Source organism: Solimonas flava DSM 18980 (assembly GCF_000426685.1).
In the GTDB taxonomy this organism is placed as follows: Bacteria; Pseudomonadota; Gammaproteobacteria; order Nevskiales; family Nevskiaceae; genus Solimonas; species Solimonas flava.
Genome location: NZ_AUFV01000001.1, coordinates 1 through 57,671, shown reverse-complemented (window position 1 = coordinate 57,671; position 57,671 = coordinate 1). Strand labels below are relative to the sequence as shown.

Here is a 57,671-nt window from a genome sequence, read left to right as displayed (position 1 = left end):
ATGTGGCGATCGACGGTCGCGTGCCGGGACAGCAGCGGCGTCGCCACTTCCAGCACCTCGCGCGCGGCGAAGAAGGCGCGGATCGCGGCGAGCAGTGCGGCGCGGGCCCGCAGCGACTCGATCGTGGCGCTCGGCTGCCAGTTCATGGCCATGCTCCGTTGACGGGTCTTCCGAAACGGCAAAGGCCGCCTCGCGGCGGCCTTTGCGACAGCGGCAAGCCTCGCGGCTTACTTGCCGACGCGGCTCAGGTATTCGCCGGTGCGGGTGTCGACCTTGATCTTCTCGCCTTCGGTGATGAAGAGCGGAACCTTGACGACCGCGCCGGTCTCGAGCTTGGCCGGCTTGGTGCCGCCGGTCGCGGTGTCGCCGCGCAGGCCCGGATCGGTTTCGACGATCGTCAGCTCGACGGTGTTCGGCGCCGTCACCAGCAGCGGCACGCCGTTCCACAGCGTGATGCGCACGGTTTCCTCGCCCTTGATCCACTGCGCGGCGTCCGCCATCGCGGCCTTGCCGGCCTGGATCTGCTCGAAGCTCGTCGGATCCATGAAGGTCCAGAACTCGCCGTCGTTGTAGAGGTACTGCATCTCGGCATCCTCGACGTCGGCAACTTCCCAGCTGTCGCCCGACTTCAGCGTCTTCTCGAGAACACGGCCGGTCTTCAGGTTGCGGATCTTCAGCGTGTTGGTCGCCTGGCCCTTGCCCGGCTTGCGGTACTCGTTGTCGATGATCGAGTACGGATCGCCGTCGATCAGAACTTTGGTGCCGGCCTTCATTTCGTTGGTGCTGACGGTGGCCATATCGGTCGCTTGCGTGTTTCGTTCGCTTTAGTTTTGAGAGCCGTGCCCAGGGCCGCGGCGGCGCCGTGGACGGCATAAAATGAGCGCGAATGATACCGTCCAACCCCCAAAACAACCAGAGCGCGCCGGGCCGGGCTCCGGTCTGGCAGCACGAGCTGCGGCAGGCATTCACGCGCCCGCACGAGCTGCTGGCATTTCTCGGCCTCGACCCGGCGACGCCGGCGCTGCGCGCCGCATCGCTGCGCGACTTTCCGCTGCGCGTGCCGCGCGGCTTCGCGGCACGCATGCGCAAGGGCGACCCGCGCGACCCGCTGTTCCTGCAGGTCTGGCCGGCGCCGCAGGAAGACGAGACGGCACCGGGCTACGTGATCGACGCGGTCGGCGACCTGCATCGGGTGCGCGGCGCCGGACTGATCCACAAGTACCGCGGCCGCGTGCTGCTGGTGGCGACCGGCGCCTGCGCCGTGCATTGCCGCTACTGTTTCCGGCGCCACTTCCCGTACTCCGAGCAGCTCGCGGCGCGCGAGCGCTGGGCGCCGGCGCTGGCCGAGATCGCTGCCGATCCGGGCATCGAGGAAGTGATCCTCTCCGGCGGCGACCCGCTGTCGCTGTCCGACGACAAGCTCGCCGAACTGGTCGGTGCGCTCGATGCGATCCCGCAGCTCAAGCGCCTGCGCATCCACACGCGCCAGCCGGTCGTGCTGCCCGAGCGCATCGATGAGCGCCTGCTCGCCTGGCTCGACACGACCCGTCTGCAAACCGTCTTCGTGCTGCACGCCAACCACGCTCGCGAACTCGACGCCTCGGTCGCCGAGGCCCTGCAGCCGCTGCGCCGGCGCGGCATCCCGCTGCTCAATCAGGCGGTGCTGCTGCGTGGCGTCAACGACGACGTCGAAAGCCTGGCGACGCTGTCGGAGCGGCTGTTCGAATGCGGGGTTCTGCCCTACTACCTGCACCTGCTCGACCGCGTCCAGGGCGCGGCCCATTTCGATCTGCCCGAGCCCCGCGCGCAGGAGCTGATGCGCATGCTATCGTCGCGGCTGCCGGGCTATCTGGTACCGAAACTGGTACGCGAGATTGCCGGCGAGCCCGCCAAGACCTGGATCAACTGGCAGGACGGGATCTCGCCGCAAGCCGACTAGACCCGGCGCGCACTCGTGGGAGCGAGGCGAAAACGACAAATCGGGTTGGGGGCATCGATGAGGGTACCGAGGTTGCGCGCGCCGCCGTTGCGGCGCGTCCGCTGCTTGTCAAGCTGCCGTTCGCGCGGTGCGGCCCGCCGCTCGTCGCCTGTGCGATGCGCGGGCCTGCGCACCCCGTTACTAAGCCTGTCATCCATGGAAATTCCCCAATGGCCGCCGGTGCCCTAGCCTCTCCCATGCCGATCGATCCCAGAGCCCAGCTCGTCCATGCTGCCGCCGCCGCCAACCAGGCGAGCAGCCACGTCGCGCTGGTCGTCAGCGATTCCGAGAGCATCGCCAAGCGCATCGAGAGCTATCTGCGCAACGCCGGCCACCCGGTGCGCAGCGCCTGGGTCACCGATCTCGAAGACGTCGAGGAAGCGCTGCGCCGCGGCGCGCCGGATCTCGTGCTGTGCGCCGACGCACTGGCCCAGGCCCCGCTGCGCGATGTCGTCGAACTGTGCCGCCGCCTCGCGCCGGACCTGCCGGTGCTGCTGCTGAGCGCACGCGCGACGGCGGATGACACGGTCGCGGCGATGGCGGTCGGCGCGCGCGATCACGTGGCCTATGAAGACCAGCGCGACCTGCGCCATCTGGAACTGGTCGTGCTGCGCGAGATCGCCTCGCACCAGCACCGCCGCGAGCTGCGCGCCACGCAGAAGCGTCTGGCGACGTTCGAGTCGCGTCACGAGGAGCTGATCAGCGGCACCAACGACGCCGTCGCCTACATTCAGGAAGGCATTCTGTCGAACGCCAACCCGGCGTTCGCGCAGCTGCTCGGCCACGCCGACGCCAGCACCCTGGCCGGCGTACCGCTGATGGATCTGGTCGCGCCCGACTTCGTGCCGAAGGTCAAGGAACAGCTCAAGCTGCTGCTGCGCGGCAAGACCGACAACCGCACGCTCGACTGCTGCCTGCTCGACGAGCAGGGCCGCCGCGTCGCGATCAGCGCGCGCCTCACCGTCAGCGAGCAGGACGGCGAGCAGCTGATCGAGATGCTGATCCGCGCCGAGGCGGCGCAGCTCGCACCGGCCGGTGCCGCCGCTGCACCGAGCGGCCGCGTGCAGTTCTTCGAGACGCTGGCGGCGGCGGTCGCCGGCGCCGGCCAGCAGAAGCAGCAACGCGCGGCGCTGCTGTTCACGATCGACGCTTTCGCCGCGCTCGAAGAGCAGCTCGGCCTGCACGACGTCGAACAGGCCGTGCTGCAGCTGCTCGCCTGGATCAAGGAGCGCCTCGGCAACAGCGACCAGGTTTTCCGCTTCTCGACGCACGAACTCGCGGCGCTGACCACGCAGAACGACGCCGCGGCGATCCAGCAGCTCGGCGAGTCGCTGGTCCGCGAAGTCACCCGCCAGATCTTCAACACCTCCGGTCACGAAGCGCAGCTGTCGTTGAGCGTGACCGCCTATCCGTTCAGCGGCAGCGAGCAGGCCAGCGCCGTCGTCGCCGAGCTGGCGCGCCACGCCCGCCAGCTGTCCGCCAAGGGCGGGCGCCAGTTCGCCAACCTCGGTCCGACCGCGCAGAGCTCGCTGCAGGAGCGCGAGCTCGAACGCAAGGCGGCGGTGATCCGCAAGGCGCTCGAAGCCAATCGCCTCAAGCTCGCCTATCAGTCGATCGCCAGCCTCGAAGGCGACACGCGCCAGCACTTCGACGTGCTGATGCGCCTCATCGACGAGGACGGCCGCGAACTGCACGCGTCGGAATTCATCGAGTCCGCCGCGAAATCCGGCCAGATGCGCGCGCTCGACCGCTGGGTCGTGCAGCGCACGCTGAAGATGCAGGCCAAACGCGATGGCGCGCAGGAAGCCTCGAGCCTGTTCGTCAAGCTGTCGGAAGACACGCTCAAGGACAGCGAGGCCTTCGTCGGCTGGCTGCAGGAACAGCTGCGCAGCCGGCCGCTGCGGCCGGGCGAAATGGTGTTCGAACTGCAGGAACTGGTGCTGCAGAACCACATCCGCAAGGCCAAGCTGCTGAGCAAGGCGCTGATCGACCTCGGCGCCCAGTTCGCGATCGAGCACTTCGGCGTCGGCTCGAACTCGGCGCAGATGATCGAGCACATTCCGGTGCAGTTCCTGAAGTTCCACCAGTCGTACGCGAAGAACTTCGGCGACAAGGAAACGCATCGGCGCATGTCGGCGCTGATGGAGCTGGCCAAACAGCGCCAGATCAAGACCATTGTCAGCCACATCGAGGACGCCAACGTCATGGCGCGCCTCTGGCAGATGGGCGTCAACTTCATCCAGGGCTACCACGTGCAGGAGCCCGAAGTGGTGCTGCTGTCCGCCGAGGTGGGCGCGCGCTAACCAGGCCGGAGCCCACGAAAAAGGCGGCCCGCAGGCCGCCTTTTTTCATCTGCCGCGCCGCCCGTCTCAGGCGACCTGCACCTTCTGCAGCGCCTCGATGCGTACTTCGAGTGGCGGGTGCGTCGAGAACAGCTTGGCGAGCTGGCCGCCGCTGATGCCCATCGCCATCATGTTGGCCGGCAAGGTCGACGGCTCGTGCACCGCCTTCAGGCGCTGCAGCGCCGCGATCATCTTGCGCTTGCCGGCGAGGTGCGCACCGCCGGCGTCGGCGCGGAACTCGCGCTGCCGCGAGAACCAGGCGACGATCATGCTGGCGAGGATGCCGAACAGCAGTTCGAGAATCATCACCGTGAACATGTAGCCGATGCCGGGGCCGCTGTTCTCGTCCGAATTGCGCCGGAACAGCGCCTGATCGATGGCGTAGCCGATGACGCGCGCGAGGAACATCACGAAGGTGTTGACCACGCCCTGGATCAGGGTCAGCGTGACCATGTCGCCGTTGGCGACGTGGCTGATCTCATGGCCGAGCACGGCCTCGACCTCGTCCTGGCTCATCGAACGCAGCAGACCGGTCGACACCGCGACCAGCGCATTGTTGCGGCTCATGCCGGTGGCGAATGCGTTGGGCTCCGGCGCATCGTAGACGGCGACTTCCGGCATGCCGATGCCGGCGGCGCGCGCCTGGCGCTCGACCGTCTGCAGCAGCCACATCTCCGACGAATTGCGCGGCTCCTTGAGGATCTGCGCGCCGGTCGACCACTTGGCGACCATCTTCGACATCGCCAGCGAGATGAACGCGCCGCCGAAGCCGAACACGGCGCAGAACACCAGCAGCGCCTGATAGTTGAGCCCGTTCGCCGTCAGCCAGCGATTGACGCCGAGCAGAGAGGTAACGACGCTCAGGACGAGCACCACGGCGAGGTTCGTCGCCAGGAACAGCAACACTCTTTTCATGGACAAGACTGCCTTTCAGTCGAGAAATCGGGATCGGTTGTCAGATGCATTCGCCACGGCGAAGGCATCTGTTAACGGACCCGACCTTGCGTAAATTCGGGCTTTGGACCGGATTTTCAAGTCGAAGGTTTCGCGGACGCTTCCGCCTGCATGCTGTCGACGCGCTGGAAGCCCCGCGGCAGATGATTGCCGCGGCTGGCGCGCGAGCCACTGTAGTGCGCCAGATCGGCCGGTTTCAAGGTCAGCGTACGCTTGCCACAGACCAGCGTCAGGCTGGCGTCAGCCGGCACCACGCAGGAAGCCAGGATGCGATCCTCGCCCTTGAGCGCGATCAGCTTGTTGCCCTTGCCCTTGGCCAGCTCCGGCAGCTCGGCGAGCGGGAAGACCAGCAGGCGGCCCTCGGCGGTCGCCACCGCGTAGCGGTCCTGGCTGGCGTCGCCGACGCGCGCCGGCACCAGCACGCTGGCGGTCGCCGAAAGACTGATCACGGCCTTGCCGGCCTTCAGGCGCGATTCGAGATCGCCGAGCTTGGCGATGAAGCCGTAACCCTCGTCGCTGCCGAGCACGAGCTTCTCGTTCGCGTCGCCCATCAGCAGGGCCGTGATGCGGCCGCCGTCCTGCAGGTCGAGCTTGGTCGTCACCGGCTCGCCCTGCGAACGGGCGCTCGGCAGCTCGCGCGGATTGAGCGTGTAGCTGCGCCCCTTGTGATCGAGCAGCACCAGCAGCTGGTTGGTCCTGCCCTGCACGGCGTAACCGAACTCGTCGCCGGACTTGTAGCTGAGCGCCGTCGGATCGAGCTCGTGGCCCTTGCCGGCGCGAATCCAGCCGGCCTTCGACAGCACCACCGTGACCGGTTCGACCGGCAGGATCTCGGTGGCTTCCAGCGCCGCCGCCGGCGGACGGGCGTTGATCGGACAGCGCCGCTCGTCGCCGTACTTCTTGGCGTCCTCGCGCAATTCGTCGCCGATCAGCTTCTTCATCTTGTCGTCGTCGCCGAGCAGCTCCTCGAGGCGGGCACGCTCGGCGGCCAGCTCCTCCTGCTCGCCGCGGATCTTCATTTCCTCGAGCTTCTGCAGGTGACGCAACTTGAGGTCGAGGATCCACTCGGCCTGCGCGTCGGACAACGCGAAGGTGCTGATCAGCTTGGCCTTCGGATCGTCCTCGAAGCGGATGATGCGGATCACCTCGTCGATGTTGAGGTAGGCGATCAGCAAGCCTTCGAGGATATGCAGGCGATCGTTGAGCTTGGCCAGACGATGGTTGAGGCGCCGGGTCACCGTCGCGAAACGGTAGTCCAGCCACTCCGACAGGATGTCCTTCAGGTTCTTGACGCGCGGCCGGCCGTCCAGGCCGATCATGTTGAGATTGACGCGGTGGCTCTTCTCGAGATCGGTGGTGGCAAACAGATGCGCCATCAGCTGCTCGGCGTCGACGCGGTTGCTGCGCGGCACGATGACCAGACGCGTCGGGTTCTCGTGGTCGGACTCGTCGCGCAGGTCCTCGACCAGCGGCAGTTTCTTGGCGCGCATCTGCTCGGCGATCTGCTCCAGGATCTTGGCCGGCGAGACCTGGTGCCCGAGATGCGTGACGATGATGTTGCCGTCGTCGTCACGCTCCCAACGCGCGCGCGCGCGGATCTGGCCGTAACCGGTCTGGTAGATCTTCAGCAGATCGTGCGGCTCGGAGACGATTTCGCAGCCGGTCGGATAGTCCGGCGCCGGCACGAACTCGCAAAGCTTCTCGATGTGCGCGTTCGGATGCTTGAGCAGGTGCAGGCAGGCGGCGACCAGCTCGCGGATGTTGTGCGGCGGAATGTCGGTCGCCATGCCGACCGCGATGCCGGTGGTGCCGTTGACGAGGATGTTCGGCAGGCGCGCCGGCAGCAGGCGCGGCTCGTCGCGCGAACCGTCGAAAGTCGGCAGCCAGTCGACCGTGCCCTGGTCGGTCTCGGCGAGCAGCGTCTGCGCGTACGGCGTCAGTCGCGACTCGGTGTAGCGATAGGCGGCGAAGGATTTCGGGTCGTCCTGCGAGCCCCAGTTGCCCTGGCCGTCGACCAGCGGATAGCGGTAGGAGAACGGCTGCGCCATCGTCACCATCGCCTCGTAGCAGGCCGAATCGCCGTGCGGATGGTATTTGCCGATGACGTCGCCGACCGTCAGTGCCGACTTGCGCGGCTTGGCGGTGGCGTTGATGCCGAGTTCGGACATCGCGAAAACGATGCGGCGCTGCACCGGCTTGAGACCGTCGGCGACGTGCGGCAGCGCGCGGTCGAGCACGACGTACATCGAATAGTCGAGATAGGCCTTCTCGGCGAAGACGCGCAGCGGCAGGCGCTCGGTGTCGGCGCCGTTGTCGGTGGTGTTCTGGCTCATGGAGTCGGTCGGGATCGGTTCGGGCCGGCGGCCCGGTCTGGAAGCGGAATTCTACGGCCTGTCGACGGCCTCGCGGCGGAACGTGCGGATCGCCTCGACGAAAGCCGCGCCGTACTGCTCGAGCTTGCGGCTGCCGACGCCGGAGATGCCGGCGAAGGCGTCGAGATCCTGCGGCTGCACGTCCGCCATCTCGCGCAGCGAGGCATCGTTGAAGACCACGTACGGCGGCACGTTCTGGGCGTCGGCGAGGCGCTTGCGCAGCGCGCGCAGCTGCTCGAACAACGACTGCCCCTGCGGCGGCAGATCGGCCGCGGCGGACGCGCGCCGTGCCTTGCGCGTCGCCGCCGTCTCGCGCGGCGGCGGCGGCACGACGCGCACGCGGCGCTCGCCCTTGAGTACCTCCCGGCTTTCCGGCGTCAGGCGCAGCACCGGATAACCGTCGGTGGTCTCGCCGAGCAGGCCCTGGTGCAGCAACGCGCGCAGCAAGGTGCGCCACTCGTCGAGCGAGCGTGCTTTGCCGATGCCGTAGGTCGACAGCTGCTGGTGGCCACGGTCGATCAATTTCTGGCTTTCGGAGCCGCGCAGGATGTCGATCACGTGCGCGCCGCCGTAGCGCTCGCCGCGCTGCGCGAGGCGGGCGACGCAGGACAGCAGCTGCTGCGCTTCGAGCGTCCAGTCCTCGGTGACCTTGGCCTCGAGGCAGTTGTCGCAGGCGCCGCAGTTGCCCGCAAACGCTTCGCCGAAGTAGCGCAGCTGGATCGCACGCCGGCATTCGTGCGATTCGGCGTAGTCGAGCACCTGGCGCAGCTGCTGGCGGGCGACCCGCTGCTCCTGCTCGAGCGGCGCACCGGACTCCGGATCGGTCTTCTGCGCGATCAGGAATTCCGCGGTGCGGATGTCGCCGAGGCCGAAGAACAGGATGCAGCGCGAAGGCTCGCCGTCACGGCCGGCGCGCCCCGCCTCCTGGTAGTAGCCCTCCATCGTGCGCGGCAAGTCGTAGTGCGCGACCCAGCGCACGTCGGGCTTGTTGATGCCCATGCCGAACGCGATCGTCGCGACGATCACCTGCGCATCGTCGCGAATGAAGCGTTCCTGATTGGCGCGCCGCGTCTCGGCGTCGAGTCCGGCGTGGTACGGCGCGACGGCGATGCCGTCGGCGCCGAGCCGCGCCGCAAGCTCATCGACGCGCCGCCGCGACAGGCAGTAGACGATGCCAGAGCCGCCGTCGCGCACCAGCGCCAGCAGCTGCGCATAGGTCTGCTGCGTTTTCGGCCGTACCGCGTAATAGAGATTCGGCCGGTTGAAACTGGCGACGTGCACCGCCGGATCGCGCAGCTGCAGCTGCGCGACGATGTCGCCGCGCACGCGCTGCGTCGCCGTTGCCGTGAACGCAAACATCGGCACCGCCGCGAACTGCGCACGCAGGCTGCCGAGCTGGCGGTACTCGGGCCGGAAGTCATGACCCCACTCCGAAACGCAGTGAGCCTCGTCGATGGTGATCGCCGAAATCCCCTGCGCCTGCGCCAGCCGCGCGAGGAAGCCGTCGCGGAATTCCGGCAGCAGCAGGCGCTCCGGCGCCAGGTACAGCAGCCGGTAGTCGCCGCGCAGCAGCCCGGCCATGCGCGACGCCGCCTCGGCGCTGCCCAGCGTCGAGTTCAGGAAGGTGGCGGGCACGCCCATTTCGTCGAGCAGCCGCACCTGATCCTGCATCAGCGCGATCAGCGGCGAGACGACGAGCATGACGCCGGGCTTGAGCAGCGCGGGCAGCTGGAAGCACAGCGACTTGCCACCGCCGGTCGGCATGATCGCGAGCAGGTCGCGGCCGGCCAGTGCGTCGCGGACCACGGCCTCCTGGCCGGGCCGGAAATGGTCGAAGCCGAACCAGCGCTTCAGCGCCCGGTGCAGCGCATCGTCCGCACCGGCGGGCATCGCCATGGCATTCACGGCAGCGAGGCGTCCGGCGGGCGCGATGCCGGCACCACGGCGAGACCGAGCATGGCTTGCGCGATCTCGCGCTCGCCCATGATCGTCATGTTGGCGCCGCACTGCTGCAGATAGCTCACTTCGGCATCGGAATGCGCGCGGGCGACGATCACCAGCTCGGCATTGGCCTTGCGCGCCTGCTTGACGACCTGCCCGGCCTCGAAACTCTGCGGGATCGCCACGAACAGATGGCTGGCGCCGCCGAGGTTGGCGGCCTGCAGCACGCGCGGCTCGGCGGCATTGCCGATCAGCAGCTCGGCACCGTCGACCCGTGCGACCGCGGCCGGCTTCTCGCGATCCTCGATCACCAGATGCGGCGCGCCGGCGTCGCGCAGACCGGCCGCGACCAGACTGCCGACGCGGCCGTAGCCGACCACGATCGCGTGGCCGTGCAGCGTTGTCGTGCGCAGCGGCGCCGGCGCCTCGGCCGCCGGCGCGGCCGCCGCTGCCGTCGCCGCCGGCACCACCAGCGGGTCGGCTTTGCGCAGGCCGCGCTCGGCGATCGCGAAGGCGACCGGGTTGAACAGGATCGACAGGATCGCGCCGGCGAGGATCAGGTCCTGGCCCTGCTGCGGCATCAGGCCAAGCGCCAGCCCGAGGCCGGCGAGGATGAACGAGAACTCGCCGATCTGCGACAGGCTGGCGGCGATCGTCATCGCCGTTGCCCGCGTGTAGCCGAACGCACGCACGATCACGAACGCCGCGATCGACTTGCCGACAATGATGATGGCCAGCGTCGCCAGCAGCTGCAGCGGCGCGCGCAGCACGATGCTGGGGTCGAACAGCATGCCGACCGAGACGAAGAACAGCACGGCGAAGGCGTCGCGCAGCGGCAGCGACTCCTCGGCGGCGCGATGCGACAGCGGCGACTCGGCGAGGATCATGCCGGCGAAGAACGCGCCGAGCGCGAACGACACGTCGAACAGGTACGCGGCGCCGAGCGCGACGCCGAGCGCGACGGCGAGCACCGACAGCGTGAACAGCTCGCGCGAACCGGTCCGTGCGACCCAGTCGAGGATGCGCGGGATCAGGCGGCGGCCGCCGATCAGCATCACGGCGACGAAGGCCATCACCTTGCCGATCGTGATCGCCAGCGTCGCGGCGATCGCACCCGCCCCGACCGAGGCGCCGCCGGCAGCGCCGAAGGCTTCCGCCAGGGCCGGAATCAATACCAGCGCCAGCACCATCGCCAGATCCTCGACGATCAGCCAGCCAACCGCGATGCGGCCACGATCGGTCTCCAGCAGGCGACGGTCCTGCAGCGCGCGCAGCAGCACGACCGTGCTCGCCACCGACAGCGCCAGGCCGAACACGATGCCGCCGCCGAGCGGCCAGCCGAGCAGCAGCGCGAGGCCGACGCCGAGCGCCGTGGCGACCGCGATCTGCACGACCGCACCGGGCACGGCGATCTTGCGCACCGACAGCAGATCCTTGAGCGAGAAATGCAGGCCGACGCCGAACATCAGCAGGATCACGCCGAGTTCGGCCAGCTCGCTGGCCAGGCTCTGGTCGGCGACGAAGCCCGGCGTGTTGGGGCCCATCGCCACGCCGGCGAGCAGATAGCCGACCAGCGGCGGCAGACGCAGGCGCTGCGCGATCGCCCCGAACACGAAGGCAAGCACGAGGCCGCCGACGATGGTCGCGATCAGGGGCGTCGAATGATGCATGCGTCGGGCGCGAGGAAGGGAACCGGGGGACGGTCTCCAAGGATACGCAATACGCCGCCTCCGCGTCTGACCTCCCCGACAGATCGTTCCCGCGCGCTCAGACCTCGGCGCGGTTGCCTTCGCGCTCGAGCCAGTCCTTGCGATCCGAAGCGCGCTTCTTGGCGAGCAGCATGTCCATGACCTTGTCCGCCGACAGGCCCGCGTCGGCGACGCCGTCGTCGAGCGTCAGCTGCACGAGGCGGCGCGTGTCGCGCGCCATCGTCGTCTCGCGCAGCTGCAAGGGGTTCATCTCGCCCAGACCCTTGAAGCGCGTGACCTGCGGCTTGGCGCGGCTGCCCTCGGCGGCGAGGCGGTCGAGCACGCCGTTCTTCTCGGCCTCGTCGAGCGCGTAATAGACCTGCTTGCCGGCGTCGATGCGGAACAGCGGCGGCATCGCGATGAAGATGTTGCCGGCGGCGACCAGCGGACGGAAATGCTTGAGGAACAGCGCGCACAGCAAGGTCGCGATGTGCAGGCCGTCGGAGTCGGCGTCGGCGAGCACGCAGATCTTGCCGTAGCGCAGGCTGGCGATGTCGGCACTGCCCGGATCGACGCCGATCGCCACCGAGATGTCGTGGATCTCCTGGGAGGCGAGCGCCTCGTTGGCATCGACTTCCCAGCTGTTGAGGATCTTGCCGCGCAGCGGCATCACCGCCTGGTACTCGCGGTCGCGCGCCTGCTTGGCGGAGCCGCCGGCCGAGTCGCCTTCAACGAGGAACAGCTCGGTCAGCGCCGGGTCGTTGGACACGCAATCGGCCAGCTTGCCGGGCAGCGCCGGCCCGCTGGTGACCTTCTTGCGGACGACCTGCTTCGACAGCTTCAGGCGCGCATTGGCGTTGGCGATCACCAGCTGCGCGATCTGCTCGCCGGCATCGGTGTGCTGGTTCAGCCAGAGGCTGAACGAATCGTGCACCACGCCCTGCACGAAGGCGGCCGTCTCGCGCGAGCTGAGCCGCTCCTTGGTCTGGCCGGCGAATTGCGGGTCCTGCATCTTGACGCTGAGCACGTAGGCGCAGCCGTTCCAGACGTCTTCCGGCGTCAGCTTCAGGCCGCGCGGCAGCAGGTTGCGGAACTCGCAGAACTCGCGGATCGCCTCGGTCAGGCCGGTGCGCAGGCCGTTGACGTGCGTGCCGCCCTGCGCAGTCGGAATCAGATTGACGTAGCTTTCGGCGACCGGCTCGCCGCGCGCGCCTTCCTGGTTCAGCCACACCAGCGCCCACTCGGCTTCCTCGCGCGCCGCCTTGAACTGGCCGATGAAAGGCTCGCCCGGCAAGGTCTCGGCACCCTGCAGCGCATCCTTCAGGTAGTCCGGCAGGCCGTTCTCGTACTGCCAGCTCAGCTCCTCGCCGTGGATCTTGTCGATCAACGTGACGTGCAGGTTCGGGCACAGCACGGCCTTGGCGCGCAGCACCTGCTTGAGGCGCGGCATCGAGAACTTCGGCGAGTCGAAATACTTCGGATCGGCCCAGAAGCGCACCGTGGTGCCGCGCTTGTTCCTGGCGACCGTGCCGACCGGCTTCAGCTTCTCGGCGACTTCGCCGTCCTTGAACACGATCAGATGCTCGGTGCCGTCGCGGAACACGCGCACTTCGAGACGGTTCGACAGCGCGTTGACGACCGAGACGCCGACGCCATGCAGGCCGCCCGAGAACTGGTACTGCTTGTTCGAGAACTTGGCGCCCGAATGCAGCTTGGTCAGGATCAGCTCGACACCGGTGACCTTGTGCACCGGGTGAATGTCGACCGGCATGCCGCGGCCATCGTCGGCAACTTCGAGCGAGCCGTCGTCGTGGACCGTGACGGTGACGTTCTTGCAGTAGCCGGCGAGCGCCTCGTCGACCGCGTTGTCGATCACTTCCTGGGCGAGATGGTTCGGACGCGTGGTATCCGTATACATGCCCGGGCGCTTGCGCACCGGATCCAAACCCTGAAGGACTTCAATTGCTTCGGCGCTGTACTGATTGTTGCTGGCCATCGGAGGGGGGTCGCGTTGCGGACGCGCGAAGGTAGCCAATGCGTCGCGCCTCGGCAAGATTGCCCTCGCCGCCGTTCTCGGGCACGCAGGCGCGCGCCTGCGCCGCCCGTTCCGATACCCGCGATGCGGGGCACCGGCGTTCTGGATGTGCCGTCCGGCGATTACACTACGGCTCTTTCGTCTCCGGCTCTCGCGAGCCGCGCCTGCCATGCCCGCCAAAAACCCGGTTCCGCCGCCCGCCCCCGCTCCGTCCGCCGACCCGGTCGGCCAGTTCGAGGAGGCGATGAAGGAGCTCGAAAGCATCGTGCAGACGCTCGAGCGCGGCGACCTGCGCCTCGACGAGTCGCTGCGCCTGTTCGAACGCGGCGTGGCGTTGGCCCGACAGTGCCGCGGCTCGCTCGAACACGCCGAACTGAAAGTGCACGATCTGCTCGCCAGCGACCGCGGCGGCGATGACGATGCAGACGAGGACGCAGGCCCGTGAACGCGCCGTTCGCCGCACGCGTGGAGGACTACCGGCAACGCCTGCAGGCCGCCTTCGAGCGCGCGCTGCCGCCGGCCGGCTGCTATCCGGCGCGCCTGCACGAGGCGATGCGCTACGCCGTCGACGGCGGCAAGCGCCTGCGTCCGCTGCTGGTATATGCGGCCGGCGAAGTGCTCGGCCTGCCGCCGCGCGCGCTCGACGCGCCGGCCTGCGCGATCGAGCTGATCCACGTCTACTCGCTGGTCCACGACGACCTGCCGGCGATGGATGACGACGATCTGCGCCGCGGCCGGCCGACGACGCACAAGGCCTACGACGAAGCCACCGCGATCCTGGTCGGCGACGGCCTGCAGGCGCTGGCCTTCCAGGTGCTCGCATCCGACCGCGAGGCCGGGCTGTCCGCCGCGCAGCGCCTGCAGATGGTCGACCTGCTCGCCGAGGCCGCCGGCTCGCGCGGCATGGTCGGCGGCCAGGCTGTCGATCTCGCTTCCGAGGGCAGCCAGCTGACGCTGGCCGAACTCGAAGCCCTGCACGTCCACAAGACCGGCGCGATGATCCGCGCCTGCCTGCGGCTCGCCTGCGCCGCCGCGCCGGCGCTGCGCGCCGAGGCGCGCGACGCGCTCGATCATTACGGCAAGTGCATCGGCCTGGCCTTCCAGATCCAGGACGACGTGCTCGACATCGAGGCCAGCTCGACGGCGCTCGGCAAGACGGCGGGCAAGGACGAGGCCCGCCTCAAGTCGACGTACCCGTCGGTGATGGGCCTGCCGGCCGCCAAGGCCCGCGCCGCCGAACTGTTCGCCTCGGCGCGGGCGGCGCTGGCGCTCTTCAATGACGGCGCGGAGCCGCTGCAGTGGCTGTCCCGCCATATCGAGGGCCGCGACCACTGAGACACAGTGCCGTTCACGCACTGGTTCGGGGCAGCCCCTTGGCCGATAATCCCGTACTGCTTTCAGGACAGGGTGCCCTCGGGCACATAAGAAACTTCATGACCGATATTCCCGGATACGCCCTGCTCGGGCGCATCCAGACGCCGGACGAACTGCGCCAGCTGCCCGCCGACGAACTGCCGGCGCTCGCGGTCGAGATGCGGCGTTACCTGATCGAGACGCTCGGCCGGATCGGCGGCCATTTCGCCGCCAACCTCGGCACCGTCGAGCTCTCGCTCGCCCTGCACTACTGCCTCGACACCCCGCACGACCGCATCGTCTGGGACGTCGGCCACCAGGCCTATCCGCACAAGATGCTGACCGGCCGCCGCGCACGCCTGGAGACGATCCGCCGCCTCGGCGGCCTGGCGCCGTTCTGCCTGCGCGCCGAAAGCGAGTACGACACCTTCGGCGTCGGCCACTCGTCGACTTCGATCTCGGCCGCCGCCGGCATGGCCGCCGCGGCGCGCCTGAAGGAAGAGACGCGCCGCGTGGTCGCGGTGATCGGCGACGGCGGCATGACCGCCGGCATGGCCTTCGAGGCCCTGAACCACGCCGGTCATCTCGGCCTCGACATGCTGGTGATCTACAACGACAACGACATGTCGATCTCCGAGAACGTCGGCGCCCTGCGCGACCACTCGGCGCGCCTGATGCAGAAGCTCGGCATGAAGGCACCGCACGCGGCCCGCGCACCGCGCGCCGCCCACAACGAAGCCCACCTCGACCATCCGGGCGCGATGTTCGAGACCTTCGGCTTCCGCTATTCGGGGCCGGTCGACGGCCATGACCTGCCGGCGCTGATGCAGGCGCTGGACGGCCTGAAGGACGCGCGCGGCCCGCAGCTGCTGCACGTCGTCACCGTCAAGGGCAAGGGCTTCGAGCCGGCCGAGGCCGACCCGATCAAGTATCACGGCATCACCCAGTTCGACCCGGTCACCGGCGCGTTCCCGGCCAAGAAGAGCGAGTCCGCGCCGACTTACACGCAGGTGTTCGGCGACTGGCTGTGCCGCGCCGCCGAGCGCGATCGCCTGGTCGTCGGCATCACGCCGGCGATGCGCGAAGGCTCGGGCCTGGTGCAGTTCGCGCAGCGCTTCCCGGCGCGCTACTTCGACGTCGGCATCGCCGAGCAGCATGCGGTGACGCTCGCCGCCGGCCTCGCCTGCGAGGGCATGAAGCCGGTCTGCGCGATCTACTCGACCTTCCTGCAGCGCGGCTACGACCAGCTGATTCACGACGTCGCGATCCAGAATCTGCCGGTGCTGTTCGCGATCGATCGCGGCGGCCTGGTCGGCGCCGACGGCGCCACGCATCACGGCAGCTTCGATCTGTCCTACCTGCGCTGCATCCCGAATCTGGTGGTGATGGCGCCGTCGGACGAGAACGAGTGCCGGCGCATGCTGTCGACCGGCCTGACGCTGGCGCAGCCCAGCGCCGTGCGCTATCCGCGCGGCAATGGCATCGGTCTGGTCCCCGAGCACGAGGCCCGGCCGCTCGCCGTCGGCAAAGGCCGCATCGTGCGCGAGGCGCACGGCCGCCGCCGTCCGCGCGTCGCGATCCTGGCGTTCGGCGCGATGGTGCAACCGGCACTCGAAGCGGCCGAGATCCTCGACGCCGTGGTCGCCGACATGCGCTTCGTCAAGCCACTCGATGCCGAGCTGATCCTCGAACTCGCCAACGAGAACGACCTGCTGGTGACGATCGAGGACAACGTCCGTCTCGGCGGCGCCGGCTCCGGCGTCAACGAAGTGCTGGTCGCCCAGCATCACACGGTGCCGGTGTTGAACCTCGGCCTGCCGGACCAGTTCGTCGAGCACGGTACGCGCGAAGAGCTGCTGGCGCAGGCCGGCCTCGACACCGCCGGCATCCTGCGCGCGATCCAGAAGCGCCTGCGCTCGCGCGATCTCGACGAAGCCAAGCGCGGCAGCGCCGGCGGCTAGACGCCGGCCCGGGGCAAGGGCGAATCGGTCAGCGGCGCTGGCCGCGGAACCAGTCGAGCTTTTCGCGCAGCTTCACGACTTCGCCGACCATCAACAGCGTCGGCCCGTGCAGCTCGGTGGCGGCGACCGCGTCCGGCAGACTGCCGAGCGAGCCGACGATGACGCGCTGCGCCGGCGAGGTGCCGTCGGACACCACCGCGGCCGGCCAGTCGGACGGCAGGCCGTGCGCGCGCAGCTCGGCGCAGATCTGCGGCAGCGTCTGCAGGCCCATGTAGAACACCACGGTCTGCCCGCGACGGGCGAGCTGGTCCCAGTGCAGATCCAGCCGGCCGTCCTTGCGCGCGTGTCCGGTCACGAATACGCAGGACTGCGCGTAATCGCGATGCGTCAGCGGAATGCCGGCGTAGGCCGCGCAGCCGGCGGCGGCCGTCACGCCGGGCACGACCTGAAAGGCGATCCCTTCGGCCATCAGCGTTTCGATCTCTTCGCCGCCGCGTCCGAAGATGAACGGGTCGCCGCCCTTGAGGCGCAGCACGCGCCGGCCGGCGCGTGCCTGACGGACCAGCTCGGCGTTGATCTCCTCCTGCGGCACGGTATGCCGGTTGCGGGACTTGCCGACGAAGAGGCGCTCGGCATCGCGCCGCACGAGGTCGAGCACGCCGGGCGATACCAGGCGATCGTAGAGCACGATGTCGCACTGCTGCATCAGGCGCAGCGCCCGGAAGGTCAGCAGGTCGGGATCGCCCGGACCGGCGCCGACCAGATAGACCTCGCCGGCCGCCGGCGCGCCATCGATCAGCCGTTCGAGCGCGGCGTCGGCGGCGGATTCGTCGCCGCGCTGCGCGGCCTCGGCGCCGGCGCCGTCCAGGAACTGCTCCCAGATCGCACGTTTCTGCGTGTGTGCCGTGCCGCGCACGCGGGGACGCCGGCTCTGCAGATAGCGGGCGAGCCGGCCGAGGCCGGACGGCAGCAGCGATTCGATGCGCTCGCGCAGGCGCCGCGCCAGCACCGGCGCCGCGCCGCCGCTGGAGATCGCGACCAGCAGCGGCCGGCGATCGACGACGGCCGGCACGATGAAGCGGCTGCGCGCCTCGTCGTCGACGACGTTGACCGGCACATGGGCACGCTCGGCCGCCTCGGCAACGGCGGCGTTGAGCATCGGATCATCGGTTGCGGCAATGACGAGCCGCTGGCGTTCGACCTGATCGGCCTCGAAGCGCGGCGCCAGCCAGCGGGCCCGCCCCGCCTCGACGATCGCGCGCACCTCGGCTTCGAGCTCGGCGGCGACGATTCCGACCTGCGCCTGCGCACGCAGCAAGGCCTGCAGCTTGCGCGCGGCGACCGCGCCGCCGCCGACCAGCAGCACCGGCTCGCCCCGCAGACGGATGAAAACAGGAAAGTATGGCCAGGCATCGGAATCGGCGGACATGCGCGAAGCTTAGCGTGTCGGCGCGTTCAGCCGGCGATCGCCTTGGCTGCCATCGTGCCGCCGATGAAGATCAGAAAGGCGGCGACGAGCCGCTTGAGCAGGCGCGGCGGCAGGCGAAAACCCAGCCGCGTGCCGAGCCAGATGCCGGGCAAGGCCCCCACCAGCAACAGGCCCAGCATGCGGTAGTCCACCGAGCCGATGCCGGCATGCCCCAGGCCGGCGATGCCGGTGATCAGAACCGCATGCGCAAGGTCGGAACCGATCAGCACGATCGGCCGCTCCTTGGGATACAGCAACAGCAGCAGCATCATGCCGATCACCCCGGCGCCGACCGAGGAGATTGTCACCAGCGTACCGATCAGCGCACCGGAGAGCAGCGTCAGCGGTGCCTGCAGACGCTCGAGCATCGCCGCGCTCATGGCCAGACCGCTGCGCTGCATCCAGCGCAACAGCGGCTCCTGCAGCAGGGTGAAAGTCGCGGTCACGATGATCGCCGCCGACAGCACCAGCTTGATCAGATGGTCGAGCCCGGGCCCGGCCGGAACCTGGCGCAGCACCACGAGCGTGACGATCGTCGCCGGCACGCTGCCGGCCGACAGCACTCCGACCAGCCGCCAGTTGACCGTGCCGTTGCGGCGATGCAGGACCACGCCGAATGCCTTGCTGAGACTCGCGTAGAGCAGATCGGTGCCGACGGCGATCGCCGGCTTGATGCCGCAGAACAGGATCAGGATCGGGGTCATCAACGAGCCGCCGCCAACGCCGGTCGCGCCGACCGCCGTGCCCACCACCAGTCCCGCCAATATGAAACCGAGTTCTTGCATTTGATTTTTTGGGTCTAAGGGCGCGCGAGCTATCGAAGATTCTGGAATAGCAGACTATAATTTTATTCAGTTTACGAATATGAGGCCGCCATGAAACTCCGGCAGCTGCATTACATCCACGAAGTCGCCCAGCGCGGCCTCAACGTCACGGCCGCGTCCGAGGCCCTGTTCACGTCGCAACCCGGCGTCAGCAAGCAGATCCGCATGCTCGAGGACGAACTCGGCGTCGACATCTTCGTGCGCAACGGCAAGCATCTGTCCGAGATCACGCCGGCCGGCCAGCGCATCCTCGACTGCACGCAGCGTCTGCTCGCCGAGGTCGAGAACATCAAGCGCGTCGCCGAGGAGTTCCACGATGCCGACCGCGGCGATCTGGCGATCGCCACCACGCACACGCAGGCGCGCTATGCGCTGCCGCGGGTGATCCAGCCGTTCCGGCAGCTCTATCCGCGCGTCAGCCTGCACCTGCACCAGGGCTCGCCGCCGCAGATCGCAAGAATGGCGGCCGAAGGCCAGGCCGATTTCGCGATCGCGACCGAGGCCATGCACCACTTCGAGACGCTGGTGATGCTGCCCTGCTACCACTGGAATCGTTCGGTCCTCGTGCGCCCGGACCACCCGCTCGCCGGCAAATCGCGGCTGACGCTGCAGGACATCGCCGCGCACCCGATCATCACCTACACCTTCGGCTTCACCGGCCGCTCGAAGCTCGACCAGGCCTTCGCGGCGCGCGGCCTGAAGCCGGACGTGGTGCTGACGGCCGTCGACGCCGATGTCATCAAGACCTACGTGCGCCTCGGTCTCGGCGTCGGCATCATCGCCAGCATGGCGTTCGACGAAAAGACCGATCGCGACCTCGTCTGCCTGCCGGCCGATCATTTGTTCGAAGACAGCGTCACGCATATCGGCTTCCGGCGCGGACTGTTCCTGCGCGGATACATGTATGACTTCCTGAAGCTGTTTGCCCCGCATCTGACGCGCGAGGTCGTCGATGAGATCAGCGCGATCGCCGATGCCGAGCAGCGGCAGAAGAGGTCCGAAGAATTGATGAAGTCCCTGCCCGATGCCCAATAACCGTTCGGCATGAGCTTATAACTTCAAGCCCGGAATTCCGCCGAGCCGGATGGGAACCCGGATAATGCGCGTCCCGCGCAGGACACCGCCATGTACCGCTACGACTCCTACGACCAGAAGCTCGTCGACGAACGCGTCGCGCAGTTTCGCGACCAGACCCGCCGCTTTCTGGCTGGACAGATCCCGGATGAAGAATTCCGGGCCCTGCGCCTGCGCAACGGCCTGTACATCCAGCGCTTCGCGCCGATGCTGCGCGTGGCGATCCCGTACGGCCTGCTCGCCAGCCGGCAGCTGCGCATGCTGGCGCACATCGCGCGCGAGTACGACAAGGGTTTTGGCCATTTCACGACGCGCCAGAACATCCAGTACAACTGGCCGCAGCTCGAGCGCGTGCCGGACATCCTCGCCGATCTGGCCAGCGTGCAGATGCACGCGATCCAGACCTCCGGCAACTGCATCCGCAACATCACCTCCGACCATCTCGCCGGTGCCGCCCGCGATGAGCTCGTCGACCCGCGCCCGTACTGCGAGCTGACGCGGCAATGGGCGACGTTCCACCCCGAGTTCAACTGGCTGCCGCGCAAGTTCAAGATCGCCTTCTCGGCGACCACGACCGACCGCGCCGCAACGCAGGTGCACGACATCGGCGTGCACATCGTCCGCAACGCGGCCGGCGAGCTCGGCTACACGATCTACGTCGGCGGCGGCCTCGGCCGCATGCCGATGCTCGGCCATCCGATCCGCGAATTCCTGCCGGAACTCGATCTGCTGTCGTACCTCGAAGCGGTGCTGCGCGTGTACAACCGCCTGGGCCGCCGCGACAATATCCACCGCGCCCGCATCAAGATTCTCGTCAAGGAGATGGGGCCGGCGAAGTTCACCGAACTCGTCGAGGCCGAGTGGACGCAGATCCGCGACAGTGAGCTGCGCCTCGACGCGCAAGACATCGAGAGCATGAAGTCGCACTTCGACGAGCACCCGTACGAGCCGGGCGCTGCGGACGACACGAGTTTCGCCGCGCATCTGCGCCAGGACAGCGCCTTCGCCGCCTTCGCCAAGCGCAACGTCAAAGATCATCGCGTCGACGGCTACAAGATCGTGTTCGTGTCGCTGAAGCCGCGTAACGGCGTGCCCGGCGATGCCTCGGCCGAGCAGCTCGACATCCTCGCCGATCTGGCCGAGCGCTACAGCTTCGGTGAAGCGCGCGCCACGCACGATCAGAACCTCGTGCTCGCCGAAGTCCGCCAGAGCGACGTCTACGCCGTCTGGCAGGCGCTGCGCCAGTACGATCTGGCGACCCCGAATATCGGCCTGCTGACCGATATGATCTGCTGCCCCGGCCTCGACTACTGCTCGCTCGCCAACGCCGGCTCGATCGGCGTCGCACAGGACATCACCGACCGCTTCGAGTCGCTCGATTACCTGTACGACATCGGCGACATCAAGATCAAGATGTCCGGCTGCATGAACGGTTGCGGCCACCACACCGTCGGCCACATCGGCATCCTCGGCGTCGACAAGCATGGCGAGGAGTGGTACCAGGTCACGCTCGGCGGCTCGGCTGAGGATGACGCCAGCCTCGGCGACCGCACCGGTCCGGCGATCAGTCGCGCCGACATCGCCGAAGCGGTCGAGCGCATCATCGCCGTCTACATGCAGCAACGGCACTCGGAAGATGAATCGTTCCTGCAGTGCTATCGCCGCGTCGGCATGGCGCCGTTCAAGGCACGCATCTATGCGGAAGACGGGGTGAGCGCGTGACCATTTTGCTGCTCGACGGCCGCGTGGCCGCGGATGAGTATCTGGAACTTGCTGACGACGCACCGCTGCCGGCGTCGCCGGTCGCAGTCACAGTCTCGTTGCAGCGCTGGCAGCACGAGGCCAACGCGCTCGCAGCCAGCGGATCGAAGGTTGCGGTCCGGCTGGCCAATACGGTCGACATCACGACCTTGCCGGACTCGCTGCTGGCATGCCCGATGATCGAACTGCTGTTCCCCGCGTTCGCCGATGGGCGCGCCTATAGTCAAGCGCGCCTGCTGCGCGAGCGGCTCGGCTATCACGGCCAGATTCGCGCACGCGGTTCGGCTGTGGTCGCCGATCAACTGCAGGGCATGGCGCGCGTCGGCATCGATGCGTTCGTCCTGCGCGAGGATCAGAATCCCGAGACCGCGGCGCGCGCCCTGCATGGCTTCGACCTCGCTTATCAAGGGGCGTGCGATACCCTGCCGAGGGTGCGGCAATTGCGACGCTCCACTTCCGCGACCCGCTGAAGAACGCAAACTGTGCTTCGCAGCACAGTTCGGGGTCCGGCTTTCTTGCAATGCAAGATGAATCCGGTCAGTGCCGCGTAAGCCTCTGCCTTAACGAAGATTTGTGGCTTTACTGCGCTGCGCTCCACCCCCGATTCAGGCCTTGTATTTGGATATCTGAAACACTAGAGTGTTTCGCGGCGGCGCAACAAACGCATCAAAGCGTGCCGTACGAGCCAACCACAGGGGAATCACGGTTATGAAGGTGAAGAATAAGACGGTTCTGGTTACGGGCGCCCTGATGCTCGCAAGCACGCCGGCGTGGGCCCAGAGCGGCTCTGAAGCCGCCAGCGCTGCCGCCAGCGAACTCAAGGGTTTCGCCGCACCGGCCCTGCAGGCCCCGGTTGCTTTCGGCGCACGTTGGGGAACCTTCGGTGTGGGCGGCTATGGCCAAACCTGTGATTGCAATGATCAGGACGCCGACGGTTCGCTGGGTGTCGCCTTCGGCCTCGGCGATCCGGACAAGTACGCGGCACTCGAAGTGGCGGTTGCCTCCTCATCGCTGTTCGGTGACACCGGCAGCGGCGACAGCTTCGGTGAATCGGGTTCGGTTGGCCTGAAGCTGCATACCAATCTGCCGGGTTTCGCCTCGTTCGCCGTCGGCGTCAACGGCACCGGCCGCTGGGGCAGCGACGCGTTCAAGAATGCGAACAAGTCGAGCGTCTACGCGGTCGCCACCAAGATGCTGCCGGTCGGCCAGTTCGCGACGATTCTGAACATCGGTATCGGCGACGAGCTCTATAACGAACCGAACAAGAGCGGCGCCAACGTGTTCGGATCGGCGGCGTTCTACTTCACGCAGCAGATTTCGGTACTGGCCGAGTACACCGGCCGCTTCACCAATGCCGCGGTTTCGGTCGCGCCGTTCCGCTCGTTCCCGCTGACCGTCACCCTCGGCGCCACCAATCTGGGCGAACGCTACGGCGGCAACGTCGAGTTCGCCGGTTCCGTTGGCGTCGGCTTCGCGTTCAACTAAGGAGGCACACAATGCGCAAGCACACTCTCATCAAGATGGCCCTCGCGGCGATCGTGGCCAGCGCTTCGCTTCCGGCGATTGCAGGCAGCGGCACCAGTGGATCGAGCGGTACCAGCGGCAGTGCCGGCCTGGGCATTGACTACGCGGCGCTTGCCGTGTCCGGCTGCTCAGGCAATCCGAGCACGTGCATCCCCGGCTCCTCGTCGGAAGGCACGATGGGCGGTCCGATCGCGGGGCTCGCGAAGCACTTCTCGAAGAACAAGCGCAATCGCTAAAACGTTTCAGCGACTGCAGCCTATCGATACCCCCTCGATTGAGGGGGTATTTTTTTTGCTTCTTAATCCATGAAAGGCCGGGTGGAACAAGCCGTCGACAGCTGCCACCGAAGCTGAGGGCTACGGAACTTGTTTTCCAGCACCGCCGCCCCGTCTCGGCTTCGGCACGCTAGTTCTTGTCTGAAATCGCGCTGACCTTCGTGAAGCGCGGCGAAGCTTCGACCAGCTGTTGCTTCGGTCGGTAGGTCTGGAAATAGCCCTTGACGCCGGTGAAGATGCTGGCCGCCAGCTTGCCCTGATAATCCTCGCTGGCCAACAGCTTTTCCTCGCGCGGATTGGTGATAAAGGCGGTCTCGACCAGCACGGACGGAATGTCCGGCGCCTTGAGCACGACGAAAGCGGCCTGCTGGACATCCGATTTCTGCAGATTGTTGACCTGCCCCATCGAGCGCAGGATGCGCGAACCGACGTCGAAGCTGGCTTCCATGGTCGCGCTTTGCGACAGGTCGATCAGGACCGCGGCGAGATCGTTGTCCTTGCCGTGCAATTCGACGCCGCCGACCAGATCGGCCGCGTTTTCCTTGTTCGCAAGCCAGCGCGCCTGTTCGTTGGTGACGCCGCGATCGCTCAGCACGTAAACCGCCGTGCCCTGCATCTCCCGCTTTGTGAACGCGTTGCAGTGGATCGACACGAACATGTCGGCCTGATGCTTGCGCGCAATCTCGACGCGCTGGCGCAGGCCCACGTAATAGTCTCCGTCGCGCGTCAGCACAGCGCGCATGTTCGGCTGCGTGTTGATCAGCAAGGCCAGCTTGCGCGCGATCGCCAGCGAGACATCTTTCTCCTGAAGGCCTGAAGCGCCACGCGCGCCGGGATCTTCGCCGCCGTGTCCCGCGTCGATCGCGACCACGATCGGCTTGTCCTGCAGTCGGGTCGTGCCGCTCGGGTTTGCCGGCGGCGACGGCATCGCCGGCGCCGGCACAGTCGCTACGGGTTCAGCTGCGGCAGATGCAGCCGCGTCGTTGCGCATGAGATCGATGACGACACGATGGCCGTACTCATCGTTCGGCGCCAGTTCGAAGCTCTTGGCGTCGACGGCGGCGGCCACGTCGAGCACGACGCGAATGCCGCCGTCACGCGGACCGCTGCGGATTTTCTTGACGAGGCCTTTGGGGGCCGCCCGCGAAGCACGCTTGATACTGGCGGCATCGAGGTCGGACAGATCGACAACCACGCGATCCGGGTTGGCGAGCGTGAAGACCGTCGGCCGGCTCGCCACACTGATATCGAAGACGACGCGCGTCGAATCCGGGCCGTCCCAGACGCGCAAATCCTTCAGCTCCGCCGCCTGCAGCAGCGGCGCAGCGAACAGGAGCGCCAGTCCGATCCCCCAACGCATACATCCCTTCCTCGCGGATTTGGCCGGAACAGTAGCCTAATTTTTCGTCAACCGCAAATTTTAGTCCGCCTAAACATGAAGATAGCGATCATTCTTCATGAAGGGTGTGAATCTGCGCTAGCACTCGCGCCCAACTGCTCGCGCAGTTCGGCCATCAAGCCGGCGTCATCGCTCTGCAGGCAAGCCCGGCGCCCATGGCCGGCGGTGGACAGGTCGATACACAGACTCGGAGCCGGCAGGAAGCCCTCGCCGCGCTCCGGCCATTCGACGAGCCAGAGGCTGCGCTCCGGCGAAAAATCGCGCACGCCGATCGCGACCAGTTCTTCGGGATCCTGCAGGCGATAGAGGTCCATGTGCAGGACCGGCGGGCGTCCGCTGATTTCATAGATCTCCAGCAAGGTATACGTCGGACTGCGTACCGCGCCGGCAACGCCCAGCGCCCGCAGCAGACCGCGCGCCAGCGTCGTCTTGCCGGCGCCGAGATCGCCGCGCAGGTACAGGACGCCACCACCCGCCAGCACGCGCGCCAAGACGCCCCCCAGCGCTTCGGTCGCAGCGCTATCGACCAGTGCCTGCTCGATTCTCACGACGTTCCCCGGCGCACGGGATTGACGATCGCGCGCAGACGATCGATCAGATCGCTCGGCAACAGGCCGCGTTCACCGGCCGACGCCGCCGCGTCCCCGGCCAGCGCGTGCGCAAGCACGCCGGCTTGCGCCGCAGCCGGCGCGGCGAGGCCCTGCGCCCGCAGCGCCGCGATGATGCCGGTCAGTGCATCACCCATGCCGCCGACGGCCATGCCGGGATTGCCGAACGGGCAGACGACCGGCGGAACACCGCCGACCATCGTGCCGGCGCCCTTGAGCACGACGGCCGCGCCGTAGCGCGCCTGCAGGGCGTGCAGCGCCGCGGCACGATCGGACTGCACGGCCCCGGTCGTCGTGCCCAGCAGGCGCGCCGCCTCGCCGGGATGCGGCGTGAGCACGGCGTCGCCGAGCACGGTCGACGGCGCGGCCGCCAGCAGATTCAGCGCGTCGGCGTCGAGCACACGCGGCTTGTCCAAGCGCATGACCTCGCCCCACAGCAGGCGCGCCCAATCATCGGTGCCCAGCCCCGGACCGATCGCCACGACCGTCGCGCGCGCCATCAGGCGCCGCAAGGTGTCGACATCCTCGACGCCATGGCACATCAGTTCCGGCTGCGCCGCCGTCAGCATCGCCGCGTGCTCGTGGCGCGTGGCGACGCTGACCAGCCCGGCACCGGCATGCAGCGCGGCGCGCCCCGCCAGCAGGATCGCCCCTGTCATGCCGTGATTGCCGCCGACCAGGAGGACATGCCCGTGGTCGCCCTTGTGCGCGGTCGGAGAACGCAGTGGCAGCACGGCTTCGAGATCGGTCGCGGCCTGCAGGCGCGCGGCTGGCGCCACGCCTTCATGAACTTCGGGGCCGAGTTCGAGCCCGGCGAATTGCACCGCCCCGCAGACGGCCGGACCCTGCCCGGTATGCATGCCCAGCTTGCGGCCGATGAAGGTGACCGTCAGATCGGCCTGCACCACGGCACCGTAGTCGGCCGCGCCGCGCGTCGCATCGAGCCCGGAGGGAATGTCGACCGCCACCACGCCCGCGCCCGCGGTGCGCGCCTGCGTGATCGCGGCGATCGCAGCCCTCGACGCATCGTCCAGCGCCCGGCTCAATCCGGTTCCGAACAACGCATCAGCCACGACCTCGCCGGCGGGCAGTTGCCTGGGCATCGGCAGGATCGTTCCGCCATCACCTTTCCAGGCCGAGCAAGCCAGAACCGCGTCACCCTGGCGAGGCTCACCGCCGACCGCATAGAGCTGCACGCTCCAGCCGGCCGCGCGCGCCAGGCGTGCAAGCTCATAGCCATCGCCACCGTTGTTGCCGTTGCCGCAGACCACGACCAGCGATCGCGCATGCGGCCAGCGCTCCCGGGCAGCGACCCAGCAGGCACGCGCCGCGCGCTGCATCAGGGTGTATCCGGGAATCCCGAAATCCTGGATCGCGCGCCGATCCAGTTCGCGCGCCTGGGCCGCGGTATAGAGCCGCTGTGCGATGTCGTCCATGGCGAACAGTATAGAAGCCGCCCGCGCACCGCCCGCATACAATTGCGCTCTTCCCTGCCTGCCGCCCGCCGTGCCGATGCCCGCTCCCGACCCGCAGCGACTCGTGACCGACATCCGGTCCTGGGCAAAGGAATGCGGCTTCGCCGACGCCGGCATCGCGCGCCTCGAACTCGACGCCGACCTCCAGCACCTGCGCGACTGGCTGGCCGAAGGCTTTCACGGTCAGATGGAGTGGCTCGCCCGTGACCTGCCGCTGCGCGAGCATCCACAGCGTCTCCGCCCAGGCACGCTGAGCGTGATCTCGGTTCGCATGAACTATCGAGGCGATGCCGCCGACGCCGACGCGGTGCTTGGCGATGCGAGCAAGGCCTACATCTCACGCTACGCACTCGGGCGCGACTACCACAAGCTGGTACGAAGCCGCCTGCTCAAGCTGGGCCGCCGCATCGAGGCCGCAGTCGGGCCGCATGGCTATCGCGTACTCGCCGACAGCGCGCCGGCGCTCGAGAAGGCATACGCACGCAACGCCGGGCTCGGCTGGATCGGCAAGAATACGCTCGTGCTCAGCCGCACAGCCGGTTCATGGTTCTTCCTCGGCGAGATCTACACCGACCTCGAACTGCCGCCCGACGCAGCGCCGGCAGCCGACAATCTCTGCGGCCGCTGCACGGCCTGCCTTCGGATCTGCCCGACCCAGGCCATCGTCGCGCCGTACCGGCTCGACGCGCGACGCTGCATCTCCTACCTGACGATCGAGCATCACGGCTCGATCCCGCCGGACCTGCGGCCGCTGATCGGCAACCGCATCTTCGGCTGCGACGATTGCCAGCTGGTCTGCCCGTGGAACCGCTACGCGCAGCGCAGTCCCGAAGTCGATTTCGCGCCGCGCCACGGACTCGATGCGCCACAGCTCGTCGCACTGTTCGCCTGGGACGAGACCGAATGGCTGCGCCGCACCGAGGGCATGGCCTTGCGTCGTGCCGGCTATGCCCGCTGGCTGCGCAATCTGGCGGTCGCACTCGGCAATGCCCCGGCTGCAGAGGAAGTGGTCGCCGCCCTGCGGGGTCGCCTCGACGACCCCGACGAAACCGTGCGCGAGCACGTCGCATGGGCGCTCGAGCGCCAGCGATCCGCGGCGGCCCCTTGAGATCGCCGCCGAACCGGCCGCCGTCGCACCTGAGTGAACGGGGGATCAGCTCGCGTTGAGGCGCAGCTTGCGCATCAGCTCTTCCGTCGACGGATCGAGCGGACCCTCCGCCTGCCCGTCGAGAATGCGGTTCGCCAACTGCTTGCCGAATTCGACGCCCCACTGATCGAAGGCGTTGATGCCCCACAGCACGCTCTGCACGAAAGTGCGGTGCTCGTAGAGCGCCAGCAGGGCACCGAGATGAAAAGGATCCAGCCGCGGCATCAGCAGCGTGTTGCTCGGCCGGTTGCCCGGAAACACGCGATGCGGAACAGCCGCCTCCAGCGCCGCGCCGTCGAGGCCCTTGGCTCGCAGCTCGACGCGCACCTCGTCGGCGTTCTTGCCGCGCATCAGCGCCGAAGCCTGCGCCAGGCAGTTGGCCATCAGCTTGCGGTGCATGTCGCGGAACGGGTGATCGACGAAAACCGGCAGGATGAAATCGACGGGATGCACCGCCGGCCCCTGATGCAACATCTGGAAATAGGCGTGCTGGGCGTTGGTGCCGATGCTGCCCCAGAGCACCGGGGTCGTCGCATAGTCGACGGCAACGCCGTCGCGCGTGACGCGCTTGCCGTTCGACTCCATCTCCAGCTGCTGCGCCCATGATGGGAACAGCGACAGGCGCTGTGCGTACGGCGCCAGCACGTGGCTGGTCGTGCCCAGGAAATTGCTGTTCCAGACCGACAGCAGTCCCATCAGCACCGGCAGGTTGTGATCGAGCGGCGCGCGCCGGAAATGCACGTCCATGCTGTGCGCGCCGCGCAGCAACTCCGAAAAGCGCGCCGGGCCAAGTGCCAGCATCGCGCTCAGGCCCACGGCACTCCACAGCGAATAGCGGCCACCGACCCAGTCCCAGAAGCCGAACATGTGGTCGGCATTGATGCCAAAAGCCTCGACCGCCTCGCGATTGGTCGAGACCGCCACGAAATGCTTGCTGACCGATTCGATGTCGAGCGATGACGCCAGCCACGCGCGCGCGTGCAGCGCGTTGGCCAGCGTCTCCTGCGTGTTGAAAGTCTTGCTGACGACGATGAACAAGGTCGTCTCCGGCCGCAGCCGCGACAGCACCGTGTGCAGCTCGGCGCCGTCAACGTTGGCGACGAAGTGCGGCCGCGGGCCATCGATCATCGGACCCAGCGCATGGCAGACCAGGCGCGGGCCGAGATCCGAACCGCCGATGCCGATGTTGACGATGTCGGTGATGCGCTTGCCGGTCGCGCCGCGCCAGTCGCCATCGCGCACCCGCTCGGCGAAATGCCGCATGCGATCGAGCACGGCGTGCACCTCATCGCCGACGCGGCGTCCGGCGTCGCGGAAATCAGCACCGCGCGGCGCACGCAGCGCCATGTGCAGCGCGGCGCGGTTCTCGGTGCTGTTGATGTGATCGCCGGCGAACAGTCGCGCGCGCCAGGCTTCGAGCTGCTGCTGACGCGCCAGTCCGAACAGCAGTCCCAGCGTCTCGCGATTGGCGCGCTGCTTGGAGTAGTCGAGATAGAACCCGACATCCTCGCAAACGAAGTGTTGCGCCCGAGCCGGATCGCGCTCGAACAGATCTTGAATGCGCACGTCGCGCATCGCGGCGGCGTGGGTGGCCAGCGCGCGCCAGGCCGGCGTCGCACTTGCAGTCTTGGGAGTCGGAGCGTTCATCTGCGCCCAAGACTAGCGGCTTGCGGGGTCCGCGAAAACTCCCGAAACGAGGGAAACCTGCGCCAGGTCCCGAACGCGGGTCAGAGCCAGTGGTAGTTGAAGCTGATGCTGACGCGTTCGCTGTCGATGCGACTCGCCGGCACCTCGTGCCGCAGCCAGCTTTCGAACAGGATGAGCTGCCCGGCCTTGGCCGGATAGACGATGTGCGGCTGTTGCGACTTCGCGCCGGGCTTGCGCGGCGGCGCCGCCATCAGCTTCGACAGGCGCGGATCCTCGAACTTCAGGCCGCTGCTGCCACGCGGCGTCCGCACGTAGTACGTACCGCTGAGCACGGCCTGCGGGTGGATGTGAAAGCTATGCGCGCAACCGCGCGGCATGATGTTGATCCAGCAGTCGGTCATCAGCAGCCGGCCGCCGCGCAGATTCCATTGCAACGCGTTCGAGTAACGTCGCACGTGCGCATCGACCTGTCGGCGCAAGGTGTCGAAGGTCGAGGAAAACTGGTGCAGCCGGTCGAGCGATCCGTAGCTCGTGTAGCCGAGCGGATAGTTCGGCTCCGACCATTTGCGTCCGGCCGCGTCGTGCTCGCGGATGCGATAGCACTCGTCGAGCAATTCCGCATTGAACGCCCGCAGGCCTTGCGCCTGCAGGCGTTCGCAGTAGATCAGCGTGGGAAACCACGCCTCGGCGCGCTTCACGCGCTGGCGGCGGGCTGAACCGGGATCGTGTTCGCGGTGCGGACGACGCGGTTCTTCTCGTCGAGATAGACCAGGCTCGGCTTGTAGACGCGCGCCGCGGCAGCATCCATCGACGCGAACGCGCAGATGATGACGCGGTCACCGACGCCGGCCTTGTGCGCGGCGGCCCCGTTCACCGAGATGATGCCCGACCCCGGCTCGGCCTTGATGGCGTAAGTCGTGAAACGCTCGCCGTTCGTGATGTTGTAGATCTGGATCTGCTCGAACTCGAGGATATTGGCCAGTTCGAGGAGCTTGGCATCGATCGCGCAGGAACCGTCGTAGTCCAACTCGGCGTGCGTCACGCAAGCGCGATGCAGCTTGCATTTCAGCAGTTGCAGTTGCATGGAGGGCCTCAGGAATTGTTGCTGCGTCGGCGGCCCAAAAAGACATACGCCGGCGCTCGCGGATCTCGATAAAGGCGGGCGGCCCACAAAGACATACGCCCGGTGCCTGTGATGGTGGTCACAAAGCTCTGGGCCGCGATTCTAGCCCATTTCGCTCTATGATCAAACCGTTTCCGTTATAAGACCGATGTTGTCAATCAGCCGCGTTTTGCCCAGAAAAGCCGCCAAAAGGATGCGAAATTCGCGGTCGGCTGCATCAGGCTCGCTCAAGTCGGGCCGCCGGACGGTCAGATATTGCGGACGAAATCCTGCGTTGCCGAGCCGTTCGATCTCGGTCGCACACAGGGCAGCGTAATCGCGCCGGCCGGCGCGCAGGGCCTCGCCGACGCGCTGCAGGGCGGCATACAGCATCGCCGCCTGCGCCCGCTCGGCCGGCAGCAGGTACTGGTTGCGGGACGACAGCGCCAGCCCGTCCGCCTCACGCTCGGTCGGCACGCCGACGATTTCCACCGGCATGTGCAGATCGCGCGCCATCTGCCGGATGACCAGCAGTTGCTGGTAATCCTTTTCGCCGAACAGCGCGACATCGGGCGCCACCAGCGTCAGCAGAATGTTGACGACCGTGGCGACGCCATCGAAATGCCCCGGCCGGAACGCGCCTTCGAGCAGATCGGCATAGCGCGGTACGCTGATCACCGTGAAGCCGTCGCGGCCGTGCGGATACATCTCGGCGACGCTCGGCGCGAACAGCAGGTCGCACCCGGCCCCGGCGAGCTTGTCGGCATCGGCATCCAGTGTGCGCGGATAGCGGTCGAAATCCTCGTTCGGCCCGAACTGCAGCGGATTGACGAAGACGCTGGCGACGACGCGGTCGGCGCGGCGGCGCGCGGCCTCGACGAGACGCAGGTGACCGGCATGCAGATTGCCCATCGTCGGCGTCAGGGCAATACGCGCCCCTTCGCGCCGCCAGACCTGCAATTGCGCGCGCAGCGCATCGATATGGTGAACGGTGTCCATCACGCGCGCGGCACCTTCGTCACGACCTCGTCCGTCGCGCCGACCGACGGCGACGTCAGCGCAGCGGTCGTTGTTGGCAGGGCCCTGGAAACCTCGGCGAAGCTGTGCTCGGCATCCGGATAGGCGCCGGACTTGACCTCGCCGACGTACGCGCGAATCGCGGCCTCGATGCTCGATGCCCCATCCATATAGTTCTTCACGAAGCGCGGACGCCGCCCCAGCGTGACCAGCGGCGAAATATTGAGGATGTCCTGCAACACCAGAATCTGGCCGTCGGTCGCCGGGCCGGCGCCGATGCCGATCACGGGAACCGGCGAGATCTCGGTGATGCGACGGCCGAGCTCGGACGGAATGCACTCGAGCACCAGCAGATCGGCACCGGCATCGGCCAGCACCTTGGCGTCGTGCAACATCGCCTCGGCCGCGGCGTCGTCGCGACCCTGGACCTTGAACGCACCCATCTTGTGGACGAACTGCGGCTGCAGGCCCAGATGCGCGCAGACCGGCACGCCGCGGATAGCGAGATACTCGACGATCGCCGCCTGCTCGCGGCCGCCCTCGAGCTTGACCATCTTGGCCCCGCCCTCCTGCATCAGGCGCTGCGAGGCATCGAGCGCACGCTCGAGCGTGGCGTATGACAGGAACGGCAGATCGGCGACCAGGAACGCGCGCTTGAGCTGCGGGGCGACGCATTTGCTGTGATAGACGACATGATCGACGGTGACCGGCGTGGTCGTCGTGCCGCCCTGCATGACCATGCCGAGCGAGTCGCCGACGAGGATGACGTCGACTCCGGCTCGGTCCTCGACGAGCGCGAAACTCGCGTCGTAGCAGGTGAGGCTGGCAATCTTCTCGCCGGCCGCGCGCATGCGGCGCAGCTCGGCGACGTTGACGGGCTTGGCAACTTCCATGTGAGGGCTCCCGGAAGACTCGGCGTCGCGCCTCGTCGTCAGTGTCGAGGCGGGCACGCGGCTTCGATGGGGAAACGCGCGCGGCCCAAAAAGACATACGCGCGGCGTTTACGGGCTTTGTGAAAAGGGCGGCCCACTAAGGCAGACACCCGATGCGCGCCGCCCGCGGCCTGGCGACCGAGTGCGAAGCGGGCGCAGTGTAGCCCATTCGAACGCGCGGTCAATTGCCGGAATCCCACAGCGCGAGACCTTCGTTCCCGATCCGCGCGGCGCGCTCGCCGACACAGCCGAGACCCGGCACTTCGAGCGCCGGTGCGATCTCCGCCCAGGGCACCAGAACGAAGTTGCGCTCGGCAATCCCCGGATGCGGCAGGCGCAGCGCGGGCGTGTCGTGGACGAATCCCTCGACGTGCAGCAGGTCGAGATCGAGCGTGCGCGGCCCCCACTTGATGTCGCGGATACGGCCGGCATCACGTTCGATCGCGAGCAGTGCCTGCATCAGCTCGGTGGGCTGCAGCGCGGTGTCGAGCTGCGCCACCGCATTGCAGAACTCGGGCTGCTCGCGCGGCCCCATCGGCGCGCTGCGGTACAGGGACGAATGCGCGACGACCTCGCCGAGTTCACGCAGACGGGTCAAGGCCCAGCGCAGCCGCGCCGGCGGGTCGCCGAGATTGGCGCCGAGCCCGATGTAGGCACGACGCTTCACTCCGCGACAGGCGGAGCGCCCGGACGCCGCCGCCCTCGCCCGCCGCGGCGCCGGCGCTTGCGCGGCGCGCCGCCGTCCTCGGGCTCCGCAGCCTGCGTCAGCGGCGGCAGACCGCCGCCGGTCTGCGCTTGTGTCCACCAATCGGCCAGCTCCTGCGACGCTTCGCCGGACTGCGCACGCAGCAAGAGGAAATCGTAGGCGGCACGAAAGCGCGGATGGGTCAGCAGACGCTGCGCGCGCCCGCCACGCCGCATGTCGAAACGCGGCTGCAGCGCCCAGATTTCGCGCATCGGCACCGAGAATCGCTTCGGAATCACGATGTGCCGTTGGGACTCGAAGAGGATCTCGTCCGATGCCTGGGCGATCGCGACGTTGGTGTGCGCATCATCGCCATTGCACAGCTTCTGCGTGCGGACCTGCACCGCCGGCCACAGCAGCGCCGCATAGAGGAACGCCGCACTGACGGTCTGGTCGGCGGCGATCCGCTCGGCGGTGTTCTCGAGTGCGCGTTCGATGAAATCACAGGCCTGCGCCGTTTCCATCGCCGCATCGGTGTGCGGCAGCAGATGCGGCAGCAGGCCGTACTCGCGCAGGCCGCGCAGATTGGCCACCGCGTCGCGGCACTGCAACAGCTTGACGACCTCGTCGAACAGGCGCGCAGCCGGAATCTCGCGCAGCAGCGGCGCGAGCTTGCGGATCGGCGCCGCCGTACGCTTCTCGATGTGGAACTTCAGCTTGTTGGCGATGCGCACCGCCCGCAGCATGCGCACCGGGTCCTCGCGATAGCGCAATTCCGGATCGCCGATCAGGCGGATCACACCCGCCTTGATATCGTCGAGTCCGCCGGCGAAATCGACGATCGAGAAATCGCGGATGTCGTAGTACAGGGCGTTGACGGTGAAGTCGCGGCGGAACGCATCGCTCTCCAGCGTGCCGTATTCGTTGTCGGCGAGGATGCGGCCGGTCTCGTCGCGCTCGTGGCTTTCGGTGATCGGCCCGCGGAACGTCGTCACCTCGGAGATCTCGTCCCCGAAGCGCACGTGCGCAATCACGAAGCGCCGGCCGACGAGGCGGCACGAGCGGAAGATCTGCCGCACCTCCTCCGGTCGAGCATTGGTGGCGATATCGAAATCCTTGGGCTCCATGCCGGCCAGCAGGTCGCGGACACCGCCGCCGACGACGTAGGCCTCGTAGCCGGCGTCCTTCAGTCCATAAAGGACCTTGAGCGTGCCGGGCGGCAGGAGGGAGCGCGATATCGGATGTTCCGCGCGCGGCACCCGTTTCGGGGCGGGAATTTTCTTGTTGCGCGGAAACAAGGTCTTGAGCCAATTCATGAGGCGCGTATAATACGCGGCCTCTTGCAGCGCCAAAAGGCGTAAAGAGAATCCAGTTTCAAGCTCCTATCGTCTAGAGGCCTAGGACGGAGCCCTCTCAAGGCTTAAACCCCGGTTCGAATCCGGGTAGGAGCGCCAAGTGCGCAAGCCCCGCCATGTGCGGGGCTTTTCGTTTCCGGCGCCGGATCTTCAGCCTTGCCAGGCCGTGCGTTCCAGCCCCGGCATCGCGGCTGCCGGCAGCGCAGGGCACCACAGGGACGGCGGGGACCGCGGCTCTCCGAACGCAGCCGTTACCGGGCATGCCGACGCCGGTCCACGCCACGGACGCCGCAGCAAGCGGCAGCCGCTGCATCGCCCGCCGCAAGCCCGAGAAGGCGCGACAGCGCAACGACGGACAGAGGCGTCGGACCGATGCGCGTGCAGCCCAGCGCAAATTGAAGAAGGGCTGCCGCCCCGGCGGCCGCGAACCGACCGGCGCGCAGCAGCAGCAGCAAGCGCGGGCGGAACGAAAACGGCTGAGCCCTTGAGCCAAGGGTCGCCCTCAAACCGCGGACCGGACGCTGGGCCGTGCCGCCGTCCGGTCCGGTCGATCAGAGGGCAGGGCTCAGGCCGCCGCCTGCACCGGCGCGCCGCCGAGCGCCTGCTCCAGGTCCTTGAGCAGCGCCACCAGTTCGCCGGACATCAGCGCGAACTCGGCGTCGAACTGCTCTTCCGGGCTTTGCGTCGCCGCGTCCTCGCGCGCTTTCTCGATGTCCTCGAAGCGCAGCTTCTTGACCTCGAACTTGTCGGTCAGCACGAAGCTGGCGCGATTGTTCCAGCGCAGCCCGAGGCGCGTCGCCAGCTTGCCCTCGCTGATGTGCTTGCGCACTTCTTCGCCGTCGAGCGTGTGGCGCAAGTAGCGAACGGTGGGCTTGGTCTGGTCGTTGCCGCGCAGTTCGCATTCCTGATCGAGATCGAATGTGCCCGGCGCATTGCCGCCGGCCAGCCAGGCGGTCATCGCCGCACCGGGCGACTGCGCCAGCTCCGGCAACTCCAGGCTCAAACCTTCGACCGCATCGCGCAGCACTTCGAGCAGCTCCTCGGCGCGCGCCGGCGAGGCGGCATCGACGACGACCCAGCCCGACACCGGATCGAGCCACGCGCGCGTGCTACGCCGCTTGGCGAAGGCGCGCGGCATCAGTTCGGCGATCACCTGGTCCTTGAGGTCGCGCAATTGCTTGCGGCCCGGCTTGAAGCCCTGTCGGGACGCCAGCTCCTCGGCGCGCTCGTCGACCGTCTGCTTGACGACCGCCGACGGCAGCAGCTTCTGCTCGACGCCGAGCGCGATCAGCATCTGCCGGCCCTGCGCGTAGACGAGTTGCGGGCTGGTCGCTGGCGCGACCCAGCCGCGGCTCTGCGGATTGAGGCCCATGCAAGGCTGCAGGGGATGCTTGGCGAGACGCTCTTCGAGCGCGCCGGGCGCGAGCGTCCACTCGCCGGCCAGACGATAGGTCTGCAGATTCTTGAACCACATGGCGATACGGGGACCGGCTGGGCGCGGCACCGGTCGGCACCACGCAGGGAATCGGGAAAAGAGCGCGAGTTTAGCAAGTCATGACCCGCGACTGTGCCGTGTGCCCGCACGGGCCGGGCGGCGCAGGGGTGCCGACCGGCGGCAGCGACGGAATGGGTTTCCGACAACCGGAGCCGCCGGGCGGAATAGCGGCAAGCGGACATCGCGCCGCTTCAAGCAATCTTGTTGCGACCGGAACAGGGACATTCCAGGGGGAATGAGTGAATCCGATTTATCTCGCAGGCCAGTACGACACCGGCCTCGTGGTGCTGTCGTATCTGGTGGCGGCGTTCGCTTCGTACTCGGCGATCGATCTGGCCCATCGCATCTTCCGCAACCCCGAGCGGCAATGGCTGTGGATCGGCCTCGGCGCGATGGCGATGGGCACCGGCATCTGGTCGATGCACTTCATCGGCATGCAGGCATTCTCGCTGCCGATCTCGCTCGGCTATGACCTGGCGCTGACGCTGGGCTCGCTGGCCGCCGCCATCGTCGCGTCGGCACTGGCCTTGTACGTGTCGAGCCGCCGTGAGATGGGCCCGAAAGCCGTGGTCGTCGGCGCCGCATTGATGGGTCTGGGCATCAGCGTCATGCACTACAGCGGCATGTACGCGATGCAGATGCGTCCCGGCATCGCCTGGAATCCGCTGCTGTTCGCTGCATCGGTCATGATCGCCGTCGCCGCGTCCGGCGCGGCGCTGTGGATCGTCTTCAACCTGCGCCGGATCAAGGACAGGCTGCAAATGCCGGCGCGCCTCGGCGCCGCGCTGATCATGGGTCTCGCGGTCGTCGGCATGCACTACACCGGCATGGCTGCAGCCAGCTTTCCGGTCGGCTCGATCTGCGGCGCCGCCAACAGTCTCACCGGGGCCTGGACGGCGACGCCGGTCGCTGCCTTCACGGTGTTGCTGACGACGATGATCATGATCCTGGCCGCGCTCGATGCCCGCAAGCAGGTCCGCCTGCGCGAAGAGCGCCTGCGGCAGGCGCAGGAGGAGCGCGCCCGCATTCTCGCCCTGCACGATCCGGAAACGATGCTGCGCAACCGCGCGTCGTTCCAGCAGGAAGCCGTCGGATTCATCCAGCGCTGCAGCCGCAGCGGCGCCAAGTTCGACCTGTTCTACGGCGCATTGCGCTTTCCCGAGGGCGGCGACGAAAGCTTGGCGATGAAGATCATCGCCGACCGGATCCGGCCGCTGGCGCGCCCGCAGGATTTCCTCGCCCGCTACGGCAAGGCCGAGTTCGCGCTGCTGCGCATGCGCGACCCGATGGAAGGCGCGCCGATCCTGTTGCGCGACCAGCTGCTGTCGGCCTGCACGATGCCGATCGAGGTCGGTGCGCAACGCCTGGTCCCGCAAGCGCACGTCGGTTGCGGAACTTTTCCCGACCACGGCCAGAACTCGCGACAACTGCTGATGGCCGCGGCCCGCAGCGTCGACCCGCAGGCCGGCCCCACCCAGGGCAAGGGCGCCGGCGCGCAGCGTCCGGTCGCAGCCTGAGAACGTCCATCGCTTGCCAGAAGCCGCGCCCGCCGCGGCTTTTCTTTTGTCGGTCCGCGGCTATGCTGACGCCTTTCCCGTCTTCAACCCCGTCGATGCCCGACTTCCTCTCGCCCGCTCCGCTCTGGCGCCGCCTGCTCGCCGCGGTCTACGACAGCCTGCTGCTGGTCGGTCTGTGGATGGCGGCTTTGCTGGCCGAAATGCTGGTGCGTGATGCGCTCGGCACGGAGCGCCACTGGGCCGTCCTGCGCGCCTACCTGTTCGTTGTCGGCCTGGTGTTCTTCGTCTGGTTCTGGACGCACGGCGGCCAGACCCTGGGCATGCGCGCCTGGCGCCTGCAATTGCGCGCCGGCGACGACCGGCCGCCGTCATGGCTGCAGGCCGGCGTGCGCTATGCCGTCATGCTCGCGGTCTGGGGCGTGGTTCTGACGCCGCCGCTGGCGCGGCTGCCGCATCTGCGCGAACTGCCGCATGCCGGACTGGCCAGCCTGGCCGGCGCGGCGCTGAGTGCGCTCGCGCTGCTCGCCATGCTCGCCGACCGGCACCGGCGCGCACCGCAGGACTGGATCAGCGGCACGCACGTCGTCACGCTGCCGAAAGCCGGCCGCTCCGCCGGCTGATGAACACGCCGGCCACGCCTGCCGGCCGCGCCCGCCCGAGGTGACGGCGCGCGTTACGGCTTCGGCTTCGGCCGCACGACCTGCGGCTCGAGATTGGTCCGCACCTGGCGGGCGTCAAAGGCTTTGACGTCGTCGTCCTTCTTCTTGCCGGCGAACATCACGACGTTGGCTTGCGCCTCGTACTCGGTGATCGGCGTGGCCGTCGTCGTGCCGAGGCCGCCGTACATGCCGCGCGGATACCAGTAGTAGCTGCCCCAGCCGTAGTAGCCGCTGAAGCTCTGCAGATAGCGCGTGTTGGCCTCGGTGCTGTCGGTGACGAGCACGAAGTAATCGTACCCCGACTGCAGCGTCAGCTCGGCGGCGCGGTACAGCAGATAGTTCTCGACGGTCTGCTTCGGCGTATCGGAGTTGCCCGTGAAGGTCACGCGGTAGCGGTTCTGCTCGATGCGCTGCTCGCTGTAGCCGTAACCGCGTTCGGCAGGCTGGTAGGGCGTCGCCGTCGCACAGGCGGCGAGCGTGGCGACCGCCGCGAGCATCAGCAGCCGCGGCCGCGGCGCGGAACGAAGGGGGAAAGCCACCATGGTCATGCTCCTGATAAACCACCGCGGGCATTACGCAGCATTGCCGTGCGGCACTGAACACATTATGAATCCGCGCGCGCCGTCCGGCGTAACAAAGTGTATTGACCGAAGTCAACGCGCGCGCTGCAGACGCCAGGCCGCGAGGCCGGCCAGCGCCAGCGTCGGCAGGCCGGCCGCGAGCAAGGGCGGCCAGCCGAGGATCTGCCCGATGCTCGCGGTGACCTCATTGACGACGTAGAACACTAGGCCGACGACGATGCCGACCAGCAGTCGCTGACCGGCGCCACCGCCGCGCTGCGAGCCGATCACGAATGGCACCGCGAACAGCATCATCGCCACCACGGTCAACGGCGTGACGATCTTGCGCCACAGCGACAGCCGGTAGCTGCGCGTGTCGAGACCGTTGCGGTCGAGATAGGCGATCAGCCGCATCAGGCCCGGCGTCGTCAGGCTGTCGGCCTCGAGCACGAACAGGCGCAGGACGTCGGGCGACAGGTGCCCCTGGCTGTCGAGCTGATCGAGGTGCTCGGCGACCGCGTGCTCGCCCTCGAAGCGCGTGCGGGCAATGCCGGTCAGGCGCCAATGCCCGTCGACGTACTCGCCGTGCTCGGCGCGCAGCACGGACTGCAGGGAAAGATCGTCGCCGAGCTGGTAGATCTCCAGCTCGGCGACTTCGCGCTCCGAGATCAGCGTGCCGATGTGCATGACGGCGGAGCCGTCGCGCAGCCAGACCGGGCGCGTCGCCAGACCGGCCGGCGCACCGTCCTTGGCCTGGTCGCGAAAATCGCGCGCCGCCTGCGTGCCGGCCGGCGCGAGCACGTCGCCGAGCAGCACTTCGAGTCCGCCGAACAGCACGCCGGCCAGCAGCGCCGCCGCGCCGATCTGCATCACCGTCATGCCGGCCGCGCGCATCGCCGTGATCTCGTTCTGCGCCGCCAGCGTGCCGAGCCCCATCAGGGTGCCGAGCAGGGCGATGACCGGCATCAGCGTATACAGGCCGGTCGGCACCATCATGACCGTGTAGTACAGCAGCTGGACCACGCCGAAGCCGCCCTGCCCGGCCTGGTCGATCTCGGAGACGAAGCTGATGAAGGTGTAGATCGCCACCAGCGCCAGCGCGACGATCGCCGAGAAGCTGGCGATGTGCGTGACCAGATGCTGCGTCAGGCGCCGGGTCATGCGCGGCTCCGGCGGCCACGCAGGCGCAGCCAGTTCTGCTGTCGCGCGATCAGGAACAGCGCGAGCGCCAGCATCAGCCCGTGCACCCACCACAGGCCGAGCGCGCCGATCGGCTTGTCCTTGGCGACCCAGGACTGCGCGATGCCCATCAGCTGCGAATAAATCAGGTAGGCGACGATGCCGAGCACCAGCTTGCCGTAGCGCCCCTGGCGCGGCCGCACGTACGACAGCGGTACCGCCAGCAGGGCCAGCACGAACACCGCAATCGGCGCACCGATGCGCCATTCGAGTTCCGCACGGTCGCGCGGATCACCGGTGCCGAGCAGTTCGCCGGTCGGCTGGATCTTGCGCTTGGAACTGCTGTAGAGAAACGCCGGCGGGTTGATATGGGTCGTCAGCCGATCGAAGTGCATGACATCGAAGCGGGTCGTGCCCGGCTCGCCGACGTAGCGGTAGCCCTGCTCGAGCACGACTTCGCGCGCACCCGTGGCGGCATCGACGGACTGCGAGCCGCTGCGCGCCGTGACGAAGCTGGCGCCGTGCGCCTCGCGCACTTCGGCGATGACATTGTCGAGCTGACTGCCGTCGGCGCTCATCCGCTCGGTGAAGACCACGGCGCGGCCGTCGGCGATCGACTTGAAATGGCCTTCCTCGAACGGATTGAACTTGATGAAGCGCACCGCGTCCTTGACGAGGTAATCCGAGGTGCGGCCCGCCCAGGGCCCGACCTGGAACGCGAGCAGCGCGGTCAGCACCGCCAGGCCGGCGCCGAGCAGCAGAAACGGCCGGTACAGCGGCCACAGTCCCACGCCGCAGCCCGTCATCGCCGCGATCTCGTTGTCCTGGTACAGGCGTCCGAGCGCCATCATCACGGCGAGCAGCAGCGATACCGGAATCAGCAGCACCAGATATTGCAGGCTCGACAGCGCCGCCACCTGCAGCAGCAGGTTCTGCGGCAGCTCGCCGGCAGCCGCCTGCGCCAGATAGCGGGCGAATCGTGTCGACAGCATGATCGCCAGCAGCACCAGCGTCACGCCGAGCCAGGCACTGCCCGCCTCACGCAGCAGATAGCGTCCGAGTACGCCTTTCATCTCTCTCCAAACGTCGTTCCCGCCCGCGCCAGGAGGATGACCGCCGGCGCGGCCCACGCGCCCTGCCGTCACCTCACCCCGCGCAGGCGGATCATTCAAATTCGACCGCCGGAAAACGGTAAATCGGGAATTCCCCTGCTTGTTCCGGCGGATTCAAGCGCTAGAATGTGAAACTTCTCACATTCTAAAAGGTTTTTCGGCCCTGGCTGCCGCTGCCCCAGTATCGAGGGCAGGTCGGCCCGGAGTCGCGTGAAACCTGAAGAGCCTCAAAGAGCCGAGTCCGTCCATGGAATACTTTGTAAAAAGCGGAAATCCCGAAAAACAGCGCGTCGCGTGCGTCATCGTCGGCATTTTTGATCGCCGTTCGCCGACCGAGGCCGCCGAGACGATCGACCGCGTCAGCGACGGCGCGATCGCCACGGTGATGCGCCGCGGCGACATGGACGGCAAGCTCGGCTCGACGCTGATCCTGCACAACGTCGCGGGCACTTTCGCGGATCGCGTGATGCTCGTCGGTCTCGGCAAGGAACGCAACTTTGACGAAACCGCGTTCCGCAAGGTTCAGGCGGCCGTCGCCCGCGCGCTGCGCCAGACCGGCGCGATCGATGCGGTGTCCTACCTGACGCACCTGACGATCAAGAATCGCGACTTCCAGTGGAACGTCGCCCACGCGCTGACCGCCACCGAGGACGTCTTCTACAGCTTCGACGAATGCCGCGGCGCGCGCGCGCGCGAAGAGGTTCAGCCGCCGAAGCTCGAACGCTATACCTTCGACGTGCCGCGCCGCTCCGACCTGCCGGCCGGCGAGCGCGGCCTCGCCGAGGCGCTGGCGATCGCCAAGGGCGTGGCGCTGGCCAAGGATCTCGGCAACCTGCCGGGCAACATCTGCACGCCGACCTATCTCGCCGAGCGCGCCAAACAGCTGGCGACGCAGTACCCGATCAAGACCAAGATCCTCGACAAGCCCGAGATGGAAAAGCTCGGCATGGGCGCGCTGCTGTCGGTCGCCAAGGGCTCCAGCCAGCCGCCGAAGCTGATCGTCATGGAATACCTGAAGGGGCCCAAGGGCGAGCGGCCGATCGCGCTGGTCGGCAAGGGTCTGACCTTCGACGCCGGCGGCATCTCGATCAAGCCGGCGGCGCAGATGGACGAGATGAAATTCGACATGTGCGGCGGCGCCGCAGTGTTCGGCACGCTGACCGCGATCGCCGAACTCAAGCTGCCGATCAACGTCGTCGGCGTGGTCGCCGCAAGCGAGAACCTCATCAACGGCGACGCCAACAAGCCGGGCGACATCGTCACCAGCATGGCCGGCATCACGATCGAGGTGCTCAACACCGACGCCGAAGGCCGCCTGATCCTCTGCGACGCGCTCAGCTACGTCGAGAAGGAGTACGAGCCGGTCACCTGCATCGACATGGCGACGCTGACCGGCGCCTGCGTGGTCGCACTCGGCAGCGTCGCCTCGGGCCTGTTCAGCAATACGCCGGCGCTGGGCCGCGCGCTGCTGAACGCCGGCGAGCAGGTCGGCGACCGCGCCTGGGAACTGCCGCTGTGGCCGGAATACGACGAAAACATCAAGAGCGAGTTCGCCGACGTCGCCAACATCGCCACGCGCGGCGCCCGCGAAGCCGGCGCGATCATCGGCGCGACCTTCCTGCACCGCTTCACCAAGAAGATGAAGTGGGCGCATCTCGACGTCGCCGGCACCGCCTCGATCGGCAAGAAGTCGACGGGACGGCCGGTGCCGCTGCTGACGCAGTATCTGGTCAACGTCGCCGCCAAGAAGGAACAGGACTAGGGCCCGTTAACGCTGACAGGCCCTCGGACCACGGCGCACGGCGGCGCCGGTACGGCCCGGCGCCCTCGCGCCTCCATCAGCGGACGGCACGCAAACTGCAATACGATCGCATGGGGTTCGGGGAAGTGATTCGATGAATGCGGCCTTGATCGCGGCCTGGCCGCGCGGTGCCACTTGGGCACGACGCTACGGCCTGCCGCTCGCCGGCGCGGTGGTCCTGTGTGCCTACCTGCTGCTCGACGCCGGCTGGCGCGAAGCGGCCAAGGCGGCGCTCGTCTTCCTGCTCGGCGGCTACCCGCTGCTGCGCCTCGCCCATCCGGCGGCGCAGCGCATCGGCTACCGCCTCTGGTGCGCCGCCTTCGCCGTCGACCTCGCGCTCAAGGGCTTCCTGATCGCTCTCTATCAGACCAAGCCGGACACGGTGCTGGTGCTCGATGCGATCGGCAACACCTCGGTCGACGAGAGTCTCGAATTCTTCAGCCAATACGGGGCGCAGATCGCGCAGTTCCTGCTCGCCGGCCTGCTGCTGTTCGCCGCGCTGCTCTATCTGCGCGCCGACGGCGAAAGGTTGCGCCACGCCCGGGCCCGATGGGCGGTCGGCCTGTTGGTGATCTTCGTCGGCCTGCACGCCAACCCCACTTTCCGCCGCGCCAATCCGCTGCTGTTCTGGCCCAGCCAGCTGGCGCAGTATCAGCGCTTCCAGGACAAGATCGAACAGATCGACGAGAAGCGCCTGCTCGCCGAGCGCAAGCTGCCGGAGTGGCAGCCGACCTACGTCGGCCCGGCGCGCAATACCGTCGTCCTGGTGATCGGCGAAAGCACCAACCGCTGGAACTGGCAGCTCTACGGCTATCCGCGCGCGACCACGCCGCAGCTGCTGCGCGAAACCGCCGACGCCGTGGTGTTCCAGGACGTGATCTCCGGCGCCTCCGGCACGGTCGCCTCGTTCCGGCTGATGCTGACGCCGGCCGAGGTCGACCACCCGCTCGACGATGAGGCCGAACCGAGCGTGCTGCTGCTCGCCAAGGCGGCCGGCTACAAGACCTACTGGATCTCCAACCAGCATGACCGCTACATCAACCCGCGCTTCGCGGCCGAGGCCGACGTCGTGCGCATCGTCAACAGCGGCGGCTCGCGCGGCGATCGCAAGCTCGACGAAGGCGTGTTGCCGCCGTGGGAAGAGGCGCTGCGCGACGACGCGCCGCGCAAGCTGATCGTCGTCCACCTGCTCGGCGCGCATCCGCACTACGAAATGCGTTCGCCGCCCGAGTACAAGCACTTCTCCGGCGTCGATGACGCGGTGATCGAGCAGATGCGCAAGGACGCACGCTCGCCCTGGGTGCGCCTGCAACGCAACAGCTACGACAACGCCATGCTCTACCAGGACGCCGTCATCGCGCGCCTGCTGCGCAGCTTCAAAGCCGACGACGACAGCCGCTCCGGCGCCTTCCTCTATACCTCCGACCACGCCCAGGAAGTCGGCCACACGCGCGATTTCGCCGGCCACACCTTGAGCGAACCGGGCGTCACCGTACCGTTCTTCGTCTGGCTGTCGAAAACGCCCGATGCCCGGACCGACGCCCAGCTCGAAGGCCGGCCGTTCCAGACCGACCTGCTCGACTGGACCGTCCTCGACCTGGCCCGCATCCGCACCCGTTTCGACCTCCCGCAGCTGGCGCTGCTCGGCGAGCAGTTCCGGCCGCAGGCCCGCTTCGTCGGCGATCGCCCCTACACGCCGTCGCGGCGCCGCCACGATTGAGCCTCGCCCGTTCGCATAGAATGGGCGCATGACGCGGATCGATTTCTACATCCTCCGGGAAGGCGCGGCCGAGACCGGCGGTCCGGTGCTGACCGCCTGCAAGCTGTGCGAGAAAGCCAGCGCCGGCGGTCATCGCATTTACGCGCGCGTCCCCGATCCGGCGCTGGCCGAGGATCTCGACATCGCCCTGTGGACCTATCGCCAGGGCGGCTTCATCGCCCACGAGCGCCACGCCGGGCGCGCGCCGGACGCCCCGCTGCCGACGGTACTGATCGGCGACAGCGAACCGCCGGACAGCCACCACGGCGTGATGCTCAACCTGGGCCTGGACGTGCCGGATTTCTTCAGCCGCTTCGAGCGCGTACTCGAGATCGTCGCCGCCGACCCGCAGGGTCGCGCGAAATCCCGCGAGCGCTACAAGTTCTACCGCGACCGTGGCTACGAACTGGCCACCCACAACCTGTGATCACACGCCCGCTCTCCGCTTCCATCCTCCGGCTGCCGCTGCTGGCGCTCGCCGGCCTGCTCGCCGCCTGCAGCTATTTCAGCCAGACGCCGGAGCCGGACGTCGTCAGCCGCGTGCACCGCGAGGTGCCGATCGGTCTCGACTTCGAGGAAGCCACGGCGCGCCTGTCCAGCCTCAATTTCTCTTGCGGCCCGTTCAAGCGCGGCGCCTACACCGACGAGAGCGGCCGCGACCACGAGGACGCCCGCTTCATGCAGTGCACGAAGCGCCCGGCCAAGATCAGCTTCGCCTGCGAGAACCGCGACCAGGTCGTACTGCTGCCGGGTGCCGGCGGCACGGTCGCCGGCGTCGAGGTCACGCGCGGGCCCGACTGCCAGTCGCGCTGAGCTGCGCGGGCCACGCCCGCAAGCCCTAGAATAACGCCCCTTTTTTGCGCGCGATCCGTTCGCGCGCGCCGCCCACGACTTCAAGACGCTCCATGGACAAGACTTTCGAACCGCGCGATGTCGAAGCGCGCTGGCGCGAGTTCTGGGAACAGAACGGCTGCTACGCCCCGTCCGGCCACGGCGAGCCGTACAGCATCATGATCCCGCCGCCGAACGTCACCGGCACGCTGCACATGGGCCACGCCTTCCAGCACACGGTGATGGACGCGCTGATCCGCCATGCCCGCATGCAGGGCCGCGACACGCTGTGGCAGCCGGGCACCGATCACGCCGGCATCGCCACGCAAATGGTCGTCGAGCGCAATCTCAAGCTCGCCGGCGAGCCGCCGCGCCTCGAACTCGGCCGCGAGAAGTTTGTCGACAAGGTCTGGGAGTGGAAGAAGTACTCGGCCGGCACGATCGGCAGCCAGATCCGCCGCATGGGCAGCTCGGTCGACTGGTCGCGCGAAGCGTTCACGATGGACCCGTCGTACTCCAAGGCCGTCGTCGAGCACTTCGTGCGGCTGCACGAGGCCGGCCTGATCTATCGCGGCAAGCGCCTCGTCAACTGGGACCCGGTGCTGCTGACCGCGATCTCCGACCTCGAAGTCGTCAGCGAGGAAGAAAACGGCAAGCTCTGGCATTTCCGCTATCCGCTCGCGCACGGCGCGCAAACCGCCGACGGCAAGGATTACATCGTCGTCGCCACCACGCGTCCGGAAACGATGCTCGGCGACACCGCCGTCGCCGTGCATCCGGAAGACGAGCGCTACCGGCATCTGGTCGGCAAGACCGTGCGGCTGCCGCTGACCCATCGCGAGATCCCGATCATCGCCGACGATTACGTCGACCGCGAGTTCGGCACCGGCTGCGTGAAGATCACGCCGGCGCACGACTTCAACGACTATGCGCTCGGCCAACGTCACCAGCTGCCGCTGATCAATATCTTCACGCCGACCGCGACGATCAACGACGAGGCGCCGGCGACCTACCGCGGCCTCGACCGCTACGTCGCGCGCAAACAGATCGTCGCCGACCTCGAAGCGCTCGGCCTCGTCGACAAGATCGAGGACCACAAGCTCAAGGTGCCGCGCGGCGACCGCAGCGGCGCCGTCGTCGAGCCGTACCTGACGGATCAGTGGTTCGTCGACCTGACGCGCGAAACCCTCGCCGACGGCCGGCCGGGCGGCTATGCGGCGATCACCAAGCCGGCGATCGACGCGGTCGAATCCGGCCGCATCCGCTTCGTGCCGGACAACTGGAAGAGCACCTACTTCCACTGGCTGCACAACATCCAGGACTGGTGCATCAGCCGCCAGCTGTGGTGGGGCCACCGCATCCCGGCCTGGTATGACGAGGCTGGCAATGTCTACGTCGGCCGCGACGAGGCCGAGGTGCGCGCCAAACACCGGCTCGCCGCGGACCTGAAGCTGCGCCAGGACGAAGACGTCTTCGACACCTGGTTCAGCTCCGACATCTGGCCGATGGCGACGCTCGGCTGGCCGGAGCAGACCGAAGCGCTGAAGAAGTGGTACCCGTCGAGCGTGCTCGTCACCGGCTTCGACATCATCTTCTTCTGGGTCGCGCGCATGGTGATGATGGGCCAGTACTTCCTGAAGGACGTGCCGTTCCGCGAGGTCTACATCACCGGCCTGGTCCGCGATCCGGAAGGCAACAAGATGTCGAAGTCGAAGGGCAATGTCCTCGACCCGCTGGATGTGGTGGACGGCATCTCGCTCGATGAACTCGTCAAGAAGCGCACGACCGGCCTGATGAAGCCGGAGACCGCGCCGAAGATCGAAGCCAAGACGCGCAAGGATTATCCGAAGGGCATCGAGGCGGTCGGCGTCGACGCGCTGCGCTTCACCTTCGCGGCGCTGGCCACGCAGGGTCGCGACATCCGCTTCGACGCCGGCCGCGCCGCCGGCTACCGCAACTTCTGCAACAAGATCTGGAACGCGGCGCGCTACGTGCTGATGAACATCGCGCCGGACGCGCCGGAAGGCACGACGCCAGAAGGGGCGTCGGCGCAAGGCGCAAGCCGCGATTGCGGGCTCGACGCCACGCTGCCGGTCGAGCTGTCCGACGCCGACCGCTGGATCGTCTCGCGGCTGCAGAAGCTCGAAGCCGAAGCCGCCGAGCACTTCGCGACTTATCGCTTCGATCTGCTCGCGACCGCGCTCTACCAGTTCATCTGGAACGAGTACTGCGACTGGTATCTGGAGCTGAGCAAGCCGGCGCTGCAGCAGGGCAGCGAGGCCCAGCAGCGCGGCACGCGACGCACGCTGGTGCGCGTGCTCGAAGCCTGGCTGCGCCTGCTGCATCCGCTGATGCCGTTCATTACCGAGGAAATCTGGCAGCGCGTCGCGCCACTGGCCGGCGTGCCGGCGGACCAGACGACCATCATGCACCGGCCCTACCCGCTCGCCGACGCGGCGAAGATCGACGAGGCCGCCGAGGTCGACATCGAGTGGCTGAAGGCACTGATCCTCGGCGTGCGCCAGATCCGCGGCGAGATGAATATCGCGCCGGGCAAGCCGCTGCCGCTGCTGGTGCAGGACGCCGGCGCCGACGATCTCGCGCGGCTCGCGAAGATGGAAAAGGCGATCGAATTCCTCGCCCGCGTCGAGACGCCGCGCGTGCTCGGTCCCGGCGAGGCGGCGCCGCAGTCGGCGACCGCCCTGCTCGGCAGCGCCAAGCTGCTGGTGCCGATGGCCGGCCTGATCGACAAGGACGCCGAACTGGCGCGCCTCGCCAAGCAGATCGCCAAGCTCGAGAGCGATTTCGAGAAAACCAGCGCGCGCATCGCCAACCCGAGCTTCGGCAAGGCGCCGGAAGCGGTGCAGCAGCAGGCCCGCGAACTCAACGCCAAGCAGCAGGCCGACATCGCCGCGCTGAAGGATCAGGAAGCACGCATTCGCGCGCTGTAGCGCGCCCGCCGGCCCCGCCGATGCGACCGGCGGGGCCGGCAGGCCGCCTCAACAGGCGGCCGAGCAGCTTGCCAATAGGCTGATTTTCCCTGCGCGGGCCCGGTGTTCGTGGCCCGCTTTCTGCTGATCCCGGCGATAGACGGGCCGGTGCGCGCAGCAGCGCGTCGTGTCCGCAGACACCAGACCGGGGGAAATCGATGTCCGTCCATTTCATTGCGGCGCGCGCGCTCGGCGCGCTGCTGCTGGTCGCGTTGCTGCAGGCCTGCGGCCGTTCACCATCGCCGGACACGTCGGACGAGGTCTTCGTCGACCTCGATTGCGCGCAGCCGCTGCCGGCCGAGGCGCGCGACTACCAGTTCACCAGTCCGGTCGCGCAGGATTCGGACCCGCTGCGCGATCCGCTGCCGAGCACGCAGATCTACTTCACCGTGATGCTGCCGCCGCGCTGCGCGGACGAGCGCTTCCCCGTCGTGCTGCACACGCACGGCTACGGCGGCTCGCGGCAGACGGCGCTCGCCGCCGACGGCACGCTGTATCCGCAGCACAACGGCCTCGACGCGATCGACGAGATGGCGACCGCGCTCGCCTATCACAACTACGTCGTCGTCAGCTGGGACCAGCGCGGCCATGGCGAAAGCCAGCCGCGCAACGGCGGCGGCTACGCGCGCCTCAACGATCCCGACTTCGAAACCCGGGACGCGCGCGCCCTGCTCGACTGGCTTTACGACCACGCCGACGAGCTGCAGCTGTGGACCCAGCCGCGCAGCGGCATCGCCAAGGATCTGCACGTCGGCACCATGGGCTACAGCTACGGCGGCGGCGCGCAGATGCCGCTCGCCGCACTCGATCGCCGCATCGACGCGATCGCGCCGGTCGCGACCTGGTACGAGCTGCAGCACAGCGTCGCCGCCGAAGGCGCTCTCAAGCAGTCGTGGATGCAGCTGCTCTGCCTGTTCGCGGCGGTGCCTTCGGACGGCGCGCTGATCGGCACGATCAACACGCCGGCCATCGACACGCTGTGCAACCAGGCCGGCGCCCGCAATCCGACTTCGTTCACGGCGCGCACCTACGACGAGCTCGTCGCGCGCGCGGCGCGGGCGACGGCGCGGCCGCGGCCGGTCGACGAAAGCGAGATCACCGCCCTGCTCGGCCGCGGCATGCACTACTTCCGCAGCCGGCAGCAGGCCGGCCAGCCCTGGGGCTACGGCGAAAGCGCGGCGCGGCTGCGGCCGGTGCCGGCGCTGTTCCTGCAAGGCAATCGCGACGGCCTGTTCAATCTCACCGAGGGCTATCTGAACTGGCGCTATTTCCGCGAGGCCGGCGGCGACGCGCGCCTGGTGTCGATGGAAAGCGGCCACCTGTCGCCGTTCGCGCAGCAGGTCGACGGCACCGCCAACTGCGGCGGCGTGCAGGGCGTGTACGCCTTGCTGGCCTGGTACGACCGCTATCTGAAGGGCTGGCCGAGCGCGGCGCTCGATGCGATCCCGCGCGTCTGCCTGTCGGTGCAGGCCTCGCCGGACGCGCCGGCCGGCCCGGAAATCGGCGTCGCGCTCGACTCGATGCCGGTCGGCAGCCTGTCCGGACGCGGCGCGCTGGCGGTCGGCGCCGCGCGCATCGCAGTCGACGTGCCGGCCGCGCAGGCGCGTGCGCACTTCGAGGTCCTGACGCGCATCGACGAGGACGGCTACGTACTCGCCGGCGTGCCGACCGTCGGCCGCGTGACGGTGACGGCGGGCAGCGGCGCCACGCACGCGCCGATCGCGATCGTCGGCCTCGGCCTGCGCCGCGGCGACCGCGTCTACCTGATCGACGATCAGGTACTCGGCATCGGCGAGGGCACGCGCACGCACAACGCCTTCCTCGACGCGGCCGATCCGTTCATGCTGCCGGCGGTCGGCGAGGTCCTGCAGGCCGGCGACGAGATCGGCCTGCTGTTCTACGAACAGCATGTCGAGTATTCGGTGCTGCTGTCGCTGAGCTCGCTGACCCAGCTGCTGCCCGGCGGACTGATCCGCTATCTGGCCGACACGCCGCTGCCGACGCCGCTCGGCGACGCGCTGACGCCGATCGCCGGCGTGCTGACGAATCCGAATCCGTACGGCATCGTGCTGGAGGACGTCGCCCTGCCGGTGTTCAAGCCGGGCGTCTACGGCGCCAGCCGCTGGAACGCGGCCGGCGCCGAATGAGCGCGTTGGTTACTGCTCGCGCGTGCGCACCACGCGCAGCCCGGGCCGGCGCCCGAGCCGTTCGCCGCTGCCCGGCAGCGGCTGCACCTGTTCGAGCAGGCGCACGCACTGGTCGAGCGTCTGGCTGATCAGCGTCTGGTTGCGGATCATCTCGATGCGCGGCCAGGTCGCGCGCTCGCCTTCGAGCATGAAGCGCTTGACCGCTTCCATCGACGGATTCGAGGTCACGTTGGCATAACGCCAGAGGCTGACCTCCGGCAGGATGTTGATGTTGCCGCGGTAGTCCTGATCGAGGATCGACGAGGCGGTGTCGAGCGTGCGCCGCACGCCGCCGCCGAGCGGCAGATTCTGGCGCGCCAGATCGACGAGGCTCTTGCTCTGCGCGCGCACCGTCGAATACAGGTAGTCGCGCGCCGAGTTGCGCAGGCCGCGCTCGCCGGGTTCGCGCTGCGCGGACACGAACGGCAGCACGTGCGGATTGGTCTGGCTGACGATGAAGTGATTGACGTTGTGCAGGCGGCGCATGCGCAGGATCGGCAGGTCCGACTTCAGCGAGCCGTCGTTCCAGCGCAGCAGCGGCATGTACGGCACGCGCTCGTTGTGCTCGTCCTGCGTCATCAGCATGACCGGCGGGAACAGCAGCGGCACCGCGCAAGAGGCCAGCACCGCCTCGCGCACGTACAGGTACGGGAACGTGAGGTAGTTCAGCAGGCGCGGCTGCTGGTGCGTACCGGCCGGCGACACCGTGATGTTGATCGTGCGGCCCGACAGCTGCTGGGCCTGCTCGAAGGTCAGGTCGCGGACGTTGGCGGCGATCGCGCTGCGCAGCTGGTCCTGATCCATCAGCGCGCGGCGGCGCAGGATGTCGCGCATCGGCAGGATGCGCCAGAAGTGGTAGTACGCGGCATCCGGATCGAGCAGGTCCTCGACCTCGTGCGCGGCGCGCGTGCCGACCGTGGCGCAGACCACCGAGCCGGCCGACGAGCCGGACATGATCGGCGGCACCAGGTTCTCGCGGTACAGCGCCTTGACCACGCCGACGTGGAACAGGCCGAGCGTCGCGCCGCCCGACAGCATCAGCGCAGAACGTCCGTAGCTGAGCGCGATGTCGTTGAAGAATTTGAGCTTGGCGGCGTGCGGCAGTTCCGGCAGCTCGGTCTCGCAGACCCATTGCAGGGCCGACGCCACCTCGCGCGCGTACTCGCCGACCAGATGCTTGGTGCCGACGTGCGCGTGCGCGTAGAGGCTCGGGCTGCCGAGATTGCCGAGGTTCCAGTGCAGGCCCTGGCGCAGGTGATGGACCAGCTTGGCGACGTCGTGCTGCTCGCGGTAGCGGCGGATCTGCCGCAGGCGCGAACGGATCAGGCGCCAGTCGTAATCGTCGGAGGCTTCGTCGGCCTTCCAGTCCTCGTAGCCCTGCCGGCGATCGAGCTCCTCGGCGGCCTGACGCCACTGCGCGTAGCTCGTCGCCTCGCGCATTTCGCGCAGCAGCTGGCGGTTTCGTGAATCCAATGGCGGCTCCGGTGCCGGATCGATGGCGCGTATGGTGGGCGCAGGCTGGGGGTACCGCAAGCACGCCGCGGCGCGCCGCCGGTCACCCGTACGGGTCCGTGCTGCCGTTCGTCCGAAGCCGGCGCGCGCCTGCGGGTACACTGCCGCAACGCCGTTCAAATCCCGCCATTCGTCGAGTCGCCGCATGAGTTCGCCCGTCGCGCCGGTCCTGCACAGCCTCAACCAGATCATCCTCGGCAAGGACGCGCAGCTGCGTCTAGTGCTCGCCTGCCTGCTGGCGCGCGGCCACCTGCTGATCGAGGACGTGCCCGGCATGGGCAAGACCACGCTGGCGCTGGCGCTGGCGCGCGTGCTCGGCCTGCACTTCCAGCGCGTGCAGTTCACCAGCGACCTGCTGCCGGCCGACATCATCGGCGTGTCGGTGTACGAGACGGCGACCGGCGGCTTCCGCTTCGTGCCCGGCCCGATCTTTTCGCAGCTGGTGCTCGCCGACGAGGTCAATCGCGCCAGTCCGAAGACGCAGTCGGCGCTGCTCGAGGCGATGGAAGAGCGCCAGGTCACCGCCGAAGGCGAGACGCGCGCGCTGCCCGAGCCGTTCTTCGTGATCGCGACGCAGAACCCTTCGTACCAGCTCGGCACCTTTCCGTTGCCGGAATCGCAGCTCGATCGCTTCCTGATGCGCATCTCGCTCGGCTATCCGCCGGCCGAGGCCGAGCGCCAGCTGCTGATGGAGCGCGAACGCCGCGACCTGCTCGGCGAGCTGCAGCCGGTGCTGACGCCGGCGCAGCTGCTCGGCCTGCAGGACCAGGTGCGCGCAGTGCGCACCGCGCCGGCGCTGATCGACTATCTGCTGGCGCTGGTGCAGCGCACGCGCGAGCTGCCGGGCCTGCGCCAGGGCCTGTCGCCGCGCGCGGGGCTGGCGCTGCGCCGCGCCGCGCAGGCCTGGGCCTTCATCGACGGCCGCAGCGGCGTGATCCCGGAAGACGTGCAGGCAGTATTCGCCGCGGTCGTCGGCCATCGCCTGGTCGCCGCCGCCGAGCGCGACGGCGCGGCGACGAGCGCCGCCGCGATCCTCGCCCAGGTCGCGATCCCGTGACGCCGGCGGCGCAGCGTCGGCCCGCCGCAGCGCGGCGCCGGGCCGGCGCGGCTTGAGCGCGATGCCGATCCGGCGCATCGCGGCGACGTTGCTGCATCCGCTGCGCGCCGCGCAGGCGCGCATCGACGCCTGGGTGATGGCGCGCGTCAAACGCCAGCCGGGCCCGATCGCGATACCGCGGCACCGCGTCTACATCCTGCCGACGCGCTTCGGCGCCGGCTTCACGCTGATGCTGCTGGTGATGCTGCTCGGGGCGATGAACTACAGCAACAGCATGGCCTTCCTGCTGACCTTCCTGCTCGCCGGCCTGGGCCTGGTCGGCATGCATCATACGCACGCCAATCTGGTCAACCTGCAACTGCGCGCCGGCGTCGCGCGTCCGCTGTTCGCCGGCGAGACCGCGCAGGTCGAAGTGCGCATCGACAACCCCTCGCTGCAGCCGCGACTGTCGATCGCGCTGGCCTGGCCGCGCGCGGCGGCGACGCCGGAAGCGGTCGCCGACCTGCCGGCGCAGGACGGCGCGCTGCTGACGCTGACGCTGCCGGCGCCGCGCCGCGGCTGGCTGCGCGCCGGCGTGTTCGGCGTCTCGACCGAATATCCGCTCGGCCTGTTCCACGCCTGGACCTGGGCCGAACTCGACACCGCGCTGCTGGTGTTCCCGCAGCCGGCGCCGCCGGGGCGCCTGCCGCCCGGCACCGCCGGGCACGGCAGCCTCGACGCTGGCCAGCGCCCCGGCCAGGACGAATTCAGCGGCCTGCGCGCTTACCAGCGCGGCGACACCGCGCGCGCGATCCACTGGAAGAGCCTGCCGAAATCGCCGCAGCCGCTGGTCAAGCAGTTTCACGAAACGCTCGATCAGGATCTCTGGCTCGACTGGTCGGCGCTGCCGCAGCTCGACACCGAGGCGCGCCTGTCGCAGCTGACGCGCTGGGTGCTCGACGCCGAGACCCTGCAGCAGCGCTACGGCCTGCGCCTGCCCGGGCACGTCATCGCGCCCGGTCTCGGCGATGCGCACCGCTTCCAGTGCCTGAAGGCGCTGGCGCTGCACGGAGCCGAGGCATGAGCGCGCCCGCCGCGCCCGCCGGCCTCGGCGACTATCTGCCGGTCGCCACGCTGCTGCGCCTGCTCGCGGTACTGCTGCTGGTGTTCGCGCCGCATGCGATGCGCCTGCCGGTCTGGGAATCGGGCTTCATCGCCGCCCTGCTGCTGTGGCGCGCGCTCGCCGCGCGCCGGCAGTGGCGCATGCCGCCGAAGCTGCTGCGCGCGGCGCTGGTGTTCGCCGCGCTCGGCGGCGTCTACGCCAGCTTCGGCCGCGTCAGCGGCCAGACCGCCGGCACCGCGCTGCTGTGCGTGATGGCGGCGCTCAAGCTGGTCGAGCTGCGCGGCCGCCGCGACGTGATGGTGATGATCTTCCTGATGTACTTCATGCTCATCACGCATTTCCTGTACTCGCAGGAAATCTGGACCTCGCTGTACCTGCTGCTCAGCTGCCTGGCGATCACGGCGCTGCTGATCGAGTGCCAGCATCTCGGCCAGCTGCCGCCGCGGCAGACGCTGCGCCGCGCCGGCGCGATGGTCGCGCAGGCGCTGCCGCTGATGCTGCTGCTGTTCGTGCTGTTCCCGCGCATCCCGGGGCCGATCTGGGGCCTGCCGGCCGACGCCGGCGCGGCGCGCAGCGGCTTGAGCGATTCGATGGCGCCCGGCGACATCGCCGCGCTGATCGAATCCGACGACGTCGCCTTTCGCGTGCGTTTCGACGGTCCGGCGCCGCCGCCGGCCCAGCGTTATTGGCGCGGCCCGGTGCTGGAAAGCTTCGACGGCCGCACCTGGAGCAAGGGCTGGAGCGCGCCGCCGCCGCTGCTGGACGGCGACATCCGCTATCTCGGCACGCCGGTGCGCTACGAGCTGACCCTCGAGCCCGGTCGCATGCCCTGGCTGCTCGCGCTCGAACTGCCGCAGGCGGTCGATCTGCCGCCGGACGCGCGCCTCAACGGCAACGGCGAGCTGCTCGCGCGCCGTCCGATCATCGAGCGTCGCCGCTACACCCTGCTGTCGAATCCGGACTTCGCCTTCGCGCCGGCGCTCGACGCACGCCAGCGCCAGCGGCTCACGCGCCTGCCGAACGGCTACAACCCGCGCACGCTGGCGCTGGCGCGGCAGTGGCGCGACCAGGGCCTGGCCGACGCCGCGATCGCCGCCCGCGCGCTGCGCATGATCCGCGACGAGAACTTCGTCTACACGCTGCGCCCGCCGCCGCTGGCACGCGACAGCGTCGACGGCTTCCTGTTCGACACGCGACGCGGTTTCTGCGAGCACTACAGCAGCGCCTTCACGGTGCTGATGCGCGCCGCCGGCATTCCGGCGCGCGTCGTCACCGGCTATCAGGGCGGCACCCTCAACGAGCCCGGCGGCTACTACGTCATCACCCAGGCCGACGCGCACGCCTGGAGCGAGGTCTGGCTCGACGGACGCTGGCAGCGCATCGATCCGACTGCCGCGATCGCACCCTCGCGCATCGAGCGCGGCCTCGGCTCGGCGATCGGCGCCGGCGAGGGCCTGCCCGACTACCTCGTCCGCCGCACCGCCTGGCGCGACGCGCTGAAGGCGCGCTGGGACTGGGTCAACGCGCGCTGGAACGGACTGGTGCTCGGCTACGGCCCCGAGCTGCAGCAGCAGTTCCTGCAGCGCTTCGGCATCGACGATCTGCGCACGATGATCCTGACCCTGACCGCGCTGCTGACCGCGACGATGGCGATCCTCGGCTTCGTGCTGCTGCGCCGCGCCGCGCCGGCGCGGGCGCACGACGCCGCGCAGCGCGAATGGCAGCGCCTGCTGCGCCAGCTCGCGCGGCGCGGCTACCGGCCGCGCGCCGACGAGGGGCCGCGCGATTTCGTCGCGCGTGTGCTCGCCGCCCGACCGCAATGGCGGGCGACGCTGCAGCCGGCCGCCGAGCTCTACCTGCGCAACCGCTATCTCGAAGCGCCCGACGCGGCACGGCTCGCGGCGCTGCATCGCGCCGTGCGCGGCGTGCGTCTGTCGTAGGCCTCGCCGGCGCGCCACGCAATCCGCCGGCGCTTGCCCGATAATGCGCGGCACGCCGGCGCCAGACCGGCGCCCCGACATCACAAGCGCCTTCGCCGGACGAAGGCCGTTGCGAGAAAGAGCCAGGCGTTTCCCATGAATGACCGTATCGAGATCGGCGCCGCCGTGCCGCGCCGCCGCCGTCCCCTGCTGCGTGCGCTCGGCCGCGCCGTGCTGCGCGCCGGCGGCTGGACGCTGGACGTGCACGTGCCCGACGAACCGAAGCTGGTCGTGATCGCCGCCCCGCACACGTCGAACTGGGACTTCGTCTACGGCCTCGCCGCGATCCTCGCGCTCGATCTGGAACTGCACTGGTTCGCCAAGCACACGCTGTTCCGCGGCCCCTGGGGCCGGATCTTCCGCGCGCTCGGCGGCATCGCCATCGACCGCAGCGCCGCGGGCGGCGTCGTGCGTCAGACGGCACAGACCTTCGCCGACAGCGAGCGCCTGCTGATCGGTCTCGCGCCGGAAGGCACGCGCGCGCACGTCGCGCAATGGAAGCGCGGCTTCTACCACCTCGCCGCCAGCGCGCAGGTGCCGGTGCTCGCCGCCTACCTCGACTACCGGCGCAAGGTGGTCGGCACCGGGCCGCTGTTCCGGCCGAGCGGCGACTGGGACGCCGACATGGCGCCGGTGTTCGCGTTCTACCGCGGCATCACCGCGAAAAAGCCCGAGAACGTCGGGCTCGGCTAGGGCCTGTCATCAATTGATTAAATCAGCGAAGCTTGTTGCTTCTTGGCACCGCTGACCATCGATGACTCGCCGCTACGGACTACGAGACGATCAATGGGCTCGCATCGAGCCTCTGCTTCCGGGCCGTGTGGGCCATGTCGGGGTGACCGCCAAGGACAACCGGCGGTTTGTTGAAGCGGTGCTGTATCGGTATCGCGCCGGGATTCCTTGGCGCGATCTTCCCGAACGCTTTGGTGACTTCCGCGTGATCCACCTGCGGCACACGCGCTGGAGTCGATCCGGTGTCTGGCAGCGGGTGTTCGAAGCCTTGTCCGCCGATGCG

Annotated in this window: 49 protein-coding genes and 1 tRNA gene (1 of these 50 running past the window's edge); 26 read left to right on the top strand and 24 right to left on the bottom strand. The window is 68.3% G+C overall.

Going from position 1 to position 57,671, the window contains the following annotated elements; genetic code table 11:
* Positions 1-182, bottom strand: partial view of an EF-P lysine aminoacylase EpmA gene (gene epmA, locus K343_RS0100240; protein ID WP_281169360.1) — the 5' portion only. It extends 808 nt beyond the left edge of the window; only the first 182 of its 990 coding nucleotides appear in the window; the start codon lies at positions 180-182; the stop codon falls past the left edge of the window.
* 45 nt (positions 183-227) lie between these two features.
* Positions 228-797 carry an elongation factor P gene (gene efp / locus K343_RS0100235; protein ID WP_020650399.1) on the bottom strand — a complete coding sequence of 190 codons (570 nt, stop codon included), beginning with the start codon at positions 795-797 and terminating at the stop codon, positions 228-230.
* A gap of 89 nt (positions 798-886) precedes the next feature.
* Between efp and epmB the strand changes: the two genes are divergently transcribed.
* Positions 887-1,939: an EF-P beta-lysylation protein EpmB gene (gene epmB, locus K343_RS20210; RefSeq protein ID WP_051277789.1), complete on the top strand. Its 1,053-nt coding sequence runs from the start codon at positions 887-889 to the stop codon at positions 1,937-1,939.
* Positions 1,940-2,175: 236 nt separating this feature from the next.
* Positions 2,176-4,281, top strand: coding sequence for an EAL domain-containing response regulator (locus K343_RS0100225; RefSeq protein ID WP_028006366.1), 2,106 nt, complete (start codon positions 2,176-2,178; stop codon positions 4,279-4,281).
* A gap of 66 nt (positions 4,282-4,347) precedes the next feature.
* On the opposite strand, the gene htpX is transcribed toward K343_RS0100225, so the two are convergent.
* From htpX to parE, 5 genes are all read right to left on the bottom strand, one after another.
* Positions 4,348-5,235, bottom strand: a complete 888-nt coding sequence (gene htpX / locus K343_RS0100220) for a protease HtpX (protein ID WP_028006365.1) — start codon at positions 5,233-5,235, stop codon at positions 4,348-4,350.
* A gap of 116 nt (positions 5,236-5,351) precedes the next feature.
* Complete coding sequence (gene parC, locus K343_RS0100215; RefSeq protein WP_028006364.1) at positions 5,352-7,607, bottom strand: DNA topoisomerase IV subunit A; 2,256 nt, start codon at positions 7,605-7,607, stop codon at positions 5,352-5,354.
* A gap of 51 nt (positions 7,608-7,658) precedes the next feature.
* A complete protein-coding gene (gene recQ / locus K343_RS0100210) occupies positions 7,659-9,536 on the bottom strand; it encodes a DNA helicase RecQ (protein WP_366514341.1) in 1,878 nt (625 codons plus the stop codon).
* An 11-nt stretch (positions 9,537-9,547) separates the two neighbouring features.
* Entirely contained in the window at positions 9,548-11,257 is a 1,710-nt protein-coding gene (ybaL, locus tag K343_RS0100205) for a YbaL family putative K(+) efflux transporter (protein ID WP_028006362.1), read from the bottom strand.
* Between the two features lie 97 nt (positions 11,258-11,354).
* Positions 11,355-13,271 carry a DNA topoisomerase IV subunit B gene (gene parE, locus K343_RS0100200; protein ID WP_028006361.1) on the bottom strand — a complete coding sequence of 639 codons (1,917 nt, stop codon included), beginning with the start codon at positions 13,269-13,271 and terminating at the stop codon, positions 11,355-11,357.
* Here parE and xseB point away from each other — a divergent pair.
* The 3 genes from xseB (at position 13,258) to dxs (ending at position 16,624) form a co-directional block, all read left to right on the top strand.
* The gene (gene xseB, locus K343_RS25245; protein ID WP_366514315.1) at positions 13,258-13,755 is read left to right on the top strand and encodes an exodeoxyribonuclease VII small subunit; all 498 of its coding nucleotides are present in this window, start codon (positions 13,258-13,260) and stop codon (positions 13,753-13,755) included. The two genes, parE and xseB, sit on opposite strands and share 14 nt — an antisense overlap.
* On the top strand, positions 13,752-14,645 hold the full coding sequence (locus tag K343_RS0100190; RefSeq protein WP_028006359.1) for a polyprenyl synthetase family protein: 894 nt from the start codon (positions 13,752-13,754) through the stop codon (positions 14,643-14,645). The genes xseB and K343_RS0100190 overlap by 4 nt, the downstream gene beginning before the upstream one ends.
* Before the next feature lie 98 nt (positions 14,646-14,743).
* Positions 14,744-16,624, top strand: a complete 1,881-nt coding sequence (gene dxs, locus K343_RS0100185; RefSeq protein WP_028006358.1) for a 1-deoxy-D-xylulose-5-phosphate synthase — start codon at positions 14,744-14,746, stop codon at positions 16,622-16,624.
* Between the two features lie 28 nt (positions 16,625-16,652).
* Here dxs and cysG read toward each other — a convergent pair whose 3' ends face one another.
* Both cysG and K343_RS20200 read right to left on the bottom strand, forming a co-directional pair.
* The gene (gene cysG, locus K343_RS0100180; RefSeq protein ID WP_028006357.1) at positions 16,653-18,053 is read right to left on the bottom strand and encodes a siroheme synthase CysG; all 1,401 of its coding nucleotides are present in this window, start codon (positions 18,051-18,053) and stop codon (positions 16,653-16,655) included.
* 26 nt (positions 18,054-18,079) lie between these two features.
* Positions 18,080-18,877, bottom strand: coding sequence for a sulfite exporter TauE/SafE family protein (locus K343_RS20200; RefSeq protein WP_043111775.1), 798 nt, complete (start codon positions 18,875-18,877; stop codon positions 18,080-18,082).
* Positions 18,878-18,967: 90 nt separating this feature from the next.
* Here K343_RS20200 and cysB point away from each other — a divergent pair, with 90 nt between their 5' ends.
* The 5 genes from cysB (at position 18,968) to K343_RS0100150 (ending at position 23,511) form a co-directional block, all read left to right on the top strand.
* Complete coding sequence (gene cysB, locus K343_RS0100170) at positions 18,968-19,951, top strand: HTH-type transcriptional regulator CysB (RefSeq protein WP_028006356.1); 984 nt, start codon at positions 18,968-18,970, stop codon at positions 19,949-19,951.
* Between the two features lie 90 nt (positions 19,952-20,041).
* Positions 20,042-21,712 carry a nitrite/sulfite reductase gene (locus tag K343_RS0100165; protein ID WP_028006355.1) on the top strand — a complete coding sequence of 557 codons (1,671 nt, stop codon included), beginning with the start codon at positions 20,042-20,044 and terminating at the stop codon, positions 21,710-21,712.
* The gene (locus tag K343_RS0100160; protein WP_028006354.1) at positions 21,709-22,221 is read left to right on the top strand and encodes a DUF934 domain-containing protein; all 513 of its coding nucleotides are present in this window, start codon (positions 21,709-21,711) and stop codon (positions 22,219-22,221) included. The genes K343_RS0100165 and K343_RS0100160 overlap by 4 nt, the downstream gene beginning before the upstream one ends.
* A 169-nt stretch (positions 22,222-22,390) precedes the next feature.
* Positions 22,391-23,236, top strand: a complete 846-nt coding sequence (locus tag K343_RS0100155; protein WP_245585081.1) for a hypothetical protein — start codon at positions 22,391-22,393, stop codon at positions 23,234-23,236.
* A gap of 11 nt (positions 23,237-23,247) precedes the next feature.
* Positions 23,248-23,511: a hypothetical protein gene (locus K343_RS0100150; protein WP_028006352.1), complete on the top strand. Its 264-nt coding sequence runs from the start codon at positions 23,248-23,250 to the stop codon at positions 23,509-23,511.
* Positions 23,512-23,680: 169 nt separating this feature from the next.
* On the opposite strand, the gene K343_RS0100145 is transcribed toward K343_RS0100150, so the two are convergent.
* The 3 genes from K343_RS0100145 to K343_RS0100135 all read right to left on the bottom strand — a co-directional run bounded on the left by K343_RS0100145 (position 23,681) and on the right by K343_RS0100135 (position 26,993).
* Positions 23,681-24,910, bottom strand: coding sequence for an N-acetylmuramoyl-L-alanine amidase (locus K343_RS0100145; RefSeq protein ID WP_028006351.1), 1,230 nt, complete (start codon positions 24,908-24,910; stop codon positions 23,681-23,683).
* Between the two features lie 95 nt (positions 24,911-25,005).
* Positions 25,006-25,497: a tRNA (adenosine(37)-N6)-threonylcarbamoyltransferase complex ATPase subunit type 1 TsaE gene (gene tsaE, locus K343_RS0100140; protein ID WP_028006350.1), complete on the bottom strand. Its 492-nt coding sequence runs from the start codon at positions 25,495-25,497 to the stop codon at positions 25,006-25,008.
* Positions 25,494-26,993, bottom strand: a complete 1,500-nt coding sequence (locus tag K343_RS0100135; protein ID WP_028006349.1) for a bifunctional ADP-dependent NAD(P)H-hydrate dehydratase/NAD(P)H-hydrate epimerase — start codon at positions 26,991-26,993, stop codon at positions 25,494-25,496. The genes tsaE and K343_RS0100135 overlap by 4 nt, the downstream gene beginning before the upstream one ends.
* A 76-nt stretch (positions 26,994-27,069) precedes the next feature.
* On the opposite strand from K343_RS0100135, the gene queG reads away from it, so the two are divergent.
* A complete protein-coding gene (queG, locus tag K343_RS0100130) occupies positions 27,070-28,140 on the top strand; it encodes a tRNA epoxyqueuosine(34) reductase QueG (RefSeq protein ID WP_028006348.1) in 1,071 nt (356 codons plus the stop codon).
* 45 nt (positions 28,141-28,185) lie between these two features.
* Here the strand turns inward: queG and pgi are convergent, their stop codons facing one another.
* From pgi to pcnB, 7 genes are all read right to left on the bottom strand, one after another.
* Positions 28,186-29,826, bottom strand: a complete 1,641-nt coding sequence (pgi, locus tag K343_RS0100125; protein ID WP_028006347.1) for a glucose-6-phosphate isomerase — start codon at positions 29,824-29,826, stop codon at positions 28,186-28,188.
* A gap of 80 nt (positions 29,827-29,906) precedes the next feature.
* Entirely contained in the window at positions 29,907-30,524 is a 618-nt protein-coding gene (locus K343_RS0100120) for a TIGR02466 family protein (protein ID WP_028006346.1), read from the bottom strand.
* Positions 30,521-30,910 carry an aspartate 1-decarboxylase gene (panD, locus tag K343_RS0100115; protein ID WP_020650375.1) on the bottom strand — a complete coding sequence of 130 codons (390 nt, stop codon included), beginning with the start codon at positions 30,908-30,910 and terminating at the stop codon, positions 30,521-30,523. The genes K343_RS0100120 and panD overlap by 4 nt, the downstream gene beginning before the upstream one ends.
* A gap of 162 nt (positions 30,911-31,072) precedes the next feature.
* Positions 31,073-31,927 (bottom strand): pantoate--beta-alanine ligase, encoded by an 855-nt coding sequence (gene panC / locus K343_RS0100110; protein WP_028006345.1) that lies wholly within the window; start codon positions 31,925-31,927, stop codon positions 31,073-31,075.
* The gene (gene panB, locus K343_RS20195) at positions 31,927-32,838 is read right to left on the bottom strand and encodes a 3-methyl-2-oxobutanoate hydroxymethyltransferase (RefSeq protein WP_043111771.1); all 912 of its coding nucleotides are present in this window, start codon (positions 32,836-32,838) and stop codon (positions 31,927-31,929) included. The genes panC and panB overlap by 1 nt, the downstream gene beginning before the upstream one ends.
* A 220-nt stretch (positions 32,839-33,058) precedes the next feature.
* A complete protein-coding gene (gene folK / locus K343_RS0100100; protein WP_028006344.1) occupies positions 33,059-33,544 on the bottom strand; it encodes a 2-amino-4-hydroxy-6-hydroxymethyldihydropteridine diphosphokinase in 486 nt (161 codons plus the stop codon).
* Positions 33,541-34,878, bottom strand: coding sequence for a polynucleotide adenylyltransferase PcnB (pcnB, locus tag K343_RS0100095; RefSeq protein ID WP_051277873.1), 1,338 nt, complete (start codon positions 34,876-34,878; stop codon positions 33,541-33,543). The genes folK and pcnB overlap by 4 nt, the downstream gene beginning before the upstream one ends.
* A 62-nt stretch (positions 34,879-34,940) precedes the next feature.
* On the opposite strand from pcnB, the gene K343_RS0100090 reads away from it, so the two are divergent.
* Together K343_RS0100090 and K343_RS24290 are read left to right on the top strand one after the other, a co-directional pair.
* Positions 34,941-35,016 (top strand) — tRNA-Glu (locus tag K343_RS0100090).
* A gap of 161 nt (positions 35,017-35,177) precedes the next feature.
* The gene (locus tag K343_RS24290; RefSeq protein WP_154662404.1) at positions 35,178-35,405 is read left to right on the top strand and encodes a hypothetical protein; all 228 of its coding nucleotides are present in this window, start codon (positions 35,178-35,180) and stop codon (positions 35,403-35,405) included.
* 77 nt (positions 35,406-35,482) lie between these two features.
* Here K343_RS24290 and K343_RS20190 read toward each other — a convergent pair whose 3' ends face one another.
* Positions 35,483-36,391 (bottom strand): recombination-associated protein RdgC, encoded by a 909-nt coding sequence (locus tag K343_RS20190; protein WP_043111769.1) that lies wholly within the window; start codon positions 36,389-36,391, stop codon positions 35,483-35,485.
* 260 nt (positions 36,392-36,651) lie between these two features.
* On the opposite strand from K343_RS20190, the gene K343_RS20185 reads away from it, so the two are divergent.
* Together K343_RS20185 and K343_RS20180 are read left to right on the top strand one after the other, a co-directional pair.
* Positions 36,652-37,929 carry an MHYT domain-containing protein gene (locus K343_RS20185; RefSeq protein WP_051277787.1) on the top strand — a complete coding sequence of 426 codons (1,278 nt, stop codon included), beginning with the start codon at positions 36,652-36,654 and terminating at the stop codon, positions 37,927-37,929.
* A gap of 95 nt (positions 37,930-38,024) precedes the next feature.
* Positions 38,025-38,549: an RDD family protein gene (locus tag K343_RS20180; RefSeq protein ID WP_051277786.1), complete on the top strand. Its 525-nt coding sequence runs from the start codon at positions 38,025-38,027 to the stop codon at positions 38,547-38,549.
* A gap of 53 nt (positions 38,550-38,602) precedes the next feature.
* Here K343_RS20180 and K343_RS0100070 read toward each other — a convergent pair whose 3' ends face one another.
* The 3 genes from K343_RS0100070 to lptF all read right to left on the bottom strand — a co-directional run bounded on the left by K343_RS0100070 (position 38,603) and on the right by lptF (position 41,400).
* Positions 38,603-39,130, bottom strand: coding sequence for a CC0125/CC1285 family lipoprotein (locus tag K343_RS0100070; protein WP_245585079.1), 528 nt, complete (start codon positions 39,128-39,130; stop codon positions 38,603-38,605).
* Between the two features lie 111 nt (positions 39,131-39,241).
* Positions 39,242-40,309, bottom strand: a complete 1,068-nt coding sequence (gene lptG, locus K343_RS0100065; RefSeq protein ID WP_028006341.1) for an LPS export ABC transporter permease LptG — start codon at positions 40,307-40,309, stop codon at positions 39,242-39,244.
* Positions 40,306-41,400, bottom strand: a complete 1,095-nt coding sequence (lptF, locus tag K343_RS0100060) for an LPS export ABC transporter permease LptF (RefSeq protein ID WP_028006340.1) — start codon at positions 41,398-41,400, stop codon at positions 40,306-40,308. Before lptF ends, lptG begins: the two co-directional genes overlap by 4 nt.
* 286 nt (positions 41,401-41,686) lie before the next feature.
* Here lptF and K343_RS0100055 point away from each other — a divergent pair, with 286 nt between their 5' ends.
* The 6 genes from K343_RS0100055 (at position 41,687) to K343_RS0100030 (ending at position 50,967) form a co-directional block, all read left to right on the top strand.
* Positions 41,687-43,201, top strand: coding sequence for a leucyl aminopeptidase (locus K343_RS0100055; protein ID WP_028006339.1), 1,515 nt, complete (start codon positions 41,687-41,689; stop codon positions 43,199-43,201).
* A 133-nt stretch (positions 43,202-43,334) separates the two neighbouring features.
* Positions 43,335-44,960, top strand: coding sequence for a phosphoethanolamine transferase (locus K343_RS0100050; RefSeq protein WP_051277785.1), 1,626 nt, complete (start codon positions 43,335-43,337; stop codon positions 44,958-44,960).
* A 28-nt stretch (positions 44,961-44,988) separates the two neighbouring features.
* Positions 44,989-45,426 carry a DNA polymerase III subunit chi gene (locus K343_RS0100045; protein WP_028006337.1) on the top strand — a complete coding sequence of 146 codons (438 nt, stop codon included), beginning with the start codon at positions 44,989-44,991 and terminating at the stop codon, positions 45,424-45,426.
* On the top strand, positions 45,423-45,812 hold the full coding sequence (locus K343_RS0100040; protein WP_028006336.1) for a hypothetical protein: 390 nt from the start codon (positions 45,423-45,425) through the stop codon (positions 45,810-45,812). Before K343_RS0100045 ends, K343_RS0100040 begins: the two co-directional genes overlap by 4 nt.
* 92 nt (positions 45,813-45,904) lie before the next feature.
* Positions 45,905-48,781 carry a valine--tRNA ligase gene (locus K343_RS0100035; protein WP_028006335.1) on the top strand — a complete coding sequence of 959 codons (2,877 nt, stop codon included), beginning with the start codon at positions 45,905-45,907 and terminating at the stop codon, positions 48,779-48,781.
* Positions 48,782-48,978: 197 nt separating this feature from the next.
* Positions 48,979-50,967 (top strand): CocE/NonD family hydrolase, encoded by a 1,989-nt coding sequence (locus K343_RS0100030; protein ID WP_028006334.1) that lies wholly within the window; start codon positions 48,979-48,981, stop codon positions 50,965-50,967.
* 9 nt (positions 50,968-50,976) lie between these two features.
* Here K343_RS0100030 and K343_RS20175 read toward each other — a convergent pair whose 3' ends face one another.
* Positions 50,977-52,479 (bottom strand): DUF3336 domain-containing protein, encoded by a 1,503-nt coding sequence (locus K343_RS20175; protein ID WP_245585078.1) that lies wholly within the window; start codon positions 52,477-52,479, stop codon positions 50,977-50,979.
* Positions 52,480-52,663: 184 nt separating this feature from the next.
* Here K343_RS20175 and K343_RS0100020 point away from each other — a divergent pair, with 184 nt between their 5' ends.
* From K343_RS0100020 to K343_RS23770, 5 genes are all read left to right on the top strand, one after another.
* Positions 52,664-53,575 carry an AAA family ATPase gene (locus K343_RS0100020; protein WP_028006333.1) on the top strand — a complete coding sequence of 304 codons (912 nt, stop codon included), beginning with the start codon at positions 52,664-52,666 and terminating at the stop codon, positions 53,573-53,575.
* Positions 53,576-53,627: 52 nt separating this feature from the next.
* Positions 53,628-54,638 (top strand): DUF58 domain-containing protein, encoded by a 1,011-nt coding sequence (locus K343_RS0100015; RefSeq protein WP_161628839.1) that lies wholly within the window; start codon positions 53,628-53,630, stop codon positions 54,636-54,638.
* On the top strand, positions 54,635-56,617 hold the full coding sequence (locus tag K343_RS0100010; protein WP_028006331.1) for a transglutaminase TgpA family protein: 1,983 nt from the start codon (positions 54,635-54,637) through the stop codon (positions 56,615-56,617). The genes K343_RS0100015 and K343_RS0100010 overlap by 4 nt, the downstream gene beginning before the upstream one ends.
* Before the next feature lie 135 nt (positions 56,618-56,752).
* Complete coding sequence (locus K343_RS0100005; protein WP_028006330.1) at positions 56,753-57,349, top strand: lysophospholipid acyltransferase family protein; 597 nt, start codon at positions 56,753-56,755, stop codon at positions 57,347-57,349.
* 61 nt (positions 57,350-57,410) lie between these two features.
* A partial coding sequence (locus K343_RS23770) for a transposase (RefSeq protein WP_154662403.1) occupies positions 57,411-57,671 on the top strand: 261 nt, incomplete at its 3' end.

Excerpts from the sequence above, each read along its gene's own strand:
- efp (WP_020650399.1), bottom strand. The coding sequence starts at position 797 with ATGGCCACCGTCAGCACCAACGAAATGAAGGCCGGCACCAAAGTTCTG.
- epmB (WP_051277789.1), top strand. The coding sequence starts at position 887 with ATGATACCGTCCAACCCCCAAAACAACCAGAGCGCGCCGGGCCGGGCT.
- K343_RS0100225 (WP_028006366.1), top strand. The coding sequence starts at position 2,176 with ATGCCGATCGATCCCAGAGCCCAGCTCGTCCATGCTGCCGCCGCCGCC.
- htpX (WP_028006365.1), bottom strand. The coding sequence starts at position 5,235 with ATGAAAAGAGTGTTGCTGTTCCTGGCGACGAACCTCGCCGTGGTGCTC.
- parC (WP_028006364.1), bottom strand. The coding sequence starts at position 7,607 with ATGAGCCAGAACACCACCGACAACGGCGCCGACACCGAGCGCCTGCCG.
- recQ (WP_366514341.1), bottom strand. The coding sequence starts at position 9,536 with ATGCCCGCCGGTGCGGACGATGCGCTGCACCGGGCGCTGAAGCGCTGG.
- ybaL (WP_028006362.1), bottom strand. The coding sequence starts at position 11,257 with ATGCATCATTCGACGCCCCTGATCGCGACCATCGTCGGCGGCCTCGTG.
- parE (WP_028006361.1), bottom strand. The coding sequence starts at position 13,271 with ATGGCCAGCAACAATCAGTACAGCGCCGAAGCAATTGAAGTCCTTCAG.
- dxs (WP_028006358.1), top strand. The coding sequence starts at position 14,744 with ATGACCGATATTCCCGGATACGCCCTGCTCGGGCGCATCCAGACGCCG.
- cysG (WP_028006357.1), bottom strand. The coding sequence starts at position 18,053 with ATGTCCGCCGATTCCGATGCCTGGCCATACTTTCCTGTTTTCATCCGT.
- K343_RS20200 (WP_043111775.1), bottom strand. The coding sequence starts at position 18,877 with ATGCAAGAACTCGGTTTCATATTGGCGGGACTGGTGGTGGGCACGGCG.
- cysB (WP_028006356.1), top strand. The coding sequence starts at position 18,968 with ATGAAACTCCGGCAGCTGCATTACATCCACGAAGTCGCCCAGCGCGGC.
- K343_RS0100165 (WP_028006355.1), top strand. The coding sequence starts at position 20,042 with ATGTACCGCTACGACTCCTACGACCAGAAGCTCGTCGACGAACGCGTC.
- K343_RS0100150 (WP_028006352.1), top strand. The coding sequence starts at position 23,248 with ATGCGCAAGCACACTCTCATCAAGATGGCCCTCGCGGCGATCGTGGCC.
- K343_RS0100145 (WP_028006351.1), bottom strand. The coding sequence starts at position 24,910 with ATGCGTTGGGGGATCGGACTGGCGCTCCTGTTCGCTGCGCCGCTGCTG.
- K343_RS0100135 (WP_028006349.1), bottom strand. The coding sequence starts at position 26,993 with ATGGACGACATCGCACAGCGGCTCTATACCGCGGCCCAGGCGCGCGAA.
- queG (WP_028006348.1), top strand. The coding sequence starts at position 27,070 with ATGCCCGCTCCCGACCCGCAGCGACTCGTGACCGACATCCGGTCCTGG.
- pgi (WP_028006347.1), bottom strand. The coding sequence starts at position 29,826 with ATGAACGCTCCGACTCCCAAGACTGCAAGTGCGACGCCGGCCTGGCGC.
- panD (WP_020650375.1), bottom strand. The coding sequence starts at position 30,910 with ATGCAACTGCAACTGCTGAAATGCAAGCTGCATCGCGCTTGCGTGACG.
- panC (WP_028006345.1), bottom strand. The coding sequence starts at position 31,927 with ATGGACACCGTTCACCATATCGATGCGCTGCGCGCGCAATTGCAGGTC.
- panB (WP_043111771.1), bottom strand. The coding sequence starts at position 32,838 with ATGGAAGTTGCCAAGCCCGTCAACGTCGCCGAGCTGCGCCGCATGCGC.
- pcnB (WP_051277873.1), bottom strand. The coding sequence starts at position 34,878 with ATGAATTGGCTCAAGACCTTGTTTCCGCGCAACAAGAAAATTCCCGCC.
- K343_RS24290 (WP_154662404.1), top strand. The coding sequence starts at position 35,178 with ATGCCGACGCCGGTCCACGCCACGGACGCCGCAGCAAGCGGCAGCCGC.
- K343_RS20190 (WP_043111769.1), bottom strand. The coding sequence starts at position 36,391 with ATGTGGTTCAAGAATCTGCAGACCTATCGTCTGGCCGGCGAGTGGACG.
- K343_RS20180 (WP_051277786.1), top strand. The coding sequence starts at position 38,025 with ATGCCCGACTTCCTCTCGCCCGCTCCGCTCTGGCGCCGCCTGCTCGCC.
- K343_RS0100070 (WP_245585079.1), bottom strand. The coding sequence starts at position 39,130 with ATGGTGGCTTTCCCCCTTCGTTCCGCGCCGCGGCCGCGGCTGCTGATG.
- lptG (WP_028006341.1), bottom strand. The coding sequence starts at position 40,309 with ATGACCCGGCGCCTGACGCAGCATCTGGTCACGCACATCGCCAGCTTC.
- lptF (WP_028006340.1), bottom strand. The coding sequence starts at position 41,400 with ATGAAAGGCGTACTCGGACGCTATCTGCTGCGTGAGGCGGGCAGTGCC.
- K343_RS0100055 (WP_028006339.1), top strand. The coding sequence starts at position 41,687 with ATGGAATACTTTGTAAAAAGCGGAAATCCCGAAAAACAGCGCGTCGCG.
- K343_RS0100050 (WP_051277785.1), top strand. The coding sequence starts at position 43,335 with ATGAATGCGGCCTTGATCGCGGCCTGGCCGCGCGGTGCCACTTGGGCA.
- K343_RS0100045 (WP_028006337.1), top strand. The coding sequence starts at position 44,989 with ATGACGCGGATCGATTTCTACATCCTCCGGGAAGGCGCGGCCGAGACC.
- K343_RS0100035 (WP_028006335.1), top strand. The coding sequence starts at position 45,905 with ATGGACAAGACTTTCGAACCGCGCGATGTCGAAGCGCGCTGGCGCGAG.
- K343_RS0100030 (WP_028006334.1), top strand. The coding sequence starts at position 48,979 with ATGTCCGTCCATTTCATTGCGGCGCGCGCGCTCGGCGCGCTGCTGCTG.
- K343_RS0100020 (WP_028006333.1), top strand. The coding sequence starts at position 52,664 with ATGAGTTCGCCCGTCGCGCCGGTCCTGCACAGCCTCAACCAGATCATC.
- K343_RS0100010 (WP_028006331.1), top strand. The coding sequence starts at position 54,635 with ATGAGCGCGCCCGCCGCGCCCGCCGGCCTCGGCGACTATCTGCCGGTC.
- K343_RS0100005 (WP_028006330.1), top strand. The coding sequence starts at position 56,753 with ATGAATGACCGTATCGAGATCGGCGCCGCCGTGCCGCGCCGCCGCCGT.